Source organism: Amycolatopsis marina (assembly GCF_900111885.1).
Classification (GTDB): domain Bacteria; phylum Actinomycetota; class Actinomycetes; order Mycobacteriales; family Pseudonocardiaceae; genus Amycolatopsis; species Amycolatopsis marina.
This window is the reverse complement of the sequence record NZ_FOKG01000010.1, coordinates 229206-280973: the sequence shown is the minus strand read 5'-3', so window position 1 is coordinate 280973 and position 51768 is coordinate 229206. Positions and strand designations below refer to the sequence as shown.

The window sequence follows — 51768 nt, the reverse complement described above, 5'->3', positions numbered from 1 at the left end:
CGAGTTCAGCACCTGCCGCGCCGCGGCGTTGAGACCGAACGAGACGTTGGAGACCCCGAGGGTGGTCTGCACCTCGGGGTAGAGCTCCTTGAGCCTGCGAATCGCCTCGATGGTCTCGATCGCGTCCTTCCGGACCTCCTCCTGACCGGTGGAGATCGGGAACGTCAGGGTGTCGACGACGATGTCACAGACCCGCATCCCCCAGTTCGTGACCAGGTCCTCGATCAGCCTGGTCGCGACCCGGACCTTCCAGTCCGCCGTGCGAGCCTGGCCCTCCTCGTCGATGCACAGCGCGACCACGGCCGCGCCGTACTCCTGCGCCAGCTCCATCACCTGCTGAAAGCGAGACCCCGGCCCCGCGCCGTCCTCGTAGTTCACCGAGTTCACCGCACAACGGCCGCCCAACCGTTCCAGCCCGGCACGGATGACCTCCGGGTCGGTCGAGTCGAGCATGATCGGCAGGGTGGACGCCGTGGCCAGCCGGGTCGCGAGTTCGGCCATGTCCGCGGCGCCGTCCCGGCCCACGTAGTCCACGCACAGGTCCAGCAGATGGGCCCCGTCCCTGGTCTGTGCCTTCGCGATCTCCACGCAGTCGTCGATGCGCCCTTCCAGCATCGCCTCACGAAACGCCTTCGAGCCATTGGCGTTCGTGCGTTCCCCAATCATCAGGACGCTGGCGTCCTGGGCGAACGGCACCGGTTGGTACAGCGAGGACACCCCCGGCTGGGGGTCCGGTTCACGCGTGCCGGCGGGGAGGTCCCGAACGGCCTCGTGGACCTGGCGGATGTGCTCTCCCGTGGTACCGCAGCAACCACCCACCAGCCGTGCGCCGTACCGGGTGACGAAGTCACGCAGTGCCTCGGCCAGTTCTTCCGGCCGCAGCGGGTACTCCGCACCGTCCGCGCCGAGCTGGGGCAGGCCGGCGTTGGGCATCACCGACAGCGGGATACGCGCGCGCTGGGAGAGGGTGCGCAGGTGTTCGCTCATCTCGGCGGGCCCGGTGGCGCAGTTCATCCCGATGAGGTCGATGCCCAGCGGTTCGAGCGCGGTCAGCGCGGCACCGATCTCGGTACCGAGCAGCATGGTGCCGGTGGTCTCGACCGTCACCTGGGCGATGATCGGTATCCGCCTGCCCTCGGCCGACATGGCCCGCTTGGCCGCGAGCACTGCCGCCTTGGTCTGCAGGACGTCCTGGCACGTCTCGACCAGCACCGCGTCCGCACCGCCCACCAGCAGACCGCGCACGTTCTGCTCGTAGGCGTCGCGCAGTTTCTCGAAGGTGACATGGCCGAGGGTCGGCAGTTTGGTGCCGGGGCCGACCGCACCGAGCACGAACCGCGGCCGTCCCGGCTCGGCGTACTCGTCCGCGGTCTCCCTGGCCAACCGCGTGCCGGCCTCGGCCAGCTCGAAGATCCGGTCCTCGATGTCGTACTCGGCCAGGTTGGCGAAGTTCGTCCCGAAGGTGTTGGTCTCGATCGCGTCGGCGCCCGCGTCCAGATATCCGCGGTGCACACCGCGCACGACATCGGGACGAGTGACGTTGAGGATCTCGTTACACCCCTCCAAACCGGCGAAGTCGTCGAGCGAGAGCGGGAACGACTGCAGCATCGTTCCCATCGCGCCGTCGGCGACCAGCACACGCCTGCCGAGTTCGTCCAGGAAGGAACTGTTCATACTCACACCCGTAGTTTGGACTCGATCTCGGCCGCCGCGTCGTTTCCGTACGCACGCGCGACCCGGTCGGAGAAGTCTGCGCGGTTGAGCTGGTACTCCTGGGTGCCCACCGTCTCGAGCACGATCGCGGCCAGCGTGCACCCTGCCTGCGTCGCCCGCTCCGGACTGAGTTTCCAGTGCAGTCCCCAGAGGAATCCGGCCCGGAACGCGTCTCCGATACCGGTCGGGTCGACCTCCTCACGAACCGGGACGGCAGCCACCTCGATCGTCTCCTGGTCTTTCGCGGAGATCCGGACGCCGTCCGCGCCGTGCGTCTTGACCCAGCAGCCGACCCGGTCCATGACCTCGCCCTCGGTCCACCCCGTGCTGCGCAACAGCAGTGACGTCTCGTACTCGTTGGTGAACAGGTAGGCCGCGCCGTCGACGAGCAGCCGGACGTCGGCACCTCCCATGCGGGCGAGTTGTTGCGAGGGATCGGCGGCGAACGGGAAACCGCGCTGCCTGCACTCCTCGGTGTGGCGCACCATGGCGTCCGGATCGTTGGGCGCGATGACCACCAGGTCCAGACCACCGGCACGGTCCGCGACTGTCCGCAGTTCGATGTCCCGCGCCTCGGTCATCGCGCCGGCGTAGAACGAGGCGATTTGGTTCTGCGCCTCGTCGGTGGTGCAGAGGAACCGCGAGGTGTGCCTGGTTTCGGAGACGTGCACCGACTTGGTGTCGACCCCGTGGCGTTCCAGCCAGGAGCGGTAGTCGTCGAAGTCCGCGCCCACGGCGCCGACCAGGATCGGGGACATGCCGAGCGCACCGAGGCTGAAGGCGATGTTCGCCGCGACCCCTCCCCTGCGGATGTCGAGTTGATCGACAAGGAACGACAGCGAGACCTTGTCCAGCTGGCCCTCGACGAGTTGTTCGGAGAATTTTCCGGGAAAGACCATCAGATGGTCCGTCGCGATCGAGCCGGTCACCGCGATACGCATCGCGCACACTCCTAGAGGCTTATGTATTGAGTGTTATGCACACACGCAGGTGCAGCTATCATCCGTAGCTCACCTACACTCGGTCGCCGCGAGCAGCCCCTACTGTGGCAGAAAAGTACGCCACAGCGGGGGCCCTTCTCCGCAAGCTCCGGACAGCCCCCGTCAACCGAGTTGTGCATAACCCTCCTTGGGTTCTACGCACACTGTTCTACGCACGTTCGGGCTGGAACACCCGCGGCCGCGGGCACTGACGCCTGCTACGTCACGGCGTCCTTCAGCGCGGCGGCCCGGTCGGTGCGCTCCCACGGCAGGTCGAGGTCGACCCTGCCGAAGTGCCCGTAGGAGGCCGTCTGTGCGTAGATCGGGCGGAGCAGGTCGAGATCCCGGATGATCGCGGCGGGCCGGAGGTCGAACACCTCGTCGATCGCACCGCGGATCTTGTCCGGTGCGACCTTCTCGGTGCCGAAGGTCTCGACGAACAGCCCGACCGGTGCCGCCTTTCCGATGGCGTAGGCGACCTGGATCTCGACACGCTCGGCCAGATCCGCTGCCACCACGTTCTTCGCCACCCAGCGGGTGGCGTATGCGGCGGAGCGGTCGACCTTGGACGGATCCTTGCCGGAGAAGGCGCCGCCACCGTGGCGGGCCATGCCGCCGTAGGTGTCGACGATGATCTTGCGGCCGGTGAGTCCCGCGTCGCCCATCGGTCCGCCGAGCACGAACCGGCCGGTCGGGTTGAGCAGCACCCTCGGATCCTCGGACTGCAGCCCGAGCTTTTCGATCTCCGGCTTGATGACCTGCTCGGTGAGATCCACCGCGAGCATGCGGTCCAGGTCGATGCCCTCGGCATGCTGTGACGAAATCACCACGGTGTCCAACCGGACCGGGCGCTCGCCCACGTACTCGATGGTGACCTGGGTCTTGCCGTCCGGGCGCAGGTACGGCACCACACCGCTGTTGCGGACCTCGGTGAGCCTGCGGGCGAGGCGGTGGGAGAGCGCGATCGGCAACGGCATCAGTTCCGGGGTATCGGTGCAGGCGTAGCCGAACATCAGCCCCTGGTCACCGGCGCCCTGCTTGTCCAGGTCGTCCAGCGCCTCCTCCAGTCGCGTCTCGTACGCGGTGTCCACACCCTGTGCGATGTCCGGGGACTGGGAGCCGATCGCGACGTTCACCCCGCAGGAGTTGCCGTCGAAGCCCTTGCTCGACGAGTCGTAGCCGATCTCCAGGATCTTCTCCCGCACCAGTGTCGGCACGTCGACGTAGGCGTCCGTGGTGACCTCGCCCGCCACGTGCACCTGACCGGTAGTGATCATGGACTCCACCGCGACCCTGCTGCGCGGGTCGAGTGCGAGCATCGCGTCCAGGATGGTGTCGCTGATGGCGTCACACATCTTGTCCGGATGGCCTTCGGTCACGGACTCGCTGGTGAACAGTCTGCGGTTGCCGGTACTCAAGGAGGTCACCTTTCACTGATCGGAGGTGCGGTGCGCTGGTGCTGGTGATTCGATGCGCCCTCAGGCGCGGACGTGGAAGATTCCCCAGGTCAGATCGCCTGCCTTGCCACCGTCGATCCAGTGCCGCAGGCCCACCTTCATCGGCGTCAGGTAGTCGGAGCTGACTCGCCGCGCGATCTCCGCCTCCCTCCGCTCGGTCTCGGCGAGCACCCGGCCGTAGTGGATGGCCAACTGATCGGTGTGGTCGTCGAACTCGATGGAGCGCATGCCGAGCCGGTTCAGCTCCCGCCGGTAGAACTCCGGGGAACCCATCGATTCCAGATGCAGCCGGTCAAGAATCGGTCGAAGCGCAATCTTGTCGCAGGTGTCCGAAGCCATGGGGTCGGTGAAGACGAACTCCCCTCGCGGCTTCAGCACCCTGTCGACCTCTTGCAGCACCCGGATGCGATCCCCACTGTGCAGCATGGCGTCCTGCGACCACACGACGTCGAAGTGGTTGTCCTCGAAGGGCAGGTCCTCGAAGGATCCGTCGACGACGTCGATCAGGTCGGCCAGGCCCTGCTCGGTGTTCAGCGCACGGTTGCGCTCGTTCTCGACCTCGCTCAGGTTGAGGCAGGAGACCCGGCACCCGTACACCTTCGCCAGGTACCTTGCGGCACCGCCGTAGCCGGAACCGATGTCGAGAACCCGGACGTTGGGACCGAGTTCGAGCTTGCTCGCCATGCGCTCGACGGTTCGCCTGCTGGCCGTGGCGATGTCCTCGTCGGCGTGGTCGTACAGTCCGACGTGGATGTCCTCGCCACCCCATACGGAGTGGTAGAAACTGTCCGCATCCTGCGAGTTGTAGTAGTCCCGCGCCGTGTTCACCGTGGTCGAGTAGGTGAGCCGCTCGTCCTTGGCCTCCACATAGCTCTTCTCCGCGAGATGAATCAGGAAGTCCGGTTCATCCGCGGAGAAGGCGTCCTGGAAGTCGCCATAGGTCTCGACCCGCTGGAAGCCGACCTCACGAACCAGGCGCCGGACGTAGTCCTTGCGCAGTGGGTACATGTTCAGGTGGTACTGGGACTGGTCGGGAAAGCTGTAGCGGAACCTCGCGAGACCCTCGTCGACGTACTCGGGTTCGGCCTTGACCTCTTCACCGCAGTAGTAGTACGCGTGCTTGCTGGTGAATCCGGAGTCCAGAATGGCGTCATAGTTCCGCTGGTCCAGGATCAGGATGCCGTCGTGCTTCAGCACGGCGTAGAACTCGGCGAGCGCCTTGCGCCGGTCGCGTTCGGAGAACAGGTGAGTGAACGAGTTGCCGAGGCAGATCACCGCATCGAACTCACCGTGCACGTCGCGGTTGAGCCAGCGCCAGTCCGCGTGCACCACCCGCAGGATGTGACCACCGTAGTTCTTGCCGTTCTCGAACGCCTTGGCCAGCATCTCCGGGCTGCCGTCGACGCTCACCGTGTCGAAGCCCTCCTCGATCAGCCGCACGGAATGAAACCCCGTACCGGTGGCGACGTCGAGCACGGACTTCACGCCGTGGGACTTGAGCAGGTCCACGAAGAACCTGCCCTCGCTCTCGTATCGCTTCTTCCAGTCGATGAGCTCGTCCCACTTCTCCACGAAACCGGTCACGTACTCGTCGGTGTAGTGGTCGGTATCGCGGACGAGCAAGGGGTCGTCGCCGAACGCCTGCGCGGGGTGTGCCTCGATGGCCGGTTCCGCCTGGCCACCGGCAACGCCAGCACCACTGGCCGGTCTCGAATCCGTCACCCCAGGAGTCGATTTGTTCATGTGCGTTTCCCTCCAGATTAGGCCGGATACACAAATGCTGGCGCGCAGCACGCCGCTCTTGACGAAAAAGTGCAGGTGGATGCGATCCGTCTCGCACCTCGGACCGGTGGGCACATTTCACACGGCGACGCCCACTCCCAGAGAAGCGTCCATAATAGACCGTGCTGCCCGGCCCTGGCTGTGCTCACGGCGAATCGACGCTGACCGCCCGTGAACCGCCTACACACAATGTATTGACCCGGACCACGGTTAATCAATGCGTCGAAGGCGTGATCTGCGATTTCACCCGTTGTACAGGTCGGACTGACGCGATCCGCACCTTTGGACACAGCGCGAACAGGCCACGAAACAGGCCATACCGGGTGGTCGTAGCGCTGTGGACGCACATCCCGGGCGGGCCAGTCGCGCGAGCTCGTGCGGACTTGCCGATGAGACCGATCATTCACTCGTTCAGCCCAGTGACAGCAACGCAATGTAGCCCTCGGTGGATGTTGTGATCAGTTCTTAACCCGCGTGTTTGATCCGGCGGTCGATCTCAAGTTCGCTGTGTGTTCACTTCTGCGGCCACACCGTCTGACACGAAGCACCACCCCAGGGTGACCGGAGCCCCGATCGGCCCGACGCGACACCCGAACCGCCCCCCTCGCCTGAGCCGAGGGGCGCACTCGACAGCCCGGGATTCATCAACAACCTTGAATACGTCAGGGGAAGCAAGGAAAGGCGAACGCCGACCCGCCGGATCGTCAATGCAATCAGCCACACATCTGCGCGAATACAGAAAAGAGCAAATCAATATCCGTCAGGGAAACAATGCTCGCTCAGTTATTTCCGTCTATACAATCCAGGTACCGGAAGCAGATTCACGAAAGACAGTGACGCGCATGCCGAAATCATTCTTCTCGCTCGTCCGTGATCATCGTCCGGAGTTTCGCCAACGCGCGATGCTGCGCCACTCGTACCGCTCCCGGAGTGGAATCGACCGCGACCGCGGTCTCCTCCGCGGTCAGCCCCACGACCACCCGGAGCAGGAGAATCTCGCGCTGACGTTCGGGTAGCACCTGCAGCAACCGCCCCAGCCTGCCGGTCAACTCGTGACGCAACGCCTTCCGTTCCGGCCCGGGTGCCCCGTCCCGCCCGTCGGGCGCGTCGGCGACCGGAACGGACAGGTCCCGTGCGGCCGAACGATGCGCATCGGCCACCTTGTGCCGCGCGATCCCGTACACGAACGCCAGGAATGAGTCGCCCTGGTCCCGGTAGGACGGAAGCGCACGGAACACCGCGATGCAGACTTCCTGCGCCACATCGTCGGCCGAGGTGAACCCCCGAACCTGACTGCCCACCTTCGCCCGGCAGTACCGGACCATCAGCGGGCCGATCGTCGACAGCAGCCGCTCGATCGCGTACCGCTCCCCTTCCTGCGCGGCGGCGACGATTTCCGGAAGGTCCTCACCCGCGATCCCCGGGTTCCGCCGCGGCTCGTCCAGAGTTCGCGTCACTGATCTCCAGCGCACCTCCACCAGTGCTCGTTCGACGTCCACGGCACCACGCACGGATTCGGTGAAACTGCTGTCGGCCTCATCGAGCCATTTGGTGAACGTCGCCTCGTCACGACTCATCGTCGGCATCCCCCTGCTCCTCGCCATCCCCCGAGTCGGCCCGATACTCTCGCTCGTAGATCCGCTTCAGCCGCTTCCTGGCGTGGCGCAGGTTCGACCGTACAGTGGCCTCGGAGATCCGGAGGTCATCCGCGATCTCCTCATTGTCGCGTTCTTCGAACACCAGCGCCATCACTTCGCGTTGGCGCCTCGGCAGCCGGCTGAGCAGCGAGAGAATCTGCTCATCGCGCAACACCGACGACTCCGGGCCGTCGTGCTGATCGCGGTGACCGTTCCCGGCGCTACCTGCCCACTCGCTCGAGCGCGCGCGCTCCAGACCAGCTTCCAGCCTCTTCAGCTGCTGACACGCGTACCTGCGTGCGATCGTTCGCACCCACGCCCCGGCGTGCTCGACGTCGTCCCATGCCTCCATCACCTTCGCCATGGCCTCGGCCGCCGCGTCCTCCGCCATCACCGCACTGAACCCGCTCTTGCGCAGGTATGCGATCAGCCGTCCGTAGTCCTCCCGGAAGAACCGTTCGAAATCACCAGGACTGCCCCCACCCGACACCACGGCTCCCTCCCTGCGGTCCGTGTCTACCGAGTAAGTAGGCCGGGGGACGTCCCGCGTGCAAGACCTCCGCACAGTTCTTTGCCGGACCGATCCCTGCGGTCATCGCCCGATCAGACCAACCGGTGTGCGTTCGGCACCCCTGAGTGACGGGACAGGCACGGCTTGGCAAGATGCCACCTTCGGCGGCGAACAGCCGGGGCCGGACGCGGACGACGAAAGGATCCCAGTGAACTCCCAGACCGCGCAGGTCGAAGACCTCCAACTCGTCACCTACCCCAGCGCTGTGAACTGCACGGACTTCTTCGTCCGGTTCACGCTCACCGAATGGGCCCTGCGGCCGCTGCAGGACGAGGCCACGCATGCCGCCGCTCATTTCGTCGCCGACGTGGTCGATCGGGCGAACCCGCGCGAGCCGGGTTTCATCACGGTTCGGCTACAGGTCCGGGCAGATCATCTGCTCGTCGAGGTCGAGGACGACCAATCCCCGCAGCCGCCTTCCGCCTCGCCCCGTCTCGCGGACCGGCGGACCGGCGTCGTTCCCAGGGGCGACCGCGGCAAGATCGCCTGGTGCGAAATCCCGCTGCCGATGGGAGTGTCGGCCTCGGGAGTGGCACTGCCCCGACGCGACGGCAGGCGGTCGCTGGTGCAGGAGCAGATGGCAGGCGAGAGCGCGGTGGTGGATCCCGATCTCGCCCGGCGCGTGCTGACCGGCCTGAACCGCTTCTCCCCCGACGGAAACTGAACCACGCGCTCCGCGCTGCCGTGTCCGATGGCGCGCTCCGTGCAGCCGATTGAACCTGGTCACCGCGGGGAACACCGTAGTGATGAGACGTGACCAGAGGATCAGTTCGAGCTGCCGGTACGCCATCACGCTCGCCGCCGTCGGGCTCCTCGCCGTGTCGTGCACCGACGACTCGGCTCCCAGTGCGAACGAGAACGAGGAGGCTCCCGCTCCGGCAACCTCGGCCACCGGCAGCGAGGTGAGCATGAACGGGACGCTCAGGGAGGTCTCCGACAACACCGGTGACTCCATCACCTACGACACGGAGCTGGTTCCCGTGGGCGCGGTGATGCGCGTCGAGTCCGAGAGCGAGAACGGCAGCACCACCGTCGAACTGGAGATCGAGGGTTTCCTGCCGGATCGCGGCTACGCGGTGCACGCGCACACCGAGCACTGTGGTCCCACCGGGGACAAGGCAGGGCCGCACTACCAGCACAAGGTGGATCCACAGGCCACGCCGGACGACCCGTCACACGATCCCACGTACGCGAACCCGCAGAACGAGATCTGGCTCGACGTGGTGACCAACGGCGAGGGCAACGGTGAGACCAGCACGCGGGTTCCCTTCGTCTTCACCGACCACGCGCCGAACTCTGTCGTGGTCCACGAAGCGGCGACCACACGCACCGGCCCCGGCGAGGCTGGGAAGGCAGGCGGGCGCATCGCCTGCCTGACTGTTCCCTTCGGTGGTTGAGGAGAGACGACATGACCGACGCATCCGACTACCTTCCGGGGAGCAGAAGGCTGCCGGACCTACGCACCGCGGTGCAGCAGTGCCGGGGCTGTGACCTCTACCAGGACGCGACGCAGGCGGTGTTCGGGGAAGGCCCGCAGGACGCGAAGCTCCTCTTCGTCGGCGAGCAGCCAGGCGACGCCGAGGACCGGGAGGGGGAGCCCTTCGTCGGCCCCGCGGGCAGGCTGCTCGACCGCGCGCTGCGGGACTGCGGCATCGACCGTGAGCAGGTCTATGTCACCAATGCCGTGAAGCACTTCCGGTTCACCAGGCCGGAACGCGGTAAGCAACGACTGCACAAGAAACCCTCGCGCGGGCAGATCCTCGCCTGCCGTCCGTGGCTGCTGGCGGAACTCGGCGGCACCGATCCCGACGTCGTCGTCTTTCTCGGCGCGACCGCTGCCCAGTCGGTGCTCGGAACCGGCTTCAAGGTCACCGAGCGCCGAGGCCAGGTGGTGGACCTGCCCGAGGAACTCGTGCACCGGCCGATGCACGCCGTGGCCACCGTGCACCCCTCCTCGGTGTTGCGAGCTCCCGACCGAGACGCGGCGTACACCGCGTTCACTGCGGATCTGCGTGTGGTCGGCGACCTGGTCACGCCGGGCGGCCGTGCCAAGGTCAGTGGTTGATCCGCGGCGAAGCCGACGCCACGACGGGGCCCAGATCGAGCAGGGCCCTGGACAGGGAAGGCCGGACACGCAGGCGGTCACGCAGGCCGCTGACGAACAGCGGTCGCAGTACCGCACGGCGCGTGGACACGACACACATCGGGATCCCCGCCCTGCGGGAACGGGCATCGGTCTCGGCGAGCACCGACAGTCCCGCGCACCCGAGGAACTCGACTGCGGACAGGTCGGCGATGAGCGCGGCGGGCGCACAGTCGAGTTCGGTGGCCAGCGCCGAACTCATCGCCTTCCCGGTCAACGCGTCGATGTCACCGTCGAATCGGATCACCGCGATCGTGTCGACGTACTCCGAGCGAATCAGCAGATAGTCCTGGGACACACGACTCGAGCGACGCTGTAGCGGTACAGGGGTGGTCATGCCCGTCCTCCCTCACACACGGATGTTGTGCGGGAGCGACCGTCACCCGTTCGTCGAGCTCAGGAAGGGGACGGACTCCCCATGGCTGCTGTCTCAACCGAACTCGACGAGCATATTCTCTGTCACGGTTCAGAAACAACTTCATCACGAGTTGTCACTAGACCGGGTGTCCGTCCCCGAACGTTGTTCGTCAGCCCGGCATCGTCTCGCCTCCGAGTGCCGCGATGACCTCACCTGTGTAGTACGAGGAGAGGCGGTTCGACGCGAGGAAGACGAACGAGGGAGCGAGCTCGTCCGGTTGGGCGGGTCGTTTCATGGGCACCTGCTGCCCGAAGCCCTCGACCTTCTCCTCGGGGAACGTCGAGGGAATGAGCGGTGTCCACACTGGGCCCGGAGCGACACAGTTGATCCGGATCCCTCTCGGCGTCAGCGCCTGGGCCATCGAGTAGGTCCACGCGTTCACCGCCCCCTTGGTCGCCGAGTAGTCGATCAGCGACTTGTTCCCCCGCAGCCCGTTCACCGAGCCCGTGTTGACGATGACGTCACCCTCGCCGAGATGCGCAAGAGCGGCAGCGGTGACCCGGTAGTAGCTGTGGATGTTGACGTCGAACGTCCGCATCCACTGTTCCTCGGTCAACTCCTCCGGCGATTCCACCGGCCATTGCGTGGCAACGTTGTTCACCAAGATGTCCAGGCCGCCGAATGCACGCACTGTTTCGTCGACAGCGGCCCGGCACTGCTCCGCCCGGCCAAGGTCCCCCGGGACCAACTCGCAGCGCCTGCCCTGGGCCCGCACGAGCTCGGCGGTGCGCTTCGCATCCTCGTGTTCCTCGAGGTACGCGATGCAGACGTCAGCACCCTCCTTGGCGAACGCGACCGCGACGGCCCGGCCGATACCGGAGTCCCCGCCGGTGATCAGCGCCCTGCGATCGGCCAGCAGTCCGCGTCCCTCGTAGTCCTCCATCGAGTCGCGCGGCTCGGGCCGCATCTGCTCGGTGGACCCGGGCGGGTTCTGCTGCTGCGGCGGCTGGTTCCTCTGGGCCATCATGCCTCCTGTGCTCCGGCTGTTCCCTCTGCCGCTCCGGCTACCCGCGGTGTCCGCGGGCCAATCACCCGGGCCCCACGAGAACGGTGTGAAGCGCCTGTGCCCCGGGTACCCGTGCCGCGACCCCATCGCACTCCCCTACCGGCACGATCGACAGGAACGACAACACTGTGGACAATTCGGACTTCGGTAGCGACAAGGACGGCGTCATCGACCAGGAGCACCACTTCCCCTTCGTCGTGGACCCACGATTCGCCCGGCTGCTCACCCCGCTACATCTCGATCGGAAGACCAGCGGCGTTCGAGTCGGCTGGGACGGGCTTTCCGTGCGGTTCGGACCGTGGCACGTCCATTCGCCGCTGACGAACATCGCGGGCGCCTCGGTCACCGGGCCGTTCTCGGCGCTGCGGGCGATCGGAACACGTGTGTCCCTTATGGATCGTGGGCTCACGTTCGGGACCAACACGCTCATCGGCGTGTGTATCGACTTCCACCGGCCGGTCCGCGGAGTGGAGCCATTGGGCGTCCTTCGCCACCCCGCCCTCACCGTCACCGTGGCCGAACCGCAACTGCTCGCCCGTTGGCTACGCAGTCACGCGACCGCCCCCGGTGCTTGAGCTGTGCCCCCTGCCCATGTTCAGTTCGCGGAGGTTCGGGTACCCCGTGGCCACGGACTGACCGATATCGTCACGGAGGCACAATGACAACGCAGGAACGCACTGACCTGATCACCGTCATCACGAATGACCACCGTGAGGTCGAGCGGGTGTTCACCGAGTTGGAGAGCGGGTCCGGCACGCCACAGCATCGCCGGGACCTGGCCGATCACGTGATCGCCGAACTGGTCCGCCACTCGGTCGCAGAAGAGCAGTTCATGTACCCCGCGGCGCGCAAGCACCTCCCTGGCGGCGATGAGCTCGCTGATCACGAGATCGAGGAGCACGCCGAGGCCGAACAGGTGATGAAACAGCTCGAGGACGTCGAGCCCACCGACCCCCAGTTCGACCAGTTACTGCGGCAGCTGATCGAGGACGTCCGGCACCACGTGCAGGACGAGGAGAACGACCTGCTGCCCAAGTTGCAGTCGGCCTGCTCCGACCAGGAACTTCGGGACCTGGGCGAGAAGGTGCTGCGGGCGAAGAAGATGGCACCGACCAGGCCGCATCCCGGCGCACCGGACAAGCCGCCGGCCAACCTGATGCTCGACCCCGGCGCGGGCCTGATCGACAAGGTGCGGGACGGGCTCAGCGGACGGAAGAACTAGGAGCTGTTCGACCGTCCCGTACGAAAGCCGTCGGTCCCGGTACTCACCCCGGGCCGACGGCTTTCGTACGGAGTCCCCCGTCTACGTGTAGGCGCCACTCACGTCGTCGGGGCCGTTGTAGGTCTGGTCCGGCAGTTCCTGCAACCCCTGGAGAACATCGTCGGGTGCGCCCTTGCTGCGGGCGTGCTGCACCAGGTCGTCCCTGCTGCACGGATAGTCGACACCGCCGAGGAATTTCTGCAACTGGACCGGATTCGGCTGCGACATGGTCACGCTCCTCTCGTCGCTCGCGTACTGGGGACGCGTACCCGAACGAGGCGCGTGGAAACCGGCCCTCACTCCCTCGGGAACCACTGACACCGATCAGTGCGGTATGTCGTGGACGGAGCGCAGCGCATCCCAGGACTCGCGCAGGTGAACCGCGCTGCCCGCGTCGATGTCCACCTCGTCGACGCCCGCGTACCGCGTGTGCCGATGCACCAGGCGCAGGACCGCACGCAGGACCGCCGGGCCGCGCTCGTCCCGACGTTCGTAGCCGAACAACCGCCAGCGATGTGTGGCGAGCACGAGCCCGTCCACCACCAGCGCGGCCTCTCCTCCGGTCCCGCCCTCGGCGCGTGTTCTGACCTCGATGACCACGCCCCGCCGCCTGCCGTCCGCGTCCAGAATCGGCGTCCCCAGCAGTTCACCAACTCGCATGGCCACCTCCGGGAATACGCCGGATCACTTTCTGCCGCAATCGTTGCTCGGTCGGACTCAGCACCGCTCCTGCCGCGTCGTCGGTGACGTGCACCGCCGAGTCCACCCCGGTCACCTGATCGAGCGGGATGGTCCTGGCTTCGTCCGGACCACCGAAACGGGCCAGCAGCCACCGCAGAGGTACTCGCGCCCAGCCGATTCTGGGCAACAGCGCGGCCGTGCCCACCACCAGGGCCTGGACCTCGAGACGGCCGTCCGGCCGGGTCCGAAGCTCGAGGTCGTCGACCTTGCCCGCCGATTGCTCGTTCCGGGCCACGATCTGGTGGTCGAGCAGCTCGGTGCCCAGATCGACCCACTCGCGTCCGTGCCAGTCGCTCATATCTGCCTCACTCGCCGGCGGGCTGCACATCGCTCAATGCCGTACCCGGCTCGCCCACGGTGCCAGTCGCTCATATCCGCCTCACTCGCCGGCGGGCTGCACATCGCTCAATGCCGTACCCGGCTCGCCCACGGTGCCAGTCGCTCATATCCGCCTCACGCTCCCATTCCCGTCATCACCATCAGCGGGATCGCCGCGGCCGCCGCGATAACGATCACCACCAGAATCACCAGACCGATGCCGTTGCTGAGCTTCCCGTTCACCGCGTCGCCGAGGTACTCGCGGTCATTGGCCACGATGAGCACCGGCAGGTAGGTCAGCGGCAGGGCGATCGCGGAGAAGATCAGCGCGTACTCGGTCACCTTGATCGGATCGATTCCGGTCTGCATCACCAGCAGGCCCGCCAGCAGGGCCAACCCCAGTGCCAGGTGGAACCGGGACGCCTTCACCGGCGGCAGTCGCTTGCCCCAGGTCCAGCCGAAGTACTGCGCCAGCATGTAACCGCAGGACAGAGCGGTTTCCAGCGCCGCACCCACAGTGGCGGCGAACAGGCCGAACAGTGCCACTGCGACGCCGGCGACACCAAAGGCCAGAGCGATCGGCAGCACGACCTGCCCCAGTGACTCCACACTCATGCCGGTGGGCAGCAGTGCCACCGCCGCGGCAGCGGCGATGCCCGCGGAGAAGACCCCGCCGAGCGGAAACCCGATCAGGACGTTCAGCCGTTGCGTACGCAGGTCCTTCGGCGTCCATTTCTCCTCCACTCCGCCTGAGGAGAAGAAGAACACCTCGTAGGGCGTCATCGCGGCGGCGAACAACGTGACACCGTAGTAGAAATAGGTGGGCAACGGCTCCCCCTGTGGCGCCGCGAACCGCAGTGCCTGGTCGGCAAGCGTGTTCCAGTCCGGACTCAGCCACCACACCGAAAGACCGAAGACGAGAATCATCAGTCCTGCCAGACCGAACGCCTGCTCCATCTTCTCGAACTTCACTCGCCAGAGCACCAGCCAGAGCCCCAGCACTATCGGCACGATCCACGCGATGTGCGGGATACCGCTGGCGAGTTCGATCACCAGCGCGATGCCGCCGATCTGCGCGATCATCGTCAGGAAGGTCACCAAGAACGAGCCGACCAGGTTGGCCAACGCCGCCCTCGGGCCGAGCTTCTCCCGGATCACGTCGTACACCGGGCGGCCGGAGACCGCGACCACCCGGCCGGACATCTCGGCGAAGGCGCAGATCCCGATCACGCCCAGAACCAGCACCCAGAGCAGGCCGAGGCCGTATCGGGCACCGACCTGCCCGTTCGCGACGATATCGCCGATGTCGACGAATCCGCCGATGGCGGTGAGCACCCCAAGGGTCAGGGTCAACAGCTTCTTCATGTCATCCCCAGCGCCTCGATGCGGCCTGCTATCGAGCTCAACTCCTGTCGCACGCTCCGCAGTGTTCCGACTTCCCGTTTGTCCACAGCGGACCGTAGGCTCCGAAGGATGTCCTGTGACCGGTGGACCAGTCCGAGTAGCTCGTCCCGGTGCTGGCGCTGAGCCGGGACTTCGGTGACGATTTCCTCCTTTTCGGACAGCACGGTTTCCGCGTCGTCCAGCATCACCTGCAGGGACACCGTGGGCGGGTGTTCCCGCTGAGCGGCTTCGGCGACCAGCGACATCACCTGCACCTGCGAGTACACCTTCTCTCCAGCCCGGTCCAGAGTGGATCCCGAAGAAAGCGCCCAACTGGCACAGCCACCGTTCGTGAGAGCAAGAACCAGCACCAGCAGCGCGCCGACCGACCGGAACCGACGCGTGCGCTCGGACTGCATCGTGCACCTCCCACGACGACGACCGTGATCAAGCTCCGGTGAGGTACCCGGCGGCAGAAGAACCAAAACAGGGGCGGCACGCCGCCCGGCAGTCCGCTTTCATCGTCGATCCCGAGCAGGCCGGCAGTTCACGCCGTTGTGGGGACGAACACGCGAGCGGTCGCGCTGTGGCGTTCGCTGGGCTTCGACATCATCGGCAGGTTGCCGGAGGGCTTCCTGCACCCGAAGCACGGCTACGTGGGCCTCCACATCACGCACGGTCGCCTCTGACAAGGGACTACGGTGTTCCGCATGCGCCGCATCGACTATGTGATCACCTATGTCGAGTCCCTCGGCCGATCCGTCGAGTTCTACCGCGATGTACTCGGGCTCGAGGTCAGGGTCGAGGGCGACGGTTACGTCGAGTTCGCCGTGGAGAACACGAAATTCTCGCTGTTCGCGCGCGCGAAGCTGCCAGAACTCATCGGTGGGCCCGGCGGCAGGGCACCGACCGGTGAGATCGCCTTCGTCGTGGACGACGTGGACGCCGAGGCCGAGCGACTGCGTCAGGCAGGCGTGCGCCTCCTGACCGGTCCGGTGGATCGACCGTGGGGTGAGCGCACGCTGCACTTCGCCGATCCCGACGGCAATATCGTGGAGTTCGCGCAGAAGATCCCGCGGCGGCGTCGATGACCGAGGAAGCGCGGTATCGGCGAACCTGGGAGACCACCGCGGACTTCCACCTGCTCGACCAGGAATGACCTGTTGACCACGCAGTTCCCCCCGGGGACAGTAGTCGGATGAGCCACGGGGACGAACGGGACGGCGTGGCACTGACCAACCTCGATCAGCCGTTGTTCGAGGGGGCAGGTGCGACCAAGCGGGACCTCGTGGACTATCTGGATGCCGTTCGCGACCGGATCATCCCGGAGTTGCGCGGGCGGCCGCTTTCAGTGATGCGAGTGCTCCGCGGTCAGCGGCCGTTCATGCAGAAGAACGTCCCGAAGTACACCCCGTCCTGGGTGCGCAGGGTCACCGTGTGGGCCGAGTCGTCCAAGCGGGAGGTGTCCTACGCCCTGTGCGACGACCGGCGGACCTTGCTCTGGTTCGCGAACCAGCGTGCCGTGGAGTACCACCCGGCCCTGGTCCGCGCCGAGGCGCCGGAGCGTCCCACCCACCTCGTACTCGACCTCGATCCGCCGGTCGCCAACGCCTTCACCCTCGCCGTGCGCGCCGCTCAGCTGGTCCGTCAGGCGCTCACGGACGCCGGACTCAGCGGTGCGGTCAAGACCAGCGGGGCAAAGGGGGTCCATGTCTTCGTCCCACTCGCCCCGGACGCGACGGCCGACGACGTGGCGGCCGCGACCCGCGCGCTCGCCGCGCGAGCCGAACGTCTCGATCCCGTCCTCGCCACTACCGCGTACATCCGCGAGGACCGCGGCGACCGGGTGTTCCTCGACTCCACCAGGGCCGGTGGCGCCACCGTGGTCGCCGCGTACAGCCCCCGGCTGCGGCCCGGCACACCGGTGTCGTTCCCGGTCGCCTGGGACGAGCTCGATCGTGTCACGCCTGCCGACTTCACCATCCACACCGCGCCGCGGCTCATCGGGGACGGCGACCCGTGGGCCGGGGCGATGCCCGCGCCGCAGCGGCTCGGCTCGGACCTGATCGAGGAGGGCAGGGCGATCCCCGTCGCCAGGGTGCAGGCGATGCACGAGGGCAAGCGCAGGGCCAGGGCCCGGCGAGCCTGATCGCGAACCCGACACCTCACCCGGACACCGCGGCGCACACGGCCTAGGCTCGGTCCATGGCGAAGTACTTCGACGTGCATCCGGACAACCCACAGCGACGCTCGATCGGCCAGGTGGTCCAGATCCTCCGCGGCGACGGTCTCATCGCCTACCCGACTGATTCGTGCTTCGCACTGGGCTGCCAGCTGGGCAACAAGGACGGCATCGACAGGATCCGGTCGATCCGCCAGCTCGACGACCGGCACCACTTCACCCTGGTGTGCCAGGACTTCGCGCAGCTCGGCCAGTTCGTCCACATCAGCAACGCGGTGTTCCGCGCGATCAAGGCGTCCACGCCCGGCAGTTACACCTTCATCCTGCCCGCCACCAAGGAGGTGCCGCGCAGGCTGATGCATCCGAAGAAGAAGACCGTCGGTGTCCGTATCCCCGATCACGTCGTCGCCCAGGCATTGCTGACCGAGATGGGCGAGCCGCTGCTGTCGAGCACGCTGCTGCTCCCCGAGGAGGAGGAGCCGATGACCCAGGGCTGGGAGATCAAGGAACGGCTCGACCATGTGGTGGACGCGGTCGTCGACTCCGGTAGCTGTGGCATCAGCCCGACCACCGTCGTCGACTTCGCCAAGGACGAACCGGAAATCGTCCGGCGAGGAGCGGGCGACCCCGCCCGCTTCGAGTAGGCCGCGCCGCCTACTCCGCTTCGGCCTTGGCGAGGTAGACGGTGTTGGCGGCCTCGCGCTCCTGCAGGGGATTGTGGAAGGTGACGACCTCGGCCCTGACCTCGGCAAAGCTCGCCGACAGCGCGGCCACGAACGATGCGTCGGGCGGATCGTTCGACCAGAGCGCGAACACTCCGCCGGGGTGGAGTCGGCTGCTGAGTGTGCGCAGGCCCTCGGGTTCGTAGAAGCCGGCGTGGCTGGGGTGCAACAGGTGTTGTGGCGAGTGGTCGATGTCGACGACGATCGCGTGGAACCGCCCGCCGGGCACCGCGGAGTCCAAAGCGGACGGCGATTGGACCATCGCGAAGAAGTCACCGTGGACCAGTGTGCACCGTGGGTCCGACCGCAGCGTCGCACCCGCCGGTATCAGCCCCTGCTCATGCCACTCGATCACCTCACCGAGCGCCTCGACCACGGCGAGAGAACCCACGCGGGAGCTCTCCAGCACCGTCAGGGCGGTGTAGCCGAGACCGAGCCCGCCCACCACGATGTCGAGACCGGATCCCGTCACCTCCGCGAGCGCACGGCGCCCGACCTCCACCTCGGCGACGGTGAACAGGCTCGACATCAGGAAATCGTCGTCGAGCTTGATCTCGTAGATTTCCTTGCCCACAGTGGGATCCAGTCTGCGCCGCAGACTGATCTCGCCCATCGGCGTCACGCGCCAGTCGAGCTCCTGAAACCGGGCGCTCACTGTTGACCCCTCGTCCATCCACTCATCGCCGCAGGGTAGTCCCGGGGGGGGTGGACGTTCAGTCGACGGTGTCGCCGAGTGACTCCAGTAGATCCCGCAGTGTGCCCGCGAACACCTCCCGCTGGGCCGGGGTGAGCGCGGCGAGCAGACGGTGCTCCGTGTCGACGTGGTCGGGGAGCGCGCGGTCGATGAGCGCCATCCCCTCGTCGGTGAGGGCGACATCCACTCCCCGTCCGTCCGACGCGCTGGGGGTACGCACCACCAGCCCTCGCGACTCGAGCCGGTCGAGCCGCTGCGTGATGGCCCCCGACGTGACCATGGCCGAGCGCATCAGCCGCGCCGGAGTCAGGCGGTAGGGCGGCCCATTCCTGCGCAGCGTGGCGAGCACGTCGAACGACGGCCGGTCGAGCCCGTGCGCGGCGAACGTCTCCCGCAGCTGGGCACTGATCAGCTGTGACAGCCGCGACAGCCGGCCGATCACCGCCATCGGTGATACGTCCAGGTCAGGCCGCTCGGCGGCCCACTGCTCCAGTATTCGGTCCACGTGGTCGGCCATGAACTCATCCTAGCGCATTGCTTAGCGCTGAGATACATTGTCTTAGTGCTAAGCAATCGAACGGCGCTCATCCTGGTCACGGCCCTCGCGCCCGCCATCTGGGGAACCACGTACCTCGTGACCACCGAACTACTGCCACCAGACCGCCCGCTGCTGGCCTCGGTCCTCCGGGCCCTGCCCGCCGGCCTCCTGCTCCTCGTCCTCACCCGGCGCCTGCCGGAGGGGACATGGTGGTGGCGTGCGCTGGTGCTCGGCACTCTCAACATCGGCGCGTTCTTCGCACTGCTGTTCATCGCCGCCTACCGGCTACCCGGCGGGGTCGCGGCCACCGTCGGCGCACTGCAGCCCCTCATCGTCGCCGGACTCGCGGCGGGCCTGCTCGCGGAACGCCTGACCGTGCGCACCATCGTTGCCGCCGGAGCGGGACTGGCCGGGGTCAGCCTGCTCGTCCTCCGTGCGAACGCGCAGCTCGACACCATCGGGGTCGCTGCCGCACTCGGCGGCGCGGTCGCCATGGCCACCGGCGTCGTCCTCAGCAAACGCTGGACCTCACCGGCGCCGGTTCTCGCCACCACCGGCTGGCAGCTCGTCGCGGGCGGCCTCGTACTGCTTCCGGTGACCCTGCTCGTCGAGGGTCCACCACCCGCAGAACTCAGCGCCTCGAACCTGGCGGGCTACGCCTATCTCACGATCATCGGCTCCGCGCTGGCCTACGCACTCTGGTTCCGCGGGATCCGCGCCCTCTCCCCCACCCAGGTCACCTTTCTCGGTCTGCTCAGTCCGGTGGTCGCCACGACCCTCGGCTGGCTCGTGCTCGGCCAGCACCTCACGGCCGCACAGCTTCTCGGCGGATTCGTGGTCCTCGCGGCGCTGGTCGTGGCGCAGACCCGCCGCCGCACACCGGGGAGTCGCACGCCACGACCACAGCCCGCCGGACCCGCACCGGTTTCCCTCTCCCCAACCCACTGATCTCCCAGTCTGGAGCGACACCATGCGTATCACCGTCTTCGGCGCTGCCGGAAACGTCGGCAGCCGCGTCGTCACCGAAGCCCTCTCACGCGACCACCAGGTCACCGCGGTCGTACGCCGTCCGGCCCGCTTTCCCGAACTGCCCGCCGCCGCCGAAGCCCGTTCTGGCGACGCCGGGACTCTCGAGGACGTCGCCCGCCTGAGCGCCGGACAGGATGTCGTCATCAGCGCGATCCGCCCGATTCCCGGCAGGGAGAACGAACTCGTGACGGCCGCGAAGTCGACGCTGGCCGGAGTAGCCGGCACCAGGGCACGACTACTGGTTGTCGGCGGCGCGGCCACCCTCACCGTTCCCGGCTCCGGCGCTCTGGCAATGGATGATCCGGCCTTCGTTCCTGTCGCCTACCGGGACATTGCGCGGGCCTGCGCGGGACAGTTCGCCGCATGCCAAGAAGTGTCCGATGTGGACTGGGCATACCTGAGCCCGCCCGCACGGCTGGAACCCGGGCTCCGCACGGGCAGCTACCGGCTGGGTGCCGACGAACTCCTCATCGACGCCGCGGGCAACTCGGCGATCTCGATGGAGGACCTGGCGGTGGCACTGGTCGACGAGGCCGAGCGCCCTCGTCATCACCGGAGCAGGTTCACCGTGGCCTACTGAGCATCGAGGTCGGCGCTCGATCAGCAGCAGTGTTCACCACGCCAGGCTTCGCGACCTTCCTTCACCGCGACCGCGGCGATGACCAGGGCGACGATCGGGTCCGCCCAGGACCAGCCGAGCAGACTGTTGGCCAGCAGCCCGATCAGCAACACCCCGGACAGGTAGCTGCACAACAGGGTCTGCTTCGAATCCGCCACCGCACTGACCGAGCCGAGCTCACGCCCGGCACGGCGTTGCGCGTAGGACAGCAACGGCATCACGGCCAGGGACACCGCGGCCAGCACGATGCCCACCGTCGAGTGCTCCGCCTCGGCGGCGCCGAACAGGGCCCGGACGGACTCGACGGTGACGTATCCGGCCAGCGCGAAGAACGACACCGCGATGACCTTCAGTGCAACCCGTTCGCGGGCTTCCGGGTCGGCACCGGAGAACTGCCAGGCCACCGCGGTGGCCGAAGCGACCTCAATGACCGAGTCCAGGCCGAAACCGATCAACGCCGCGGAGTTGGCCACCGCACCCGCGGAGATGGCCACGACCGCCTCGACGAGGTTGTACGTGATCGTCACCGCCACCAGCCACCGCACCCGCCGGGAGAGCACGCCCCGTCGAGCCGGATCGATGGCGCCGGTGGTCGCCGAGATGTCCGGACCGCGACATTGGTCAGCGCAACCGTCCGGCTCCGCGTCGGTGGTGGTCGGCTGAACAGCACGACGCTGTGGGTTCTCGGTCATCCCTGCGCCTTCGACCTCGCTGCCGCGGTGACAGGCAGTGGGTCGTCCAGGCACGACTCGGCGGTGTCGACGGCGAGCACGATGTGCACCATCTCGTGCAGCGCCCGGGACAGGTGCACATCGGCCAGGGCGTAGCGCACCAGGCGACCCTCGTATGTCGCCACGACCAGACCGCAGCCGCGCAGGCAGGCCAGGTGGTTGGACACGTTCGATCGCGACAGACCCAGCTGCTCGGCGAGCCGCCCAGGATAGGACTCCCCGTCCAGCAGTGCGACCAAGATCCGGCATCGAGTGGGATCCGCCAGCGCTCGGCCCAACCGGGCCAGCGCCGCACCCCGCGTCTCACATGTCAATGTCAGCATGCGAGAAATAGTACATCGAGCGCTGATATAACAGCAAGCGCTGAACAATTCAGATGGAAGTGACAGTGGGCCGTGTCGGGACCACGCCCGAGACCTTGAGCCATCCGGCGCGTGGGGACTACCGTCCCGCGACCGCGGGCACCCGTGCCTCCAGCAGTTCGAGGACCCGGCGCACCGCCGGGTGCTCACCGATCGACTTCTTCACCGCGACGCTGACATGCCGCACCGGGGCCGGTGCCACAACAGGAATCGCCGTCAGCCCCGCGGGCAACTCACCGATGCCGAGCTCGGGAATCACCGTGATCCCGATTCCGGTTGCCACGAACGGGATCGCGGTGTGGTAGTCATGCGTCTCGACGGAGAACCGCGGGGAGAAGCCCGCCTCCGCGCAGGCCGCGAGCAGCACCTGACGGCAGGCACCGTGATTCAGATCGTTGTCGACCCACCGCTCCTCCGCCAGTGCCGCGAGCGGAACCTCGGTCAGTCCCGCGAGCGGGTCGCAGTCGCGGACCACCACGAGGTACGGGTCATCCACGAGCCTGCGCACCTGGTGCAATGGCGAGTACTCGGTGCCCGGCCGTTCGACGAAGATGCTGATGTCGACGTCGGCAGCGGCAGTGGAATCGGTGGCTGCGTGCAGTTCCATCATCCGCAGGTCCAGCCGCAACTCCGGGAACTCCGCCATCAGGGCGGCGACGACGGGCGGCAGCCAGGTCGCGCCGATGGAGGAGAAGTAAGCGATCGACAGCCTGCCCACCCGGCCCAGCCGCAGGTCGCCCACGACTCCTTCGACCCGATTCAGCGCCTCGAACAACGATTCCGCCTCGGCCGCGAGGGTCCGTCCCGCCACCGTGGGCTCGATTCCCCTGCCCACGCGGTCGAAGAGCCGCAGCCCTGTCTCCCGCTGCAACAGGGCGAGCTGCTGGCTCACCGCGGACGGGGTGTAGTCGAGGGCGGCGGCCGCCGCGCGAATGGAGCCGGTGGCCACAACGGCGCGCAGGAGGCGCAGACGCGGTACGTCGAGCATGCGCAGATCATACAGCACCACTTAACAGTCATAAAGTAGTAATCGCTTGTGCTGTTGAATCTGGCTGGCGACGATGGCAGTTGTGACTGAACTACTCGAGCCTCCGCGGCAGGGGCAGGCGGCCCGCTCGCCGATTCTGTCCGAACGCAACATGGCGGCAGCCGCTGTCGTCCTCACGGTGGTGCTGTGGGCCTCGGCGTTCGTGGCGATCCGCGGAATCGGGCACGCCCTGTCCCCCGCACCCCTCGCGCTGCTCCGGCTCGCGGTGGCGAGTGTCGCGCTCACCGTGCTGATGCTGCTGCGGCACCGTCGCCTCCCGAAGATTCCGACGTCGGCGACGTCGCTGCGGCTCGTCATCGCGTACGGCGTGCTGTGGCTGGCGGGATACACCGTCGCGCTGAACGCCGCCGAACGCCTTGTCGACGCGGGCACGGCGGCGATGTTGATCAACAGCGCCCCCCTGTTGATCGCGTTCGGGGCGGGCCTGTTCCTGGGCGAGGGCTTTCCGCGAACGCTCATCGTGGGTTCCGTCGTCGCGCTGGCCGGGATCGTGGTCATCGGGATGGACTCCACCGGGCAGCGTGACTGGCTCGGAGTCGTGCTGTGCATCTTGGCCGCACTGCTGTACGCGGCGGGCGTGCTGATCCAGAAGGTGACGTTGCGCAGCGTCGACGGCGCCACCGTGACCTGGCTCGGCTGTGTCGTCGGCACCGCGGTGCTCCTGCCGTGGGTGCCACAACTGCTGGGAGAACTGGCGTCGGCGCCCGCGGGTGCGATCCTGGGCGCGGTGTACCTCGGCCTCGTGCCGACCGCGATCGGATTCAGCACCTGGGCCTACGCACTGCATCGGATGGACGCGGGCAGGCTCAGCGCGACGACCTACGCCGTCCCCGCTGTCGCGGTGCTGCTGTCCTGGATCCTGCTCAGTGAGATACCGACGGCGTACGGGCTCATCGGCGGCGCGATCTGCCTGATCGGTGTCGCGATCTCCCGCTACCGGCCGCGTCGCGCCCCCGGGATGGAGTCCACGCAGGAGTAATGCCGCACCGCGATCGCCCGTTCCCCGCAGGAGGAACGGGCGATCGTCGTCACCGGACCCCACACCGCTGTCCGATCTCGACGCCGAACGCTTGCCCCGACCGGCACGGATCTCTATGCTGCTGCTGAAAGCGCTTACGAAAGCGCTTACAGGGCGACCCAACGGCGGGTGAATCAATGCACATTCCGAACCATCTCCGACTCGGCGCGCTGGTGGCCACCGCGGCCCTCGCGCTCAGTGGCTGCCTCAGCGACAACTCCGGCCAAACCGCGGGCGGGGAGGGCGCTGACGACCCGATCACCATCGGCATCTCCTTGCCGCTGACCGGCGACTTCTCCGAACCGGGCAAAGGCGTCCAGCGCGGATACGAGGCCTGGGCCAAGTATGTGAACGAGAACGGCGGCCTGCTCGGACGCCAGATCGACCTGACCATCCTCGATGACCAGTCGAACGCCGACCGCGTCGCGGCGGACTACGAGAAGCTGATCAACCAGGACGGAGTCGATCTCGTCTTCGGCCCCTTCTCCACCCGCCTTGTCGTCCCGGCCGCTCAGGTCGCCAAGGACTACGGATTTCTCTTCGTGGAACCGGCCGGTGCCGCCGAGGAGGTCTTCACCCAGGGCTTCGACAACCTCTTCTACGCGGCGCCGGCGATCGCCGACGATCACTACAACCACCTTGCCGAGACGATCCTGGCGATGCCGGCGGACCAGCGGCCCAAGACCGCTGCCTACGCCGCGATGGACGACCCGTTCGCACAGGGCACCGCCTACGGACTCAAGGACAAGCTCGAAGCGGGCGGGATCCGGACGGTCGCGGATGAGGTGTATCCGCCCAACACCACGGACTTCGGCTCCATCGCGGCCAAGATCAGCGACTCCAAGGCGGACATCGTCGTCGGCGGCACGCAGTACCAGGACGCGGTGAACCTCATCGTGGCACTGCGCCAGCTGGGGTATCAGCCCAAGCTCGCGGCGTTCTCCACCGCACCGACCAACCCGGAGTTCCCGAAGGCCATCGGCGAGCAGACCGAGGGCATCCTCTCCCCCACCGGCTACACCCCCGAGGCGGTGTACCCGAGCAACAAGGAGTTCGTCGACTTCTACACGCAGACGAACGGCACTGCGCCGACCGAGGACGAGGCGAACGCCTGGACCACCGGCCAGGTGGTGGCCGCCGCCGTCGAGGCCGTCGGCTGCGCCGACCCGACCCCCGAATGCCAGGGACAGCTCATCGACTGGCTGCACGGCAACGAGGTCGACACCGTGGTCGGACCGCTCAGCTGGGACGAGGCAGGACGCCCGAAGGGCGCGCACCTCATCCAGCAGTACGTCGACGGCAAGATCCAGATCGTTCTTCCCGATGACACCAAGGAAGCCGACCTGATCTACCCCAAGCCGAAGTGGTGATACTGACGTGAGTGGTGCACTACTTCTTCAGAGCCTCGTGCTCGGCGTGCTGCTCGGCGGACTGTATGCCCTGCTGGCAGCGGGTCTGACGCTCTACTTCGGCGTGATGCGCGTGGTGATGATCGCCCATTCGGCGTTCCTCATCCTGGCGGCTTATCTCGCCTGGTTCTTCACCACGCGAACCGGACTCGACCCCCTGCTGTCGCTGGTGATAACCGTGCCGTTGTTCTTCGGCCTGGGTGTGATGATGCAACGGCTGCTGATCTCCCGGCTGCGGCCCGCGACGCTCACGATGATGTCGGTGCTGCTGACGTTCTCGATCGCGCTGCTGATCGAGGGAACACTCGGCTTCGCCTTCACCGGAACGCACCGGCGCATCCGGCTTCCGTACTCCGGCGCCCATTTCGAACTCTTCGGCGCCAGCATCGCGGTGGTCAAGCTGATCGCGTTCGGGTTGGCGGCGGTGTCGCTGGCCGGGCTGTTCGTACTGCTGAAGATGACCCGCTTCGGCCAGGCGCTACGGGCGACGATCCAGCACAGGGATGCCGCCCAGCTCGTCGGCATCAACACCGACAGGGTCGCCGGCTACGGCTTCGGCCTCGGCCTCGCCACGGCGGCGATCGGCGGAACGGCGCTCTCGCTGGACTCCACGATCTATCCGTCCCTGCACTGGCACTGGATCGGTCCGCTGATGGCGATCATCGTCGTCGGTGGTCTCGGCAGCATTCCCGGCGCCGCGATCGCCGCGATGGCACTCGGGCTCGGCCAGAGCCTGCTGCAAATCCCGCTCGGGACCACCTGGGCGCAGACGTTCTTCTACATCGCCCTGTTCGCCACGTTGATGCTGCGACCACAGGGATTCTTCGGAGGCCGCCTTGCCCAGCGATTCTGACCTCGTGCGGGTCCACAAAACCGGCGGCGGGCGCACGGCCCGTGCGGTGAAGCTGCTCGCGGTAGCGGCACTGGCCGCGCTGGTGATCGCCTTCCCCGGCCTCGCCCCCGACTCGTTCATCCTCTCGGTCGGCGTGGTGATCATGAGCTACGCCGTGCTGGCTACCTCGTGGAACTTCGTCGGCGGCTTCACCGGTTACATCTCACTGGGCCACGCGTCCTATTCCGGGCTCGGCGGGTACGCGACGGCGCTGCTGATCCTCGAGACCGACATGAACCCCTGGGTCGCGCTGATCCTGGCCGGACTCATCGTCGCGGCGATCGCGGTGCCCATCGGCATCGCCAGCCTGCGGGTTCGCGGGGCGTCGTTCGTCATCGTCTCGATCGCACTCGTGCTGATCCTGCTGCTGGTCTTCCAGAGTTGGGGCTCGTTCACCGGTGGTTCCAACGGACTGCGGGTGCCCCGGCCGTTCGGCGACGACGTGCTGCGCCCCGAACAGCACGAGCGGTTCTTCTACCTGCACGCAGCGCTGCTGGCAGTGGCACTGCTGTGCTGGTGGGCCATCAACCGATCCCGCTTCGGTATGGGACTCAAGGCGATCCGCGAGGACGAGGACAAGGCGCAATCGCTCGGCGTGCCGACGTTCACCTACAAATTGGTCGCGTTCGTCGTGTCCGCGTTCTTCACCGCGCTCGGCGGCGGGCTCTACGCCCTGTGGTTCGGCTTCCTCGACCCGATCTTCCAGTTCTCCATCCTGGTCGGCTCCTACATGGTGCTGATGAGTCTGCTCGGTGGCATCCGGAGCCTGTTCGGACCGCTGCTGGGCGCGGTGCTCGTCGGCTACGCCATGGAGTTCTTCAAGGCCCAGTACGGCGACACCCAGATTCACCTGATCGCGATGGGTGTGCTGCTCGCTGCGGTGGTGCTGTTCATGCCCGACGGGATCATCCCGGCCCTGACCAACCTGGTGAGCCGGTTCCGCCCGCAGGCGGCGTCGATCAGGGAGGTCAGTGCGGCCGAACTCGCCGAGCAACGCAGAACGGCCGAGCAGACTTCCGCAGACTCCAAAGAAGAGGTGCACCGATGACCGCGAACGGCGAGGACACCATCGGCCTCGCGACCGTCGGCCTGACCAAGTCCTTCGGTGGCGTCCACGCCGTGGACGGGGCGAGCGTCGCCTTCCACCACGGCAAGGTCAACGCGCTGATCGGCCCCAACGGTTCGGGCAAGACCACGTTCTTCAACTGCGTCACCGGCATGATCAAGCCCGACGCGGGAAGTGCGAGCTATCGGGGCAGGGACATCACCGGCAAGGCTCCACATCGGATCGCCCGTGCCGGTATCGGTCGCAGTTTCCAGCTGTGCCGGATCTTTCCGCGCATGACGGTGCTGGAGAACATGCTGGTCTCCGTCCACTCCCCCACGTTGTTCGCCCGGCTCGCCTCGGCCCGTCATCACGGCGACATGGAGCGGGCACGCGAACTTCTCGCCCGCGTCGGCATTGACCATCTGGAGAACACGGAGGCCCGCGATCTGTCCTACGGCCAGCAGAAGCTGCTCGAACTCGCAGGCGTGCTGATGGCGGACCCCGAGACCATCATGCTTGACGAGCCCGCCGGTGGGGTGAACCCGGCCCTGATCGACCGCATCGGCAGCCTGGTGCGCTCACTCAACGCCGAGGGCAGAACCTTCCTCATCGTCGAGCACAACATGGACATGGTGATGAGCCTGTCCGACCACGTCGTCGTCTTCGACCGGGGCAGGCCCATCGCCGAGGGCACACCGGACGAGGTCCAGAACGACCCCCGAGTCCTGGAGGCCTACCTTGGCGTCTGAGAGAGCTTCTGAGAACTGGGAGTTGGGTGGTCACGGTGATCCGTGGAACTCGGCCGACGAAGTCCCGCTGTCGAGGCGGCAGGGCGCCAACCAGCAAAACCGGACAGTCCCTGGAAGTCAGAGCCCTGGCGACTCGATCGCGGACCCGAGTTCTCAAACGGACTCTGAGAGAAACCCGGACAAGTATCTCCTAGAACTCGTCGACATCGAAGCGGGCTACGGCCGCGCGGCGCTGGTGCTGCGCGGACTGACCGTGCGAGTGCCACCGGCCAGTGTGGTCTGTCTTGTCGGTCCCAACGGGGCGGGTAAGTCCACAGTGCTCAAGGTGGCCAGTGGCATGCTCACGCCTCGCTCGGGGCGGGTGCTGGTCGGCGACCAGGACGTCACCGGCCGTGGACCGCAGCGGATGCTCGAAGCAGGGCTTTCCCATGTCCTGCAAGGACACAGCGTCTTCAAGGAGATGGCGGTCTCGGAGAACGTGCTGCTCGGCGCGTACACGATGAAGGACAAGTCGGAGATCGCCGACCGGGTCGACTTCGTCAAGAGCCTCTTCCCCGTGGTGGCGCAGCGGTGGAGTTCCCTCGCCGGGGCACTCTCCGGTGGCCAGCAGAAGCAGGTGGAGTTCGCCAGGTCACTCATGGTCAGCCCTCGGGTGGTACTGCTGGACGAACCGTCGATGGGACTCGATCCCAAAGCGACTGCCACCGTGTTCGAGCAGGTCGCCCGGATGCGGGACGCGGGCACCGCGGTACTGCTCGTCGAGCAGAACGCCCGCAGAGCGCTGGAGACGGCCGACCTCGGTTGTGTGCTTGACCTCGGCCGGGTCCATATTGCCGGCCCCGCCGCCGACCTGCTCGCCGATCCGCAACTCGCCGACCTCTACCTGGGCAACCGTCGTGCGGCCGGCGAATCCACGCCACCGGCCGGTTCGACGGCCACCAATTCGACACCATGACGCCGAGTTCCGACACCGGGAGCAGAAATCTCATGACCACGCACACCTACCGCATCCTGATGAACGGCGTCACCGGCCGGATGGGCTACCGCCAGCATCTGCTGCGGTCGATTCTGGCGATCCGCGACGAGGGCGGCATCGCCGTCGACGACGGGAACCGGATCCAGGTGGAGCCGGTGCTGGTGGGCCGCAACGCCGACAAGCTGGCCCGGCTCGCCGAACAGCACGGGATCGCCGAATGGAGCACCGACCTCGACACGCTGCTGGCCGAGGACGCCGCGCAGATCTACTTCGATGCCCAGGTCACCAGTGAGCGCAAGAAGGCCATCCTCAAAGCCGCGGTTGCGGGCAAACACATCTACACCGAGAAGCCGGTCGCGGCCACGGTCGACGAAGGCATGGAACTTGTCCGGGCCGCCGAAGCGAGCGGCATCGTCAACGGTGTCGTGCACGACAAGCTGTACCTGCCGGGCCTGCAGAAGCTCAAGCGCGTGATCGACTCCGGGTTCTTCGGCCGGATCCTCTCCGTGCGCGGGGAGTTCGGCTACTGGGTGTTCGAGGGTGACCACACGCCGGCGCAACGACCCAGCTGGAACTACCGGGCCGAGGACGGCGGCGGCATGGTGCTGGACATGTTCTGCCACTGGAACTACGTGTTGGAGAACCTGTTCGGCAAGGTCAGGGCCGTCACCGCGAAAGCGGTCACGCACATCCCCGAGCGCTGGGACGAGCACGGCAAGCGCTATGACGCGACAGCGGACGACGCGGCGTATGCGATCTTCGAACTCGACGGCGACGTGATCGCCCAGGTCAACTCCTCGTGGGCGGTGCGCGTCGAGCGCAAGGAGCTCGTGGAGTTCCAGGTCGACGGTACGCACGGCTCCGCGGTGGCAGGCCTGTTCGGCTGCCGGGTACAGCCACGCGTGCGCACACCGAAACCGGTGTGGAACCCCGATCTGCCCACCACCGAGGATTTCCGCGCCCAGTGGGACGAGGTGCCGGACAACCAGACGTTCGGCAACGGCTTCCGGGCCCAGTGGGAACAGTTCCTGCTCGACGTGCACCACGGCAGGCCCCATCCCTACGACCTCGCTGCCGGGGTGCGCGGGCTCCAGCTCGTCGACGCCGGGCTCACCTCCTCCGCGGAGGGCCGCACCGTCACCATGCCGGAGGGTGGTGCCGCGTGAGCCGGGAGGCAACCCGAATCCAGCTGCCCACGACCGAAGGCACCTGGACCGACGTCGAACTTCGCGAGCCACGCCAGTGGAAGGACCACCCCCGGCCCTACGCGTCGCGCGTCGCGTTCGCGGCGGCGCACGTGGTGGCCGATCCACTCGGTGACAACACCCCCGGCGCCCCCGCGGTCGTGGACTGGGAGTCCACACTGGCTTTCCGGCGTGAGCTGCTGCGCTACGGACTCGGCGTGGCGGAGGCCATGGACACCGCGCAGCGGAACATGGGCCTCGACTGGCCTGCCGTGCAGCAGCTCGTCCGGCGCAGTGCCGAGCAGGCGAGGGCGCAGGACGCCAGGATCGCCTCCGGCGCGGGCACCGACCACCGCGCCGAGATCAGTGGTATCGACGAGGTCATCGCGGCCTACGAGGAACAGGTCGCCTTCGTGGAATCGACCGGCTCACAGGTGATTCTGATGGCCTCGCGTCACCTCGCCCGCGAAGCGCGCTCGGCCGAGGACTACCGGCGGGTGTACGACACGATTCTTCGACAGGTGGCCGAACCGGTGATCCTGCACTGGCTCGGCGAGGCCTTCGACCCGCAACTGGCCGGCTACTGGGGTTCGACGGATGTGGCCACCGCTACGGAAACGTTCCTCGGCCTGGTTCGCGAGCACGCGGACAAGATCGACGGAGTGAAGGTCTCGCTGCTCTCGGCCGAACACGAGCGCGGCCTGCGCGCCGAGCTGCCGGACGGCGTGCGGCTCTACACCGGCGACGACTTCAACTATCCCGAGCTGATCCGCGGCGACCCGGAACACCATTCGGACGCACTGCTCGGCGCGTTCGCCGCGATCGCCCCAGCCGCGTCGGCCGCGCTGTCCGCGCTCGACGAGGGCGACTTCGCAACCTATGACGCGGAGATGGCTCCCACCCTGCCCCTTTCGCGGCACATCTTCAGCGCGCCCACGTTCTACTACAAGACGGGGATCGCTTTCATGGCATGGCTCAGCGGCCACCAACCCGGCTTCACGATGGTCGGCGGGCTGCAGTCGGCGCGCGGCGTGCCGCATCTGGCACGCGTGTTCGAACTCGCCAACGAAGCGCGGCTGCTGCCCGACCCCGAGTTCGCCGCGCACCGCATGCGGCTGTGGCTCGAGGCGGCGGGAGCGGGCCGATGACCAGCACACACACCCCTTCGACGCGGGCAGAGGAACTGGACGTCCCGTCCGGCCTGCCCGCCCGCGTGGCCACCCCGCGCCCCGGCGACCCCCGGCTGGCACGGTTGTCGCTGAACCAGCGCACCACCGCTCGCTGGTCGCTGCGAGAGGCGGTGGACGGCTGTGTGGCGGCCGGCATCGGCTCGATCGGTGTGTGGCGTGAACCGGTCGCCGAAGTAGGGCTCGACATCGCCGTCCGGATGATCGGCGATGCGGGTCTGCGGGTGTCGTCGCTGTGCCGGGGAGGGTTCTTCACCGCTGCCGACCCGGTCGCCCGTGCCGCGGCACACGAGGACAACATCACCGCCCTCGACGAGGCGGCGGCACTGGGCTGCGACACACTCGTGCTGGTGCCCGGGGGGCTGCCCGAGGGCGACCGGGACCTCGCCGCCGCGCGAGCCCGTGCCGCCGAGGCTGTCGCCGCACTCGTGCCCCCTGCTCTCGAACGCGGTGTGCGTCTCGGTATCGAACCGATGCACCCCATCTTCGCCGCCGACCGTGGGGTGATCTCGACGCTGGCGCAGGCCCTGGACATCGCGGAGCAGCATCCCGCGGACGCGGTCGGTGTCGTGGTGGACACGTTCCACGTGTGGTGGGAGCCGGGTGTGCTGGCGCAGATCGCCCGTGCCGGAGACCGCATCGTCAGTTACCAGGTTTGCGAGTGGATCACCCCGTTGCCCGCGGACTCCCTGCTCAGCCGCGGAATGATGGGCGACGGTCACATCGACTTCGGCGCGCTGACCAGAGCTGTGGCCGCCGCGGGCTACACCGGGGACGTCGAGGTTGAGATCTTCAATGCCGACGTCTGGGCCGCCCCCGGCGCCGACGTCGTGGCCACTCTGGCGCGCAGATACGTCGAGATCGTGGAGCCGCAACTGTAGCGACTCCTCCCCCGGGTTTCCTCAGTTGGGAAGGACCACGTCGATGAAACGAAGACTGCCCGCCGCACTGGCCGCGGGACTGCTCGTACTCGTGGGCACGGCCGCGACCGGCACCACGCCGTCCGCTGCCGAGCCGTCACCCGCAGGATTCCACGGATTCGCCGTGGTCAAGCCGCGCGCGACCGACCGGCACTGGGAACCGCTGACGCCGGGCAAGTGGGCGTTCGAGGACGGCCAGGTCGTCATGACGGAACGCGGCGAGGCACCGGACGGGCCGCGCCGACCGTTCGAGTACGCGATTGTCGAGAAGGGACCCGAGCTCGGTTCGCTTCGCTATCGGGCCGAGGTACGCATCGACGAACCGGTGACCCGCAACGACCGGGACGTCATCCTGGTCTTCAACTACCAGTCGCCCACGCGCTTCTACTACGCGCACCTGTCCCAGGACAACACGATCTACCCGCACAACGGGATCTTCGTAATCGACAACGCGGACCGCGAACGCATCGACGACCAGTGGAACGGCGATTTCGGCGCCCCGGCAGCCATCGACGACACGGAATGGCACGACGTCCGGCTGGACTATGACGCGCCGTCAGGACGGATCGCGGTGTATGTCGACGAAACGCGCGAGCCTCTGATGACCGCGACCGACAAGAGTTTCTCCGGCGGCCGGGTGGGCTTCGGCTCGTTCGACAACCACGGCCGCATCCGCGACGTGACCGTGGCCGGCGTCCGGGCCCGGCCGGGCCCGGACGCCCCCTGAAAGCACACCGGTCCCCGAAAGCGCACCACGGGGCCGGTGAGGCTGTCGGCCGGCACCGGCAGTGAGTGTCAATCCCACACCCCACCGCGAGGGATGGAGTCCAACGATGGACAAACACAGATGGTGGGTCCCCGTGATCACCGCGACAGTGCTCACGGCGACCCTGGTGGCACCACCGGTGACGGCTGTCGCCGCCGCGCCGGAAGACCAACCGATCATCGATCCGATCCCGGAGGATCCGAAACAGTCCCGCCTCGGCCTGGTACTCGAGGAGTACGCGCAGCTCCCCGAGACCGAACCGACCCCGCCTGCGACCGATGGCCGGTTGACGCGGCACAACCGCATCAACCACATCGGCGAGATGCCCGACGGCTCCGGCCGGATGTACGTGCCCGACCTCAACGGTCCCCTGTATCTCATCGACGGCGAGCAGCAGCACGTCTATCTGGATTTCAAGGAACGCTTCGAGGACTTCTTCTCCGGCCGTGGCCTGGGCAGCGGCTTCGGTTTCGCGACCTTCCATCCGGAGTTCGAGAGCAACGGCAAGCTCTACACGGTGCACACCGAGGACAGGGACGCCATTGCCGAGAAGGAGCCGACCTACCCGAACCAGCCCAACGCGTTCGTGCAGAGCGTGGTGACCGAGTGGACCGCGGACGATCCCGCTGCCGATCAGTTCAGTGGCACCCAACGGGAACTCTTCCGGTTCGGGTTCACCACCCAGATCCACGCCATCCAGCAGATCGACTTCAACACGACGGCCGAGCCGGGTGACGAGGACTACGGTCTGCTCTACCTGGCGGTCGGCGACGGCGGTATCGGCGTGAACACCGATGTGCCGCAGGACCTGAGCACCCCGGCAGGCAAGATCCTGCGAATCGATCCGCAGGGCACCAACGGACCGGGCGGCCAGTACGGCATTCCCGAGACCAACCCGTTCGTCGGTGAACCGAACGCGATCGGCGAGATCTATGCCATCGGGTTGCGGGACCCGCACCGGTTCGCCTGGGACCGTGGCGGCAAGAACGCGATGTATCTCGGCCACATCGGTCAGCGCGCGATCGAAGCGGTGTACGAGGTGCGGGCCGGGGACAACTTCGGCTGGAGCGAGCGCGAGGGCAATTTCAGGTTCGAGCCCGAGTTCCAGTGCTACCTGTACCCGCTGCCGGAGGATGACGAGAAGTACGGCTACACCTATCCGGTCGCGCAGTTCGACCACGAGCGACCGGCCAACTGGCCGTGCAACTCCGACGCGGGTCACGCGATCTCCGGCGGACAGGTCTACCGGGGCTCGGAGCTGCCTCTCCTGCGGGGCAAGTACATCTTCGGTGACCTGGTGGACGGCCGGGTGCTCTACACCGAGGTGAACCAGATGAAGCGGGGCCGCGAGTCCGCGACACTGCACGAGCTGCAGCTGTTCGACACCAGCGGCAAGCGGATGCGGATGACGGATTTCGTCGGTGACGGACGTGTGGACCTGCGGTTCGGCATGGACGCCAAGGGTGACCTCTACCTGCTCGCCAAGGCGAACGGCAAGATCTGGAAGGTCACCGGCACCCGTTGGGGCTCGGGATCCGAGGTCACCAAGAAGGTCGAGCGCGACCTGGTGGCGCATTACGACTTCGAGCACCCGTTCCCCGCCGATGACGCCAAGGAGTCCGACCAGGGCTCGTCGCGGACCCTGCTGGACCTCGTCAACGGCGGCGAGGACATGCGGATCGACGACGGCGCCTTCCCCGGCAGCAACAACGCCCTCCAGTTGAAGCAGGTCAACCCCGGCCAGAACGGGAACGATGACTGGAAGGCCGGCGTCTGGGACGGTGACGCCGACGGCGTGGAGTCGCTCAAGGCGTTCAACGGGGCCAAGGGCGCGACGGTGATGGGCTGGTTCAAGATGACCGGTGAGAACCCGAGCCCCAACTCCACCACGGCGAACCCCGACGACCGCTACAACGCCGTCGGCCTTGCCGGGATCCTCAGCGGGGACTCCGAAGGGCACGGCGTACGGGCCCTGCTGGAGCTGATCAACGTGGATGGTGAGCTACGGCTCGTCGCCCTCGGCCGCAGGATCGACGGCGGCAGCTCGCAGACGTTCGCGGCTCGGCAGGACTGGCAGGAGCTGCTCCCGCAGAACGAGTGGGTGCACCTAGCGGCGACGTTCGACTACACGACCGGCGAGATGGCCCTCTACCGCAACGGGAGGGCGATTCCCGGGTTCTACACGAACACGGGCGACCCCTGGCAGGTCGACGGGACGGGCACCACCGCGACCAACCCGCGTGGGATCAAGATCGGCGGAAGCTTCCCGCAGAACAACCAGGAACGCAATCCGTGCAACTGCCGGATGGATTCGTTGATGTTCCTGGACAAGTCCGCGGACGCCGGCACGATCTGGCAGCAGTACCTGCGCTTCTTCTGGCACTGATGTCGCGCGGGAGCGAGTTTCCGCAGCACTGACGCACGGCTCACCAACCGAGGGCCCGGCCGGGCACACCCGGCCGGGCCCTCGCCCGTCGCAAAGCGACACAACGCCTCTCGCACTTTCCCGGGAAAGTGCGAGAACAGGTCTCGCACTTTTGTGGGAAAGTGCGACTGGCGTGGCACTGGTCAGCGGGCTGGGCGGACGTGGCGGATTATTTGTCTGCGCAGGAGGTTCGGCAGGAGCCTGCGGGCCAGTACGGTCTGGCTGGTTCCTCTCCCTGGGAAGACGAAGAGCGGGGCACGACGGGAGGCCAAGGCCGCCTCGACGGCATCGAGTGCCTCCTCCGGGGGCATTCCGCTGCGCCCACCGAGCACGCCGGGGTCAATGGCCCGAACCCCTTGGGCCAGCGGTGTCTCCACCTGCCCCGGGCAGACACACAGAACCCGGACCCCGCTTCCCGCGACCTCCTGGGCCAGTACCTCGGCGAACGCGGTGACCGCGAACTTGGACGCCGAGTACGCGGCCAGCCGTGGTGAGGGCAGCCAGCCCGCCAGCGAACCGAACAGCACCACCTCGCCGTCACCTCGGTCGAGCATCCCCGGCACGACAGCCCTGGTCACGTGCACCGTACCCAGGAAGTTCACCTCGACCACCCGGCGCAGCGACGGCAGTGCGTGCTCCAGGGCCGGACCTATCCGGCACAGCCCTGCCGCGTGGACGAGCCGGTCGATCGGGCCGAGCTCCCCGGTGACGCGCTCGACAACGCCGGTGACCGCAGCCGCGTCCGTGACGTCGCAGCTGAACGTGTGCGTGTTCGATGAGCGCAGGGCGGTGTCCGCCAGACCGGACGAGTCCAGGTCCACGGCGGCCACCCGCACCCCGGCCGCGGCGAGCCGTTGCGCCGCCATCCTGCCCATACCGCTGGCCGCACCGGTGACCAGTGCCGTACGCACCCGGCCCCGCGCGCTCATCCGATCTCCCGTGCGTCGTCGAAGGTCATGCGCAGGATGCCGATCTCGCTGGTCGTGAGCGCCGAACGGGACAGCCGCAACGCGCGCAGGGGGTCAGCGGCGGGATGGTCGCCGAGCAGCAACCGGGCGCCCCCGGGCCTGGCGCGCACTCTCGCCGGACGCATCCGCCACGGGGTCCTGCGCAGCACACCGTCCTGGTGTGTGTAGGCGTCGACCGACGTCCCGCCGGTACCCGGCGGCACGGGCAGTCCACGCCGAACCCGCAGCGCCAGTACGAGCTGTCCGTCCTTCCTGACCACACACACGTGTGCCCTTCCGGTGAACCGGATGTCGATGTCGGCCAACTCCTTGGGAAAGCCCCAGATCGACCGGCCCGCCTGCAGCGTGAAGCCCTGGTTCACCGGAAGCCAGTGGATATAGGCGCCCACACTCTTCCGCTCACCCGGCAGCCGGGCGAGAAGCGCGAGAGCGAACTCGTGATAGGGCCCGAGATCGCCGTCGGTGTACCGCACGAACGCCAGTGAGCACAACGCACGTCCTCGCACCGTTCGCACCGGCTCGAGGCCGGTGTGGGAGAGCAGCCCGCGGGCCGCGTCCACCGGGCTGGTGAACAGCGCCGAGCACGCACTCGCCGAGCGCACCTCGACCGGCATCCGGACCTGCTCACCGAGGATAATATGAGTCATAACCCAAGTAGAACACGTTCTGCTTCGACTGACACCAGTTGACATACGCAACAATCTCTCTACTTCACCACACATAGAACTTGTTCTCTGTGTGGTGATGGGATACCGTCCGAGAACAGGAGTTGACACGCGTCAAGAACGCCGAGAGGTGTCGCGATGAGTCCGAGAACGTGCATCATCGGCGCTGGGATCAGCGGGCTGACCGCGGGCAAGATGCTGTCCGACTACGGAATTCCGTACATCTGTTTCGAGTCGTCCGACCGGATCGGCGGCAACTGGGCCTTCGGCAACCCCAACGGGCACTCCAGTGCGTACCGCTCGCTGCACATCGACTCCTCAAGGCATCGACTGTCCTTCAAGGACTTTCCGATGCCCGAACACTTCCCCGACTTTCCGCACCACTCCCACATCAAGGAGTACCTGGAGGAGTACGCCGAGGCGTTCTCGCTCAAGAACAACATCCGCTTCCGAACCGCTGTCCAGCACGCCCGCCGGCTGCCCGCGGGCGGCTGGGAGATCCGGACCGAGGACGAGCAGGTCCACCGGTTCGACGCCCTCGTGGTGGCCAACGGCCACCACTGGGACGCCCGGTTCCCGGACTTTCCCGGCGAGTTCGAAGGACGCACACTGCACTCCCACCACTACATCGACCCGCGGACTCCCCTCGACCTGACCGGACAACGCATTCTCATCGTCGGCCTCGGCAACAGCGCCGCCGACATCGCGGTGGAGCTGTCCCAGCGCGCGCTGGACAACACGGTCGTGCTCTCAACACGGTCGAGCGCCTGGATCGTGCCGAAGTACATCATGGGCATTCCGGCCGACACGCTGTTCGCGACGAGTCCGCACGTTCCCCTGTCCTGGCAGCGCAGGCTCTCCAGGAAGAGCCCGGTACTGCTGACCGGACGGCCCGAACGGTTCGGTCTGCCGACGCCGAATCACCACTTCCTCGAAGCCCACCCGACCCAGTCGCAGGAGCTGCCGCTGCGGCTCGGCTCGGGTGACGTGACCGCGAAACCGAACGTCTCCCGCCTCGCCGGACGCTCTGTCGAGTTCGCCGACGGCACGAGGGAAGAGTTCGACGTGATCATCTACGCTACCGGCTACAACATCACTTTTCCGTTCTTCGACCCGGATTTCATCAGCGCGCCGGACAACCGGTTTCCGCTGTACAAGAGGATGTTCAAACCCGGCGTCGACGACCTCGCGTTCGTCGGGTTCGCCCAGTCGACGCCGACCCTGTTCCCCTTCGTTGAATGCCAGTCGCGGCTGCTCGCGGCGTGGCTCGGCGGTTTGTACCGCCCACCCTCGGACGAGGTCATGCGACGTGTGATCGTCGCCGACGAGCGGCGGTTCGTCGGCCACTTCGCGGACCGGCCGCGGCACACCCAGCAGGTTGACTACTTCGTCTACGAGCACGAGGTCCGCACGAAGGAACTACCGGGAGGGCTGCGCCGCGTCCGCGAGCGGGGTCCGGTGGCACTGACCGGGCGCGGCGGGTGAACGTGGTGAAAGCAGGTCTGCTGGACGGTGGCGTATCCGAGCGAGGTGATCGGCGTAGGACAGCGCTGCTCGCCGCGCTCGATCAACTGCTCCGCAAGGGGTCGCTGGCCTCGATCAACGTCAGGGACATCTCCCGGCGGGCCGAGGTGACCAGGTCCGCCTTCTACTTCTACTTCGAGAACAAGGCCGCGGCGGTGGCCGCCCTGTGCGACGAGATGTATTCCGACGCCCTGGCCGCGGGCCAGATCCTGTTACGCGGAGACGGCCCCGCCGCCGACCGGATCGGCCGGATGATCACCGGTCTGTTCCGGGCGTGGTCGGCACATCGGCACGTGTTCCGCGCACTGCTCGACGCACGGGACGCCGACCCGGCGGTGCGCGCGCTGTGGGACCGGGACCGGGAGTCCTTCGTCGCGCCGATCGCGGCGATGATCGAGGGTGAACGCGCGGCAGGCCGGGCACCGGCCGGCCCGGAGGCCACCGTACTGGCCGCCGTGCTGCTCGATCTCAACGACCGCGCGCTGGAACGACTCTCCCGGCCGGGCGGCACCCCGATACCACGGAAGCAGTTACACGCGGCACTGGTGACCGTGTGGTTGCGGACGATTTACGGAGAGACCGCATGACACCCACCCGGATCACCTTTCCCGTCGAGGGCGACACCTGTGCCGGACTGCACTACACCGGCGATCGCGATGCCGCCGACGCCACCACGGGACGTCCGTGTGTGGTGATGGGGCACGGGTTCGGTGCCACGATGGACTGCGGGCTCGACGGCTTCGCCCGCCGGTTCGCGGCGGCCGGACTGGACGTGCTGACCTTCGACTACCGCGGGTTCGGCACCAGCGGGGGCGAACCACGGCAGACGGTGTCGATCCGCGGCCAGCAGGCCGACTTCGCCGCCGCGATCGGGACCGCCCGCCGGCTCCCCGGCGTGGACGCCGGACGCATCGTCCTGTGGGGTGTCTCGCTGGCGGGTGGCCATGTCCTCGTCGGCGGCGCGCGGGCGTCCGGGATCGCCGCGGTCATCGCGCTCGTTCCGTTCGTGGACGGCCTCGCCGCCACCCGGCACGCGTGGCGACAGCACACCGCCGGCCAGTTGCTGCGCTCCACGGTGACCACGCTGGGCGGCAGCGTGGCACGGCTCGTGCGGCGCAGGGAGCCGTTGTTGCCGATCGCGGGCGAACCGGGACAGCGAGCCGCGCTGACCCTGCCCGGCAATCGCACGGCCTACCAGTCGATCGCCGGGCCCACCTGGCGGAACGAGATCAATGCCAGGGCCGCGCTGCAGACCGTTCGGTACCGGCCCGCGAGGTATGCCGGACAGGTGCGCTGCCCGCTGCTGGTGCAGGTCGCCGACCTCGACCGGACCAGTCCACCGCGGGCCGCCGCACGAGCCGCCGAGGCGGGCAGGGCCGAGGTGCGGCACTACCCCTGCGACCACTTCGACGTGTTGCCCGGCCAGCCATGGCACGAGATCGCGGTCGAGCATCAACTGGCCTTCCTGCGCCGTCGACTCGGCGCTGCCGACAGCCACGACCGAAAGCAGGCGCAGTTGTGAACGTGCGAAACCCCGCGCTCGACGCGATGTCCCGACTGACCGCACCCGGCGCCGAGTTCGAGTTGGCCGCCGAGGACGTCCTCGGCAGCACGATGCCGGTTTTCGCCCGTCGCCACCGGTCACTCGGGCAGGTGCTCGAGGCGTCCCCGCATTACGGGGACGCGGACTACATCGTGACCGAGCGGGGCAGGATCGGCTTCCGGGAGCACGCTGCGCGGGTCGCCGCCCTCGCCACGGAACTGCGCTCCCGGTACCGGGTCGGCAAGGGTGATCGGGTCGGGATCCTGGCCGCCAACTCCCCCGAGTGGATCATCACTTTCTGGGCGACGGTGTCCATCGGCGCCATCGCCGTCGGATACAACGCCTGGTGGTCGCGGCGCGAGGTGGAGCACGCACTCGGCCACACCCGACCCAAGGTGGTGGTGGCCGACGCCAAGCGGGCGGCACTAATCGGCCCCGGCGTCGACGTGCTGACCGTCGAGGAAGACCTGGCCCCGATCACGACGGCGAAGTCCGACGCGACAGCCACGGCCGACCTCCCGGAACCGGCCGGCCTTGCCGAGGACGATCCGGCGGTCATTCTCTACACCAGCGGAACCTCAGGGCGACCCAAGGGCGTCGTGCACTCGCACCGCAACCTTCTCGCGGTTGCCGACTACCACCGGTTCAACGACGCCATCGTCGCGGCGCTCGGGGACCCGACCCCGCAGGCCGACCGCAGGTACCTGCTGGCCCTCCCGCTCTTCCACGTCGCGGGTCTGCACAACCTCGCCGTACCCCGGCTCGCGACCGGCAGCGCCGTCGTGGTGCACGAGGGCCCCTTCGAGCCCGACCGGGTGCTGCGGCTGATCGAGAGCGAACGGGTCACCAACTGGGGGGCGGTGCCCACCATGGCCAAACGCCTCGTCGAACACGGAGACCTCGACGCCTACGATCTCTCCTCGCTCACCGCCTTCGCACTGGCGTCGGCCCCGTCCTCCCCGGAGTTCAAGAACCGGCTGCGCGCCGCACTACCGGTCGCGCGTCAATCCCTTGTGGACAGTTATGGGCTGACGGAGACCTCGACCGCCGTCTCGGTCGCGTCACCGCTGGACCTGGCCGAGGCGCCGGGCACCGTCGGCAGGCCGATCGTGACAGTGCGGGTGGAGATCCGCGACGAGAACGGCGAACCGGTTCCCGAGGGCGTGGAAGGGGAGATCGCCGTGCGCAGCCCCTTCACCATGCTCGGCTACTGGGAGGATCCGGACGCCACGGCGAGCGCCCTGCGCGATGACCGCTGGCTGCACACCGGCGACATCGGGCTGCTCGAGAACGGGCGAATCCGCCTGACCAGCAGGCGTGGGGACCTGATCCTGCGCGGCGGCGAGAACGTGTACCCGGCCGAAGTGGAGAGTGTGCTCGGTGAGCATCCCGATGTCGACGAATGCGTGGTCCTCGGTACACCCGACGACGATCTGGGCGAGGCGGTCCTCGCCGTGGTCGTGCCGAGGGCAGGCACGCAACTGACCGCGGAAGGGCTCTCCGACTTCTGCCGGGATCGGCTGGCGTACTTCAAGGTGCCCGCGCGGTGGCGCATCACCGGCCGGCCGTTGCCCCGCAACGCCACCGGCAAGGTGCTGCGCCGGGAGGTCACGACCTGACTCCCCCACCGAAGTGCACACACGCGTCAGGCACGCGCTAGAGCCAGCCTCCCAGGTGAACCAGGGCCCGATCGCTACCGCCCGCCGAACCGCCGCCCCGCGCGGAGCAGATCGGGCACCGTGGCGAACTTGACGCGCGGCCTGTCCAGCCCGGATTCCACGCCGCGCCTGCGCTCGGCGCGGTCGATCGCCAGCATCTCCCGCCTGCCGAGGGCATCGGGCTGGCGGCGCCGGACCAATCGGGCGAATTCGCGTGCGGAACCGGCAGGCTCCGGCAGCCTGCCCGCTGCGGCATCGTCGAGAAGACTGTCGACGGTTTCGGCCGAACACGTTCTGTTGGCACCGATCCCGCCGGACGGCCCGCGTTTGACCCAGCCGACGACGTAGGTGCCGGGGAGGTGCTCCCCCGTCACCGTCGTGGTCACCCGGCCGGCCTTGTGCGGCACGGTGTCGGTGGCCTCATCGAACGGCAGATCCGGGACCGGCGCACTGCGGTAGCCGATGGACCTGATGACCAGTCCCGCCCGCAGGGCGTCCACATGCGACTCCTGCCCGGAGCCGGCGTCGCGCACCACCCGCACCGAGTCCACCCGCTCGTCGCCGCACAGCGCCGACGGCGCGGAGCGGAACCGGAACACGATGCGCCTGCCCTCCGGAGGCGGTGCCGACCAGTCCACCTTCACCAGGGGTACGTCGCCGAACAGAGCGGCCTTGGAGCCCGGCCCGGCCGAGGCGATCGCCGCACGCCCGGCGTCGACGTGGTCGTCGACGACCACGTCGACGCCGGGCAACTGCCGGAGCGCGAGAAACTCGGGGCGGGTGAAGGCGGCTTGCCCGGGCCCCCTGCGCCCGAGCACCACCACCTCACGCACCCTGCTCCGGCGCAGCGCGGCCAGCGCGTGGTCCGCGATGTCCGTCGCCGCGAGCCGATCCGGATCGGTGACGAGGATGCGCGCGACATCCAGCGCCACGTTTCCATTGCCCACCACCACGGCACGCGTGGCCGAGAGGTCGACGGCGTCCGGGTCGATGTCCGGGTGGGAGTTGTACCAGCCGACGAACTCGGTGGCGGAGATGCTGCCGGCCTTGTCCTCACCGGGAACACCCAGCGTCCTGTCGTTCGCGGCGCCCACGGCATAGATGACGGCGTGGTGATGCGCCATGATCTCGGCATGGGTGACGTCGGTGCCCACGTCGACGTTCAGCTGCAGGTTCAGCCTCGGGTGCCGGTAGAGAGCGGCGAAGCTGTCCCCGACCTTCTTGGTCGAGGGATGGTCGGGCGCGACCCCGAACCGCACGAGGCCGCCGGGCACCGGCATCCGGTCGATCATCGTCACCTCGGCGCCGGTGGTCCGCAGCAGGGACTGCGCCGCGTAGGACGCCGCGGGACCCGTACCGACGACCGCGATGCGGAGCGTGCCCACCTCATGGGGCAGCGACCGGGGGAACCGCGGCTTCCCCCAGGCGTTGTCCGTGTTGCCGGCGCTGCCGGTGTCTTCGGTGTCTTCGGTGTCTATTACGTCATGGGTGTCGTAGTACTGCCGGTTGAGCTCGGCGTAGACCCTGTCCGGCCCCATCAGCCGGTCGACCGGGAAGATCGCGTCCACCGGGCACGCGTCGGCGCAGGCGCCACAGTCGATACAGGTCCGTGGGTCGACGTAGAGCATCTCCGTGGTGCCGAAGTCCGGCTCGTCCGGAGTCGGGTGGATGCAGTTGACCGGGCACACCGACACGCACGACGCGTCATTGCAACAGGTCTGGGTGATCGCGAATGCCATGGGCCGGTGCCGTTCCTCGTCCTGTTCGCCTGTTCGAAGTTCAGAGCATGTCGATGCTCTTGTAGATCGAGATCGCAGGTTTCGTCAGCAGCCCGGACTGCGCCAGGAAATCCATCAGGTGCGCGCAGCTGGATCGCAGCATCGACTTGTGGTGTTCGTTGCGCCGCACCGCATCCAGCGCTCGCTCGGTGTCCAGGCCCGCGGCGGCATAGACTCCCTTGTTCACCAGGTTCTTGATAATGAAGTACGCACCGGCCGCGACGGCCACACTGCTCGTGTACCGGCGGGTCGCGCCGACCCCTTCCATCCGCTCACGAATCTCCTGGCGGGCGAACTTCATGTGCCGCGACTCCTCGACGACGTGGATCTTGCTCGTCGTCCGGACCACCGGCAGCACGTTCTCCCCGCGCATCCAGTCCCGCTGCATGACGTCGAGAACCTCTTCCGCGACCAGGATTCCCCCGTACGCGACCTCGGCCGACGCCACGGTCTTGAAGACCCGGCCGAGTTCGATCGTCCCCCGGCCGGGGAAGTACGCGGGCACGCCCATCTTCTCGCAGGCGCGCGCGAACATGATCGAGTGCCTGCACTCGTCGGCGATCTCGGTCAGCGCGAACTGGAACTCGGGGTTACCGGGGTTCTTGGCGTACTGATCGCGCAGCACCATCTGCTGCAGGATCATCTCGAACCAGATCCCCGTGCTCATGATCGAGCACACCTCGTGGCGGGTGAGCGTCACCCGCTGCTCCTCGCTCATCTCATCCCAGAGCGGCGTCCCGTACAGCGTGCTCCACTCGGGGTTGAGCCCGTACAGGTCGGCGGGCAGCGGCGACTCCCAGTCCACCTCGGTAGCCGGGTCGTAGGACAACATCGCGGCCGAGTCCAGCAGGCGCCGTGAGACGTCCTCGTCCGAGCTCGTGCCCTGGTACTGCGCTGCGGAACTGGTCATGGCGGGGAAACCTCCGGTGTGGCGCGGATGGTCATACTTATGTGCTACTCAAAGTAACAGCTACACTAATGTAACACATGCTGGCTCTGCGCCGTGTTCGAGAACACACAAGGCATCCGGGCAGGCCGGGGCCAGGGGAACGACGGCCGTAGGGTGGTGCGGTGCCCGACCGCAGCTCGACAGCCAAACTGCCGGACCGGCGCTCGTCCCGTTGGACGGGGCAGCGCGCCAAACGACGCGCCGAGTTCGTGGAAGCGGCCATCGCGGCGATCGAGACGCACGGCCCCGCCGTCTCCACCGAAAAGGTGGCGAAGCACGCCGGCGTCGCCCGGCCCCAGCTGTACCGGCACTTCCAGGACGCGGAGGACCTGCACCACGCGGTCGGCCTCAGAGCCGCGGAGCTGATCATCGCGGAGATGGCGCCACTGCTCACCCATCCCGGCGGCCCGCCGTCACACATGATCGGCCAGGCGGTCCGAACACTGGTGCGCTGGCTCGCCGACCACGCCAACCTCTACCGATATCTCACACAGCGAGCCAGCACGGGACCACCGGGACAGCGCGACGTCGTCGCCGACATCAAGACGACTCTCGGCACCCAACTGAGCGCACTGCTCGCCGGGTACCTCGCCGCGTTCGACCTCAGCACCCGCATCGCCGATCCGATCGCCTTCGGCCTGGTGGGCTTCGTGGAGTCGGCCACCGACAGGTGGCTGACCGAGCCCCGGGGACTCACCCAGACCGAACTCACCGACTACCTCTCCGGCTGGATCTGGGGAACGCTGGACCACGTCTTCCGGGCAGCGGGCGTCGTCGTCGACCCCGACGAACCGCTCCCCCCACCGCCGGTCCCGCCGGCGTAGCCGCGAAATCCGCGAACATGGCGCTGGCCCGCAATTCCAGCGCCACTCATGCAATTCACCCGAAAGTATCAATAGCTGCGGCAGTACGATCATTAATCGACCCCATGGAGCGAGTGTCCCGGGTCACAAATCCCGGCAGGTAATGAACTCGGATCGCGGAATGTGCTAAACCCTCTACAGCCCGGACCGATGTGGTGATCCTGGGACGGCCGAGAGGACTCGTATGAGCGCAGTGGACATCCAGGTGGCCGAAGACGTCATCGATACGGTTCGCTATCCACTGGGGGCGCCGGAAAGCGCGGCCCTGCAGAACGTGGTGGCCCGGGTTCGCCAGAATCTGCACCAGTTCGGCTGCAGCGTACTCCCCGACTTCATCCGCCCGGCACTGCAGGACAGGCTGCGCCGGGAATGCGCCGAGGTCGCACCCAGGGCGTATTTCGACGTCGAAGTGGTGAACGCATACAACATCTCCACGGAATCCCGGTTGCCGAAAGGACATCCGGGGCGAACCACGATGGAACGCGGAAACGCATTCGTGGCACGGGATCAGATTCCCGGCAATCTGTTAATTCACCAGCTTTACACGAATAATCTGTTCCAGAATTTTGTGGCCAGCTGTTTCGATCTTCCCGAGGTGCACGAACTGGCGGACCCGTTGTCCGCCCTGTGCCTCAATGTCGTGACTCCCGGAAGGGGGCATCCATGGCATTTCGACACGAACGAGTTCACGGTCAGCATGCTGACCCAGGAACCGGAGGACGGCGGGGCCTTCGAGTACTGCCCCAACATCCGCTCAGCGCACGCGGAGAACTTCGACGACGTGAGTGGTGTCCTGGCGGGTCACCGTGACGACCTCATCCGTCGTCTGCCACTACGGCCAGGCGATCTGCAACTGTTCACCGGCCGCTACTCGCTGCACCGGGTGAGTCCCGTACGCGGGGAGACCGAGCGGCACTCCGTGATCTTCGCCTACAGCGAGCGGCCGGGAGTCATTGGTAGCGTATCGCGGACGAAGCAGCTCTTCGGCCGCGTGCTGCCCGAGCACCTCGCCGCCGAGGGACACGCGACGCGGGGTGACCGGCTGCTGGACTGACCCGGCGGCCCTGATCGCCAGTACCCGTTCCTCGTCCGTCCCCAGATCCCCAGAGGAGACACGGTTCGTGCGCGCCGATGCCACCGGGAAAGTCCTGCTCGACCACATCTACGTGCAACCGGACCCGAGGGCGTACTTCCGCACACTGCGCGGTTTCGAGTACCGGATTCCCGAGTTGGCCAAGCCGTACTTCGCCGGCCTCATCGAGGAGTACCGCCTGACGCGGGGGTGCGCGGACGTCACCGTGCTCGACGTCGGTTGTTCCTACGGCATCAACGCGGCACTGGTCGGACATGACGTGACGATGGACGAACTGTACGACCGCTACGGTGACGACAACGTCCGCGAACAACCCAGGAGCGCACTGCTGGCGCGCGACCGGGCCTGGCTCGGCGCACGAAACGCACGGGCGAAGCGGCGGAGCCGGTTCGTGGGGCTCGACAGCTCACAACCCGCGCTCTCCTACGCGCTCGAGGCCGGGTTGCTCGACGATGTGCTGCACGCCGACCTGGAGGACAACGAACCGACCGAGCGGCAACGCGAGCTGCTGTCCGGGGTCGATGTCGTCATCTCGACCGGTTGCCTCGGCTACGTCACGGTGAAGACCATCGCCAGGGTGCTCGCCGCCGCTGGTGAACGGCGGCCGTGGATGGCCCACTTCGTGCTGCGGATGTTCCCGTTCGACCCGATCGCGGCGCATCTCGACGGGCTCGGCTACGACACCGTCCGTGTCGACCGCGTCTTTCCGCAACGCCGGTTCGCCTCTCCTGACGAGCAGATGCGCGTCCTGGACACCCTGGCGGACCAGGACATCGACCCGGCGGGCCTGGAGACCGAAGGGTGGTTCTACGCCCAGCTCCATATCTCGAGGCCCGTGCGCCAGACCCGACCCAACGCCGAAACCCCCACCAACCGACGCCGAGGATGACAGTGAACAGCACGCAGGAATGGTCCACCCGCACCTTCGGCAACGAGGACAGTCTCCCCCGGGTGCCGTTGCCGACACTGGAGGACAGCTGCGCGAGGTTTCTCGAGTGGTCCGCACCGCTGCTGACGGAAGCAGAGCTGGCGCGGACCCGGGACGCCGTCGCCGAGTTCCTCGCGCCGGACAGTCCCGCTCGCACCGTCCACGCCGCACTTGAGCGGTACGACACGACCGAGGGCGTACACAGCTGGCTGGACACGTTCTGGCCCGCGCGCTACCTGGGCCGGCGCGATCGCATCGCACTCAACGCGAACTTCTTCTTCCTCTTCGAGGAGTCGGATCAGCAGCAGGTGCAGCGGGCGGCGGGGCTGATCGCCGCCGCCCTCGACTACAAGCTGCTGCTCGACGAGGAGCTGATCCCGCCGAACATCCAGCGCGGACAGGCGCTGTCCATGGAGCAGAACAAGTACCTGTTCTCCGCCACCCGCATTCCCGGGGCCGTGCAGGACACCGTCCGCGTCCCCTACTCCGCGGAGCGGCCTGGCCCGTCCTCGGCCCGGCACATCGTGGTGTTCTTCCGCGGCAACATGTTCCGGCTCGACGTGCTGGGCCCTGACGGTGTGCCGCATACGCTGGAGGATCTCGCGCTCGGCCTGCTGGAGATCAGGAAAGCGGGCTCGGAACGCTGCGCACCGGACTCCGCCGTCGGGCACCTCACCACCAAGGCGCGAGCGGAGTGGGCGGCGAGCAGGCAGGCGCTGTCCACGGTCGATCCCGGCAACACCGACGCCCTCGACACCATCGAAACGGCCCTGTTCTGCGTGTGCCTCGAGGACTTCGCCCCTGAGGACACCCATCAGGCCTGCGACCAGTTGCTGCACGGCGACAGTGCCAACCGTTGGTTCGACAAGGCCGTGTCCCTGATCGTCTTCGAGGACGGGACGGCGGGAATCAACGTCGAGCACTGCGGCCTGGACGGCACCACGATCCTCAACTTCGTCGACACGATGCTGGGCTCGGCACCCGAGGAACACTCCCGGCGCTCGGGCGCCCGCTCACAGGGGCTGCCGAACACAGCGGCCGTCGAGTTCGTCCTGGACGACGAGTTGCGCGCGGACGTTCGCGCCGCTGCCGCCGCGTTCGCCCAGCAGGCGGGCGACACCGCCACCTCGACGGTGTCTTTCGCGGACTTCGGCGGGAACGACGCCAAGGCGCTCGGCGTTTCCCCCGACGCCTTCGTGCAGCTGGCCTACCAGCTTGCCCACAGACGCGCCAAGGGCTTCGTCGGTGCGACGTACGAGTCGATCGCGACGCGTCAGTATCGCCGAGGGCGTACCGAGGCGATGCGGGTCGTGACCCCGGAGGTGGTGCGTTTCGTCGACGCGATGGAGGATTCAGCCGCTTCTCCCGCGACCCGGCGAGGCGCGTTCCGCGCCGCTGCGGAGAAGCACGTGGCCAGGGCCAAGGAATGCCAGTCCGGTCAGGCACCAGAGCAACATCTGTGGGAACTGCAGCTGATCCAGCAGCGCCACGGCGAGGAGCTCGGAGCGGCCGAGCCGCTCGCCCTGTACGAAACACCCGGCTGGCTGACCATGCGCAACGACTATCTGAGCACGAGTTCCGCACCGTCGACCAGGATCAGGTTCTTCGGTTTCGGCTCGACCAGCAGTCAGTGCATCGGAGTCGCCTATGTGCTGCTTCCGGACCGGTTCAACGTCTACCTGAGCACGCCCCGGCCGGTTGCCGACAGGATGCACGCGTTCGCCGACGAACTCAGGGCCGCGGTGGGCGAACTGCGCGAGTTGCTGGCCTCGGACACGGGGCAGGACTGAGCGGCACGGCGAAAACCGCTACCGCCGGGGCTCGGCGTACCAGCGCCAGGAAGTGCGGCGCTCATGGCCCGGCAGTTTCGCACGCCCGGTGGCCCACAACAGTGTGCGCCAGGGCTCCGTCGTCGCGGGCGCATGTGGGAACAGCCGCGTGAGGGCCCGGGCGCACAGCTCCGCGGGCGGGTTCCAGGTCAGCCCGAGCCCTTCGGCGAGGTCGTGCGTGTGCACCAGGGTCTCCACCACCCCCATCGCGGCGAAGCCCTCGGGATCCGCCACCCCGAAGCCGTGGTAGCCGCGCACATCGGCAGGCGCCGTTCGCACCATCGCGACCAGCATCGCCCCGCTCGCCTCCAGCACCTGCAACAGCCCGGTGGCCCCGGCCGCGCGGTCCGCGTGGATGGCGTTCGCAGGCCCACCTGGCCTGCGACTCTCCACCAGAAATGGGACGTAGGCGTGCACCGGCGGCGTCCTCGGTCCGAGCTGTGCCGCGTAGGCGAACAGATCGTCGCTGAGGTGCTCGACAGTCTCCCAGCAGTCCCACTCCAGGCTGCCCGCCTTGGTGTCCCACGCCGTGCCGGGCACGGTCCGGAGGACTTCGACGGCGAGCTGAACGGCGCGGTCGACGTCGTCAGCGGTGACGGGTTGGGGCGGGATTTCACCGGAGGCGCTCACGGCGGCAACGGTAGCGGGTGCCGGAGACCATTCGACCAGGTGAACGGATTGTCTCGTCCCATCCGGTCTGCGACGATCGTTCTCCCAAAAGGGGAAGGAGCAACCGATGGCCACTCGTCTCAATCCCTACATCAGCTTTGACGGTAACGCGCGGGAAGCCATGGAGTTCTACAAGAACATCCTTGGTGGCAATCTCGTGTTGAACACCTTCGGCGAATTCGGTGAGCAGGACTCGCCTGCGGCCGACAACATCATGCACGGAATGCTCGAGACCAGCGGCGGGCTCACCATCATGGGCGCCGACGTGCCTCCCGGCATGGAATACCGTCCGGGCAACACCATGTCGGTGAGTCTGAGCGGCGACGACGCGGACGAGTTGCGCGCCTGCTGGATGAAACTGGCCGACGGCGGCCAGGTGTCCGTCCCGTTGGAAAAGCAGATGTGGGGCGACGAGTTCGGCATGTGCGTGGACCGGTTCGGGGTTTCCTGGATGGTCGACATCACCGGACCACAGGAAACCTGAGCCACCCCGGCATGCAGGCCGACAACTCGCGGCGGTGACGTCGCCTAGGATCTGCTGATCATGGAGACTCGCAGGATCAGCCGCCTCGACCGTGCCGTCAGCGCCGTGGGCCTCGGCTGCTGGCAACTCGGCGCAGACTGGGGCAACGTCGACGAGACCGAGGCACTGGCGGTCCTGCACTCCGCCGCCGACGCCGGGGTCACCTTCTTCGACACCGCGGACGTCTACGGCGACGGCCGCAGCGAACGACTGGTCGGCCGCTTTCGCGCGGAGCGCGGCGACACCGTGTTCGTGGCGACGAAGATGGGCAGGCGCCTGGACCAGGTTCCGGAGAACTATGTCGCGGCCAACTTCGATGCCTGGATCGACCGGTCGCGGAAGAACCTGGGAATGGACACGCTGGATCTGGTCCAGCTGCACTGTCCGCCGACGCCGGTGTACTCGACGGACACCGTGTACGACGCGCTCGACGCGCTCGTCGAGCGCGGCCGGATCCGGGCGTACGGGGTGAGCGTGGAGACCTGCGACGAGGCGTTGACGGCAATGGCACGGCCGAACGTGGCCTCCGTGCAGATCATCCTGAACTGCCTCCGGCTCAAGCCCCTCGAGCGGGTGCTGCCCACGGCGCTGGAAGCCGGCGCGGGAATCATCGTGCGGGTGCCGCTGGCATCAGGCCTGCTGTCCGGCCGCTATACCAAGGACACGGCCTTCGCTGCCGATGATCACCGGAACTTCAACCGCGGCGGCGAGGCGTTCGATGTCGGGGAGACGTTCTCCGGTGTGCCGTTCGAGGTCGGCCTCCAGGCCGTCGAGCGACTGCGCTCACTGGTGCCGGCCGGGCAGACACTCGCGCAGTTCGCGCTGCGCTGGATCCTCGACCAGCAGGGGGTCAGCGTGGTCATCCCCGG

The 51768-nt window shown here is 67.4% G+C and carries 55 protein-coding genes (1 of these 55 cut by a window edge); 32 read left to right on the top strand and 23 right to left on the bottom strand.

Annotated features, from left to right (window positions below; genetic code table 11):
- From BM199_RS18390 to BM199_RS18365, 6 genes are all read right to left on the bottom strand, one after another.
- Positions 1–1674, bottom strand: a 1674-nt coding sequence (locus tag BM199_RS18390) for a homocysteine S-methyltransferase family protein (protein ID WP_177242677.1), incomplete at its 3' end; no start/stop codon positions are given.
- 2 nt (positions 1675–1676) lie between these two features.
- Positions 1677–2654 (bottom strand): carbohydrate kinase family protein, encoded by a 978-nt coding sequence (locus BM199_RS18385; protein WP_091674472.1) that lies wholly within the window; start codon positions 2652–2654, stop codon positions 1677–1679.
- Between the two features lie 257 nt (positions 2655–2911).
- On the bottom strand, positions 2912–4111 hold the full coding sequence (gene metK, locus BM199_RS18380; RefSeq protein WP_091674471.1) for a methionine adenosyltransferase: 1200 nt from the start codon (positions 4109–4111) through the stop codon (positions 2912–2914).
- A gap of 60 nt (positions 4112–4171) precedes the next feature.
- Positions 4172–5893, bottom strand: a complete 1722-nt coding sequence (locus BM199_RS18375) for a glycine/sarcosine N-methyltransferase (RefSeq protein WP_091674470.1) — start codon at positions 5891–5893, stop codon at positions 4172–4174.
- 890 nt (positions 5894–6783) lie between these two features.
- Positions 6784–7518 carry a sigma-70 family RNA polymerase sigma factor gene (locus BM199_RS18370; protein WP_281245714.1) on the bottom strand — a complete coding sequence of 245 codons (735 nt, stop codon included), beginning with the start codon at positions 7516–7518 and terminating at the stop codon, positions 6784–6786.
- Positions 7499–8062: an RNA polymerase sigma factor gene (locus BM199_RS18365; RefSeq protein ID WP_177242676.1), complete on the bottom strand. Its 564-nt coding sequence runs from the start codon at positions 8060–8062 to the stop codon at positions 7499–7501. Before BM199_RS18365 ends, BM199_RS18370 begins: the two co-directional genes overlap by 20 nt.
- Before the next feature lie 226 nt (positions 8063–8288).
- Here BM199_RS18365 and BM199_RS18360 point away from each other — a divergent pair, with 226 nt between their 5' ends.
- From BM199_RS18360 to BM199_RS18350, 3 genes are all read left to right on the top strand, one after another.
- On the top strand, positions 8289–8804 hold the full coding sequence (locus BM199_RS18360; protein WP_091674468.1) for a hypothetical protein: 516 nt from the start codon (positions 8289–8291) through the stop codon (positions 8802–8804).
- A gap of 82 nt (positions 8805–8886) precedes the next feature.
- Positions 8887–9537, top strand: coding sequence for a superoxide dismutase family protein (locus BM199_RS18355; protein WP_091674467.1), 651 nt, complete (start codon positions 8887–8889; stop codon positions 9535–9537).
- Positions 9538–9548: 11 nt separating this feature from the next.
- Entirely contained in the window at positions 9549–10205 is a 657-nt protein-coding gene (locus tag BM199_RS18350) for a UdgX family uracil-DNA binding protein (RefSeq protein WP_091674466.1), read from the top strand.
- Here the strand turns inward: BM199_RS18350 and BM199_RS18345 are convergent.
- Both BM199_RS18345 and BM199_RS18340 read right to left on the bottom strand, forming a co-directional pair.
- Positions 10195–10620: an STAS domain-containing protein gene (locus tag BM199_RS18345; protein WP_091674465.1), complete on the bottom strand. Its 426-nt coding sequence runs from the start codon at positions 10618–10620 to the stop codon at positions 10195–10197. The two genes, BM199_RS18350 and BM199_RS18345, sit on opposite strands and share 11 nt — an antisense overlap.
- Before the next feature lie 190 nt (positions 10621–10810).
- Positions 10811–11665 carry an SDR family oxidoreductase gene (locus BM199_RS18340; RefSeq protein ID WP_091674500.1) on the bottom strand — a complete coding sequence of 285 codons (855 nt, stop codon included), beginning with the start codon at positions 11663–11665 and terminating at the stop codon, positions 10811–10813.
- 170 nt (positions 11666–11835) lie between these two features.
- On the opposite strand from BM199_RS18340, the gene BM199_RS18335 reads away from it, so the two are divergent.
- Together BM199_RS18335 and BM199_RS18330 are read left to right on the top strand one after the other, a co-directional pair.
- Positions 11836–12282 (top strand): hypothetical protein, encoded by a 447-nt coding sequence (locus BM199_RS18335; protein ID WP_091674464.1) that lies wholly within the window; start codon positions 11836–11838, stop codon positions 12280–12282.
- 83 nt (positions 12283–12365) lie between these two features.
- Entirely contained in the window at positions 12366–12929 is a 564-nt protein-coding gene (locus BM199_RS18330; RefSeq protein WP_091674463.1) for a hemerythrin domain-containing protein, read from the top strand.
- An 81-nt stretch (positions 12930–13010) separates the two neighbouring features.
- Here the strand turns inward: BM199_RS18330 and BM199_RS18325 are convergent, their stop codons facing one another.
- From BM199_RS18325 to BM199_RS18305, 5 genes are all read right to left on the bottom strand, one after another.
- Positions 13011–13196 (bottom strand): DUF2795 domain-containing protein, encoded by a 186-nt coding sequence (locus BM199_RS18325; protein ID WP_091674462.1) that lies wholly within the window; start codon positions 13194–13196, stop codon positions 13011–13013.
- Between the two features lie 96 nt (positions 13197–13292).
- Entirely contained in the window at positions 13293–13628 is a 336-nt protein-coding gene (locus BM199_RS18320) for a hypothetical protein (protein WP_091674461.1), read from the bottom strand.
- On the bottom strand, positions 13615–14007 hold the full coding sequence (locus tag BM199_RS18315; RefSeq protein ID WP_091674460.1) for a hypothetical protein: 393 nt from the start codon (positions 14005–14007) through the stop codon (positions 13615–13617). The genes BM199_RS18320 and BM199_RS18315 overlap by 14 nt, the downstream gene beginning before the upstream one ends.
- Before the next feature lie 155 nt (positions 14008–14162).
- Entirely contained in the window at positions 14163–15392 is a 1230-nt protein-coding gene (locus BM199_RS18310) for an NRAMP family divalent metal transporter (protein WP_091674459.1), read from the bottom strand.
- A complete protein-coding gene (locus BM199_RS18305) occupies positions 15389–15829 on the bottom strand; it encodes a hypothetical protein (protein ID WP_091674458.1) in 441 nt (146 codons plus the stop codon). The genes BM199_RS18310 and BM199_RS18305 overlap by 4 nt, the downstream gene beginning before the upstream one ends.
- A 138-nt stretch (positions 15830–15967) precedes the next feature.
- Here BM199_RS18305 and BM199_RS34955 point away from each other — a divergent pair, with 138 nt between their 5' ends.
- The 4 genes from BM199_RS34955 to BM199_RS18285 all read left to right on the top strand — a co-directional run bounded on the left by BM199_RS34955 (position 15968) and on the right by BM199_RS18285 (position 18236).
- Positions 15968–16099, top strand: a complete 132-nt coding sequence (locus BM199_RS34955) for a hypothetical protein (protein WP_281245713.1) — start codon at positions 15968–15970, stop codon at positions 16097–16099.
- A gap of 21 nt (positions 16100–16120) precedes the next feature.
- Positions 16121–16501, top strand: coding sequence for a VOC family protein (locus BM199_RS18295; RefSeq protein ID WP_091674457.1), 381 nt, complete (start codon positions 16121–16123; stop codon positions 16499–16501).
- A gap of 107 nt (positions 16502–16608) precedes the next feature.
- Complete coding sequence (gene ligD / locus BM199_RS18290; protein WP_091674456.1) at positions 16609–17559, top strand: non-homologous end-joining DNA ligase; 951 nt, start codon at positions 16609–16611, stop codon at positions 17557–17559.
- A gap of 56 nt (positions 17560–17615) precedes the next feature.
- Positions 17616–18236, top strand: a complete 621-nt coding sequence (locus BM199_RS18285; RefSeq protein ID WP_091674455.1) for an L-threonylcarbamoyladenylate synthase — start codon at positions 17616–17618, stop codon at positions 18234–18236.
- Between the two features lie 10 nt (positions 18237–18246).
- On the opposite strand, the gene BM199_RS18280 is transcribed toward BM199_RS18285, so the two are convergent.
- Together BM199_RS18280 and BM199_RS18275 are read right to left on the bottom strand one after the other, a co-directional pair.
- Positions 18247–18969, bottom strand: coding sequence for a polyamine aminopropyltransferase (locus BM199_RS18280; protein ID WP_091674454.1), 723 nt, complete (start codon positions 18967–18969; stop codon positions 18247–18249).
- 58 nt (positions 18970–19027) lie between these two features.
- Positions 19028–19525 carry a MarR family winged helix-turn-helix transcriptional regulator gene (locus BM199_RS18275; protein ID WP_091674453.1) on the bottom strand — a complete coding sequence of 166 codons (498 nt, stop codon included), beginning with the start codon at positions 19523–19525 and terminating at the stop codon, positions 19028–19030.
- Between the two features lie 45 nt (positions 19526–19570).
- Between BM199_RS18275 and BM199_RS18270 the strand changes: the two genes are divergently transcribed.
- Positions 19571–20494 carry an EamA family transporter gene (locus BM199_RS18270; RefSeq protein WP_091674452.1) on the top strand — a complete coding sequence of 308 codons (924 nt, stop codon included), beginning with the start codon at positions 19571–19573 and terminating at the stop codon, positions 20492–20494.
- A gap of 22 nt (positions 20495–20516) precedes the next feature.
- On the top strand, positions 20517–21155 hold the full coding sequence (locus BM199_RS18265; protein WP_091674451.1) for an NAD(P)-dependent oxidoreductase: 639 nt from the start codon (positions 20517–20519) through the stop codon (positions 21153–21155).
- A gap of 20 nt (positions 21156–21175) precedes the next feature.
- Here the strand turns inward: BM199_RS18265 and BM199_RS18260 are convergent, their stop codons facing one another.
- The 3 genes from BM199_RS18260 to BM199_RS18250 all read right to left on the bottom strand — a co-directional run bounded on the left by BM199_RS18260 (position 21176) and on the right by BM199_RS18250 (position 23275).
- On the bottom strand, positions 21176–21886 hold the full coding sequence (locus tag BM199_RS18260; protein WP_091674450.1) for a cation efflux transmembrane domain-containing protein: 711 nt from the start codon (positions 21884–21886) through the stop codon (positions 21176–21178).
- The gene (cmtR, locus tag BM199_RS18255; RefSeq protein WP_091674449.1) at positions 21883–22248 is read right to left on the bottom strand and encodes a Cd(II)/Pb(II)-sensing metalloregulatory transcriptional regulator CmtR; all 366 of its coding nucleotides are present in this window, start codon (positions 22246–22248) and stop codon (positions 21883–21885) included. The genes BM199_RS18260 and cmtR overlap by 4 nt, the downstream gene beginning before the upstream one ends.
- A gap of 118 nt (positions 22249–22366) precedes the next feature.
- The gene (locus BM199_RS18250; RefSeq protein ID WP_091674499.1) at positions 22367–23275 is read right to left on the bottom strand and encodes a LysR family transcriptional regulator; all 909 of its coding nucleotides are present in this window, start codon (positions 23273–23275) and stop codon (positions 22367–22369) included.
- A gap of 73 nt (positions 23276–23348) precedes the next feature.
- Here BM199_RS18250 and BM199_RS18245 point away from each other — a divergent pair, with 73 nt between their 5' ends.
- The 11 genes from BM199_RS18245 (at position 23349) to BM199_RS18195 (ending at position 35870) form a co-directional block, all read left to right on the top strand.
- Entirely contained in the window at positions 23349–24314 is a 966-nt protein-coding gene (locus tag BM199_RS18245) for a DMT family transporter (protein WP_091674448.1), read from the top strand.
- A 176-nt stretch (positions 24315–24490) separates the two neighbouring features.
- Positions 24491–25723, top strand: coding sequence for an amino acid ABC transporter substrate-binding protein (locus BM199_RS18240; protein WP_245788440.1), 1233 nt, complete (start codon positions 24491–24493; stop codon positions 25721–25723).
- 7 nt (positions 25724–25730) lie between these two features.
- Positions 25731–26615 carry a branched-chain amino acid ABC transporter permease gene (locus BM199_RS18235; protein WP_091674447.1) on the top strand — a complete coding sequence of 295 codons (885 nt, stop codon included), beginning with the start codon at positions 25731–25733 and terminating at the stop codon, positions 26613–26615.
- 4 nt (positions 26616–26619) lie between these two features.
- Positions 26620–27702, top strand: a complete 1083-nt coding sequence (locus BM199_RS18230) for a branched-chain amino acid ABC transporter permease (protein WP_091674446.1) — start codon at positions 26620–26622, stop codon at positions 27700–27702.
- A complete protein-coding gene (locus tag BM199_RS18225; protein WP_091674445.1) occupies positions 27699–28451 on the top strand; it encodes an ABC transporter ATP-binding protein in 753 nt (250 codons plus the stop codon). Before BM199_RS18230 ends, BM199_RS18225 begins: the two co-directional genes overlap by 4 nt.
- Positions 28441–29406 (top strand): ABC transporter ATP-binding protein, encoded by a 966-nt coding sequence (locus BM199_RS18220; RefSeq protein WP_245788439.1) that lies wholly within the window; start codon positions 28441–28443, stop codon positions 29404–29406. Before BM199_RS18225 ends, BM199_RS18220 begins: the two co-directional genes overlap by 11 nt.
- A 32-nt stretch (positions 29407–29438) precedes the next feature.
- Positions 29439–30593 carry a Gfo/Idh/MocA family protein gene (locus BM199_RS18215; protein WP_177242675.1) on the top strand — a complete coding sequence of 385 codons (1155 nt, stop codon included), beginning with the start codon at positions 29439–29441 and terminating at the stop codon, positions 30591–30593.
- Positions 30590–31759: a dihydrodipicolinate synthase family protein gene (locus BM199_RS18210; protein WP_091674444.1), complete on the top strand. Its 1170-nt coding sequence runs from the start codon at positions 30590–30592 to the stop codon at positions 31757–31759. Before BM199_RS18215 ends, BM199_RS18210 begins: the two co-directional genes overlap by 4 nt.
- Positions 31756–32679 (top strand): sugar phosphate isomerase/epimerase family protein, encoded by a 924-nt coding sequence (locus BM199_RS18205; protein ID WP_091674443.1) that lies wholly within the window; start codon positions 31756–31758, stop codon positions 32677–32679. The genes BM199_RS18210 and BM199_RS18205 overlap by 4 nt, the downstream gene beginning before the upstream one ends.
- A gap of 43 nt (positions 32680–32722) precedes the next feature.
- On the top strand, positions 32723–33445 hold the full coding sequence (locus tag BM199_RS18200; protein ID WP_091674442.1) for a hypothetical protein: 723 nt from the start codon (positions 32723–32725) through the stop codon (positions 33443–33445).
- Positions 33446–33551: 106 nt separating this feature from the next.
- The gene (locus tag BM199_RS18195) at positions 33552–35870 is read left to right on the top strand and encodes a PQQ-dependent sugar dehydrogenase (protein WP_091674441.1); all 2319 of its coding nucleotides are present in this window, start codon (positions 33552–33554) and stop codon (positions 35868–35870) included.
- Positions 35871–36052: 182 nt separating this feature from the next.
- Here the strand turns inward: BM199_RS18195 and BM199_RS18190 are convergent, their stop codons facing one another.
- Both BM199_RS18190 and BM199_RS18185 read right to left on the bottom strand, forming a co-directional pair.
- A complete protein-coding gene (locus tag BM199_RS18190) occupies positions 36053–36838 on the bottom strand; it encodes an SDR family NAD(P)-dependent oxidoreductase (RefSeq protein WP_091674440.1) in 786 nt (261 codons plus the stop codon).
- The gene (locus BM199_RS18185; protein ID WP_245788438.1) at positions 36835–37524 is read right to left on the bottom strand and encodes an acetoacetate decarboxylase family protein; all 690 of its coding nucleotides are present in this window, start codon (positions 37522–37524) and stop codon (positions 36835–36837) included. The genes BM199_RS18190 and BM199_RS18185 overlap by 4 nt, the downstream gene beginning before the upstream one ends.
- 156 nt (positions 37525–37680) lie before the next feature.
- Here BM199_RS18185 and BM199_RS18180 point away from each other — a divergent pair, with 156 nt between their 5' ends.
- The 4 genes from BM199_RS18180 to casG are packed head-to-tail and all read left to right on the top strand — an operon-like array spanning position 37681 to position 42228.
- The gene (locus tag BM199_RS18180) at positions 37681–39027 is read left to right on the top strand and encodes a flavin-containing monooxygenase (protein ID WP_091674438.1); all 1347 of its coding nucleotides are present in this window, start codon (positions 37681–37683) and stop codon (positions 39025–39027) included.
- Complete coding sequence (locus BM199_RS18175; protein WP_245788437.1) at positions 39024–39653, top strand: TetR/AcrR family transcriptional regulator; 630 nt, start codon at positions 39024–39026, stop codon at positions 39651–39653. The genes BM199_RS18180 and BM199_RS18175 overlap by 4 nt, the downstream gene beginning before the upstream one ends.
- Positions 39650–40588, top strand: a complete 939-nt coding sequence (locus tag BM199_RS18170; RefSeq protein ID WP_177242674.1) for an alpha/beta hydrolase — start codon at positions 39650–39652, stop codon at positions 40586–40588. The genes BM199_RS18175 and BM199_RS18170 overlap by 4 nt, the downstream gene beginning before the upstream one ends.
- Positions 40585–42228, top strand: a complete 1644-nt coding sequence (casG, locus tag BM199_RS18165) for a steroid-24-oyl-CoA synthetase (RefSeq protein ID WP_342741719.1) — start codon at positions 40585–40587, stop codon at positions 42226–42228. The genes BM199_RS18170 and casG overlap by 4 nt, the downstream gene beginning before the upstream one ends.
- Positions 42229–42302: 74 nt before the next feature.
- On the opposite strand, the gene BM199_RS18160 is transcribed toward casG, so the two are convergent.
- Both BM199_RS18160 and BM199_RS18155 read right to left on the bottom strand, forming a co-directional pair.
- Positions 42303–44006: an FAD-dependent oxidoreductase gene (locus BM199_RS18160; protein ID WP_091674437.1), complete on the bottom strand. Its 1704-nt coding sequence runs from the start codon at positions 44004–44006 to the stop codon at positions 42303–42305.
- 40 nt (positions 44007–44046) lie between these two features.
- Positions 44047–44955: an AurF N-oxygenase family protein gene (locus BM199_RS18155; protein WP_091674436.1), complete on the bottom strand. Its 909-nt coding sequence runs from the start codon at positions 44953–44955 to the stop codon at positions 44047–44049.
- A gap of 161 nt (positions 44956–45116) precedes the next feature.
- Here BM199_RS18155 and BM199_RS18150 point away from each other — a divergent pair, with 161 nt between their 5' ends.
- From BM199_RS18150 to BM199_RS18135, 4 genes are all read left to right on the top strand, one after another.
- The gene (locus tag BM199_RS18150; protein WP_245788436.1) at positions 45117–45818 is read left to right on the top strand and encodes a TetR/AcrR family transcriptional regulator; all 702 of its coding nucleotides are present in this window, start codon (positions 45117–45119) and stop codon (positions 45816–45818) included.
- A 223-nt stretch (positions 45819–46041) separates the two neighbouring features.
- Positions 46042–46911 carry a HalD/BesD family halogenase gene (locus BM199_RS18145; RefSeq protein WP_091674435.1) on the top strand — a complete coding sequence of 290 codons (870 nt, stop codon included), beginning with the start codon at positions 46042–46044 and terminating at the stop codon, positions 46909–46911.
- 67 nt (positions 46912–46978) lie between these two features.
- Positions 46979–47839, top strand: coding sequence for a class I SAM-dependent methyltransferase (locus BM199_RS18140; protein WP_091674434.1), 861 nt, complete (start codon positions 46979–46981; stop codon positions 47837–47839).
- 2 nt (positions 47840–47841) lie between these two features.
- Positions 47842–49668 carry a choline/carnitine O-acyltransferase gene (locus tag BM199_RS18135; RefSeq protein WP_425425545.1) on the top strand — a complete coding sequence of 609 codons (1827 nt, stop codon included), beginning with the start codon at positions 47842–47844 and terminating at the stop codon, positions 49666–49668.
- Between the two features lie 18 nt (positions 49669–49686).
- Here the strand turns inward: BM199_RS18135 and BM199_RS18130 are convergent, their stop codons facing one another.
- Positions 49687–50337 (bottom strand): maleylpyruvate isomerase N-terminal domain-containing protein, encoded by a 651-nt coding sequence (locus tag BM199_RS18130; RefSeq protein WP_091674432.1) that lies wholly within the window; start codon positions 50335–50337, stop codon positions 49687–49689.
- Positions 50338–50443: 106 nt separating this feature from the next.
- Here BM199_RS18130 and BM199_RS18125 point away from each other — a divergent pair, with 106 nt between their 5' ends.
- Positions 50444–50860: a VOC family protein gene (locus tag BM199_RS18125; RefSeq protein WP_091674431.1), complete on the top strand. Its 417-nt coding sequence runs from the start codon at positions 50444–50446 to the stop codon at positions 50858–50860.
- A gap of 60 nt (positions 50861–50920) precedes the next feature.
- Positions 50921–51768: the 5' portion of an aldo/keto reductase gene (locus BM199_RS18120; RefSeq protein WP_091674430.1), read on the top strand. 133 nt of this gene lie beyond the right edge of the window; only the first 848 of its 981 coding nucleotides appear in the window; it begins with the start codon at positions 50921–50923; its stop codon lies beyond the right edge, outside the window.

Excerpts from the sequence above, each read along its gene's own strand:
- BM199_RS18265 (WP_091674451.1), top strand. The coding sequence starts at position 20,517 with ATGCGTATCACCGTCTTCGGCGCTGCCGGAAACGTCGGCAGCCGCGTC.
- BM199_RS18170 (WP_177242674.1), top strand. The coding sequence starts at position 39,650 with ATGACACCCACCCGGATCACCTTTCCCGTCGAGGGCGACACCTGTGCC.
- cmtR (WP_091674449.1), bottom strand. The coding sequence starts at position 22,248 with ATGCTGACATTGACATGTGAGACGCGGGGTGCGGCGCTGGCCCGGTTG.
- BM199_RS18325 (WP_091674462.1), bottom strand. The coding sequence starts at position 13,196 with ATGTCGCAGCCGAATCCGGTCCAGTTGCAGAAATTCCTCGGCGGTGTC.
- BM199_RS18190 (WP_091674440.1), bottom strand. The coding sequence starts at position 36,838 with ATGAGCGCGCGGGGCCGGGTGCGTACGGCACTGGTCACCGGTGCGGCC.
- BM199_RS18305 (WP_091674458.1), bottom strand. The coding sequence starts at position 15,829 with ATGCAGTCCGAGCGCACGCGTCGGTTCCGGTCGGTCGGCGCGCTGCTG.
- BM199_RS18200 (WP_091674442.1), top strand. The coding sequence starts at position 32,723 with ATGAAACGAAGACTGCCCGCCGCACTGGCCGCGGGACTGCTCGTACTC.
- BM199_RS18350 (WP_091674466.1), top strand. The coding sequence starts at position 9,549 with ATGACCGACGCATCCGACTACCTTCCGGGGAGCAGAAGGCTGCCGGAC.
- BM199_RS18205 (WP_091674443.1), top strand. The coding sequence starts at position 31,756 with ATGACCAGCACACACACCCCTTCGACGCGGGCAGAGGAACTGGACGTC.
- BM199_RS18320 (WP_091674461.1), bottom strand. The coding sequence starts at position 13,628 with ATGCGAGTTGGTGAACTGCTGGGGACGCCGATTCTGGACGCGGACGGC.
- BM199_RS18245 (WP_091674448.1), top strand. The coding sequence starts at position 23,349 with ATGGCAGTTGTGACTGAACTACTCGAGCCTCCGCGGCAGGGGCAGGCG.
- BM199_RS18180 (WP_091674438.1), top strand. The coding sequence starts at position 37,681 with ATGAGTCCGAGAACGTGCATCATCGGCGCTGGGATCAGCGGGCTGACC.
- BM199_RS18315 (WP_091674460.1), bottom strand. The coding sequence starts at position 14,007 with ATGAGCGACTGGCACGGACGCGAGTGGGTCGATCTGGGCACCGAGCTG.
- BM199_RS18215 (WP_177242675.1), top strand. The coding sequence starts at position 29,439 with ATGACCACGCACACCTACCGCATCCTGATGAACGGCGTCACCGGCCGG.
- BM199_RS18225 (WP_091674445.1), top strand. The coding sequence starts at position 27,699 with ATGACCGCGAACGGCGAGGACACCATCGGCCTCGCGACCGTCGGCCTG.
- BM199_RS18155 (WP_091674436.1), bottom strand. The coding sequence starts at position 44,955 with ATGACCAGTTCCGCAGCGCAGTACCAGGGCACGAGCTCGGACGAGGAC.
- BM199_RS18125 (WP_091674431.1), top strand. The coding sequence starts at position 50,444 with ATGGCCACTCGTCTCAATCCCTACATCAGCTTTGACGGTAACGCGCGG.
- ligD (WP_091674456.1), top strand. The coding sequence starts at position 16,609 with ATGAGCCACGGGGACGAACGGGACGGCGTGGCACTGACCAACCTCGAT.
- BM199_RS18240 (WP_245788440.1), top strand. The coding sequence starts at position 24,491 with ATGCACATTCCGAACCATCTCCGACTCGGCGCGCTGGTGGCCACCGCG.
- BM199_RS18340 (WP_091674500.1), bottom strand. The coding sequence starts at position 11,665 with ATGGCCCAGAGGAACCAGCCGCCGCAGCAGCAGAACCCGCCCGGGTCC.
- BM199_RS18310 (WP_091674459.1), bottom strand. The coding sequence starts at position 15,392 with ATGAAGAAGCTGTTGACCCTGACCCTTGGGGTGCTCACCGCCATCGGC.
- BM199_RS18195 (WP_091674441.1), top strand. The coding sequence starts at position 33,552 with ATGGACAAACACAGATGGTGGGTCCCCGTGATCACCGCGACAGTGCTC.
- BM199_RS18295 (WP_091674457.1), top strand. The coding sequence starts at position 16,121 with ATGCGCCGCATCGACTATGTGATCACCTATGTCGAGTCCCTCGGCCGA.
- BM199_RS18330 (WP_091674463.1), top strand. The coding sequence starts at position 12,366 with ATGACAACGCAGGAACGCACTGACCTGATCACCGTCATCACGAATGAC.
- BM199_RS18250 (WP_091674499.1), bottom strand. The coding sequence starts at position 23,275 with ATGCTCGACGTACCGCGTCTGCGCCTCCTGCGCGCCGTTGTGGCCACC.
- BM199_RS18285 (WP_091674455.1), top strand. The coding sequence starts at position 17,616 with ATGGCGAAGTACTTCGACGTGCATCCGGACAACCCACAGCGACGCTCG.
- BM199_RS18260 (WP_091674450.1), bottom strand. The coding sequence starts at position 21,886 with ATGACCGAGAACCCACAGCGTCGTGCTGTTCAGCCGACCACCACCGAC.
- BM199_RS18345 (WP_091674465.1), bottom strand. The coding sequence starts at position 10,620 with ATGACCACCCCTGTACCGCTACAGCGTCGCTCGAGTCGTGTGTCCCAG.
- BM199_RS18385 (WP_091674472.1), bottom strand. The coding sequence starts at position 2,654 with ATGCGTATCGCGGTGACCGGCTCGATCGCGACGGACCATCTGATGGTC.
- BM199_RS18375 (WP_091674470.1), bottom strand. The coding sequence starts at position 5,893 with ATGAACAAATCGACTCCTGGGGTGACGGATTCGAGACCGGCCAGTGGT.
- BM199_RS18355 (WP_091674467.1), top strand. The coding sequence starts at position 8,887 with ATGAGACGTGACCAGAGGATCAGTTCGAGCTGCCGGTACGCCATCACG.
- BM199_RS18185 (WP_245788438.1), bottom strand. The coding sequence starts at position 37,524 with ATGACTCATATTATCCTCGGTGAGCAGGTCCGGATGCCGGTCGAGGTG.
- BM199_RS18145 (WP_091674435.1), top strand. The coding sequence starts at position 46,042 with ATGAGCGCAGTGGACATCCAGGTGGCCGAAGACGTCATCGATACGGTT.
- BM199_RS18275 (WP_091674453.1), bottom strand. The coding sequence starts at position 19,525 with ATGGCCGACCACGTGGACCGAATACTGGAGCAGTGGGCCGCCGAGCGG.
- BM199_RS18160 (WP_091674437.1), bottom strand. The coding sequence starts at position 44,006 with ATGGCATTCGCGATCACCCAGACCTGTTGCAATGACGCGTCGTGCGTG.
- BM199_RS18370 (WP_281245714.1), bottom strand. The coding sequence starts at position 7,518 with ATGCCGACGATGAGTCGTGACGAGGCGACGTTCACCAAATGGCTCGAT.